General features: G+C 39.9%; 54 protein-coding genes and 6 riboswitches. Of the genes, 42 read left to right on the top strand and 12 right to left on the bottom strand.

Translation table 11 applies throughout. The annotated features are described in order from the left end of the window. Positions 1–2: 2 nt before the first annotated feature. Complete coding sequence (locus IE222_RS13900; RefSeq protein ID WP_191273812.1) at positions 3–674, bottom strand: Dph6-related ATP pyrophosphatase; 672 nt, start codon at positions 672–674, stop codon at positions 3–5. 208 nt (positions 675–882) lie between these two features. Between IE222_RS13900 and IE222_RS13895 the strand changes: the two genes are divergently transcribed. Further along, positions 883–2,658: an L-lactate permease gene (locus IE222_RS13895; protein ID WP_191273810.1), complete on the top strand. Its 1,776-nt coding sequence runs from the start codon at positions 883–885 to the stop codon at positions 2,656–2,658. Between the two features lie 51 nt (positions 2,659–2,709). On the opposite strand, the gene IE222_RS13890 is transcribed toward IE222_RS13895, so the two are convergent. Further along, entirely contained in the window at positions 2,710–3,546 is an 837-nt protein-coding gene (locus IE222_RS13890; protein WP_191273808.1) for an RMD1 family protein, read from the bottom strand. A 31-nt stretch (positions 3,547–3,577) separates the two neighbouring features. Beyond that, entirely contained in the window at positions 3,578–4,186 is a 609-nt protein-coding gene (locus IE222_RS13885) for a cell wall hydrolase (RefSeq protein ID WP_191273807.1), read from the bottom strand. 338 nt (positions 4,187–4,524) lie between these two features. Between IE222_RS13885 and IE222_RS13880 the strand changes: the two genes are divergently transcribed. Genes IE222_RS13880 through IE222_RS13865 form a run of 4 tightly spaced genes read left to right on the top strand, consistent with a single transcriptional unit; the run spans position 4,525 to position 11,073 of the window. Next, positions 4,525–7,251, top strand: a complete 2,727-nt coding sequence (locus tag IE222_RS13880; protein ID WP_191273805.1) for an ATP-binding protein — start codon at positions 4,525–4,527, stop codon at positions 7,249–7,251. A 3-nt stretch (positions 7,252–7,254) separates the two neighbouring features. Beyond that, the gene (locus IE222_RS13875) at positions 7,255–8,115 is read left to right on the top strand and encodes a CheR family methyltransferase (protein ID WP_191273803.1); all 861 of its coding nucleotides are present in this window, start codon (positions 7,255–7,257) and stop codon (positions 8,113–8,115) included. Beyond that, positions 8,057–10,108, top strand: coding sequence for a PAS domain S-box protein (locus IE222_RS13870; protein ID WP_191273801.1), 2,052 nt, complete (start codon positions 8,057–8,059; stop codon positions 10,106–10,108). Before IE222_RS13875 ends, IE222_RS13870 begins: the two co-directional genes overlap by 59 nt. 14 nt (positions 10,109–10,122) lie before the next feature. Then, positions 10,123–11,073, top strand: coding sequence for a sugar ABC transporter substrate-binding protein (locus IE222_RS13865; protein WP_191273799.1), 951 nt, complete (start codon positions 10,123–10,125; stop codon positions 11,071–11,073). A 334-nt stretch (positions 11,074–11,407) separates the two neighbouring features. Here IE222_RS13865 and guaC read toward each other — a convergent pair whose 3' ends face one another. Then, positions 11,408–12,391 carry a GMP reductase gene (gene guaC / locus IE222_RS13860; protein WP_191273797.1) on the bottom strand — a complete coding sequence of 328 codons (984 nt, stop codon included), beginning with the start codon at positions 12,389–12,391 and terminating at the stop codon, positions 11,408–11,410. 301 nt (positions 12,392–12,692) lie between these two features. On the opposite strand from guaC, the gene IE222_RS13855 reads away from it, so the two are divergent. The 8 genes from IE222_RS13855 to fdhD (IE222_RS13820) all read left to right on the top strand — a co-directional run bounded on the left by IE222_RS13855 (position 12,693) and on the right by fdhD (IE222_RS13820) (position 23,718). Beyond that, on the top strand, positions 12,693–13,967 hold the full coding sequence (locus IE222_RS13855; protein WP_191273795.1) for an L-cysteine desulfidase family protein: 1,275 nt from the start codon (positions 12,693–12,695) through the stop codon (positions 13,965–13,967). 138 nt (positions 13,968–14,105) lie between these two features. Then, positions 14,106–14,202, top strand: a riboswitch (glycine riboswitch). Between the two features lie 2 nt (positions 14,203–14,204). Further along, a riboswitch (glycine riboswitch) is annotated at positions 14,205–14,263 on the top strand. Positions 14,264–14,505: 242 nt separating this feature from the next. Further along, positions 14,506–15,912, top strand: a complete 1,407-nt coding sequence (locus IE222_RS13850; protein WP_191273793.1) for an amino acid permease — start codon at positions 14,506–14,508, stop codon at positions 15,910–15,912. 83 nt (positions 15,913–15,995) lie between these two features. Further along, positions 15,996–16,096: riboswitch (glycine riboswitch) on the top strand. 3 nt (positions 16,097–16,099) lie between these two features. Further along, positions 16,100–16,184, top strand: a riboswitch (glycine riboswitch). Positions 16,185–16,351: 167 nt separating this feature from the next. Continuing rightward, a complete protein-coding gene (gene glyA, locus IE222_RS13845; protein ID WP_191273791.1) occupies positions 16,352–17,602 on the top strand; it encodes a serine hydroxymethyltransferase in 1,251 nt (416 codons plus the stop codon). A gap of 79 nt (positions 17,603–17,681) precedes the next feature. Then, the gene (gene lpdA / locus IE222_RS13840; protein ID WP_191273789.1) at positions 17,682–19,082 is read left to right on the top strand and encodes a dihydrolipoyl dehydrogenase; all 1,401 of its coding nucleotides are present in this window, start codon (positions 17,682–17,684) and stop codon (positions 19,080–19,082) included. A 284-nt stretch (positions 19,083–19,366) separates the two neighbouring features. Continuing rightward, a complete protein-coding gene (locus IE222_RS13835) occupies positions 19,367–19,927 on the top strand; it encodes a DUF2062 domain-containing protein (RefSeq protein WP_191273787.1) in 561 nt (186 codons plus the stop codon). 115 nt (positions 19,928–20,042) lie between these two features. Then, on the top strand, positions 20,043–20,405 hold the full coding sequence (locus IE222_RS13830; RefSeq protein WP_191273785.1) for a Na-translocating system protein MpsC family protein: 363 nt from the start codon (positions 20,043–20,045) through the stop codon (positions 20,403–20,405). A gap of 141 nt (positions 20,406–20,546) precedes the next feature. Continuing rightward, a complete protein-coding gene (locus tag IE222_RS13825; RefSeq protein WP_191273783.1) occupies positions 20,547–22,904 on the top strand; it encodes an FdhF/YdeP family oxidoreductase in 2,358 nt (785 codons plus the stop codon). A 13-nt stretch (positions 22,905–22,917) separates the two neighbouring features. Continuing rightward, a complete protein-coding gene (fdhD, locus tag IE222_RS13820) occupies positions 22,918–23,718 on the top strand; it encodes a formate dehydrogenase accessory sulfurtransferase FdhD (RefSeq protein ID WP_191273781.1) in 801 nt (266 codons plus the stop codon). A gap of 808 nt (positions 23,719–24,526) precedes the next feature. Here fdhD (IE222_RS13820) and IE222_RS13815 read toward each other — a convergent pair. Further along, a complete protein-coding gene (locus IE222_RS13815) occupies positions 24,527–25,042 on the bottom strand; it encodes a hemerythrin domain-containing protein (RefSeq protein ID WP_191273779.1) in 516 nt (171 codons plus the stop codon). Between the two features lie 183 nt (positions 25,043–25,225). On the opposite strand from IE222_RS13815, the gene IE222_RS13810 reads away from it, so the two are divergent. Continuing rightward, positions 25,226–25,549, top strand: coding sequence for a BC1872 family protein (locus IE222_RS13810; protein ID WP_191273777.1), 324 nt, complete (start codon positions 25,226–25,228; stop codon positions 25,547–25,549). A 58-nt stretch (positions 25,550–25,607) separates the two neighbouring features. Continuing rightward, a riboswitch (SAM riboswitch) is annotated at positions 25,608–25,713 on the top strand. A gap of 65 nt (positions 25,714–25,778) precedes the next feature. After that, positions 25,779–26,105: a hypothetical protein gene (locus tag IE222_RS13805; RefSeq protein ID WP_191273776.1), complete on the top strand. Its 327-nt coding sequence runs from the start codon at positions 25,779–25,781 to the stop codon at positions 26,103–26,105. A gap of 57 nt (positions 26,106–26,162) precedes the next feature. Here IE222_RS13805 and queF read toward each other — a convergent pair whose 3' ends face one another. Then, positions 26,163–26,663: a preQ(1) synthase gene (queF, locus tag IE222_RS13800; protein WP_191273775.1), complete on the bottom strand. Its 501-nt coding sequence runs from the start codon at positions 26,661–26,663 to the stop codon at positions 26,163–26,165. Between the two features lie 97 nt (positions 26,664–26,760). Then, positions 26,761–26,808, bottom strand: a riboswitch (PreQ1 riboswitch). Positions 26,809–27,038: 230 nt separating this feature from the next. Here queF and queC point away from each other — a divergent pair. The 17 genes from queC (at position 27,039) to IE222_RS13715 (ending at position 45,868) form a co-directional block, all read left to right on the top strand. Continuing rightward, on the top strand, positions 27,039–27,695 hold the full coding sequence (gene queC, locus IE222_RS13795) for a 7-cyano-7-deazaguanine synthase QueC (protein ID WP_191273991.1): 657 nt from the start codon (positions 27,039–27,041) through the stop codon (positions 27,693–27,695). Beyond that, positions 27,695–28,171 carry a 6-carboxytetrahydropterin synthase QueD gene (queD, locus tag IE222_RS13790; RefSeq protein ID WP_191273773.1) on the top strand — a complete coding sequence of 159 codons (477 nt, stop codon included), beginning with the start codon at positions 27,695–27,697 and terminating at the stop codon, positions 28,169–28,171. Before queC ends, queD begins: the two co-directional genes overlap by 1 nt. Further along, positions 28,164–28,892 carry a 7-carboxy-7-deazaguanine synthase QueE gene (gene queE / locus IE222_RS13785; RefSeq protein WP_191273771.1) on the top strand — a complete coding sequence of 243 codons (729 nt, stop codon included), beginning with the start codon at positions 28,164–28,166 and terminating at the stop codon, positions 28,890–28,892. The genes queD and queE overlap by 8 nt, the downstream gene beginning before the upstream one ends. Positions 28,893–29,134: 242 nt before the next feature. Beyond that, complete coding sequence (locus tag IE222_RS13780; RefSeq protein WP_191273769.1) at positions 29,135–30,358, top strand: MFS transporter; 1,224 nt, start codon at positions 29,135–29,137, stop codon at positions 30,356–30,358. 239 nt (positions 30,359–30,597) lie between these two features. Beyond that, positions 30,598–32,055, top strand: coding sequence for a 4-hydroxyphenylacetate 3-hydroxylase family protein (locus IE222_RS13775; protein ID WP_191273990.1), 1,458 nt, complete (start codon positions 30,598–30,600; stop codon positions 32,053–32,055). 37 nt (positions 32,056–32,092) lie between these two features. Then, entirely contained in the window at positions 32,093–33,265 is a 1,173-nt protein-coding gene (locus IE222_RS13770) for an ABC transporter substrate-binding protein (protein ID WP_223282701.1), read from the top strand. A 10-nt stretch (positions 33,266–33,275) separates the two neighbouring features. Beyond that, positions 33,276–34,142 carry a branched-chain amino acid ABC transporter permease gene (locus tag IE222_RS13765; RefSeq protein WP_191273765.1) on the top strand — a complete coding sequence of 289 codons (867 nt, stop codon included), beginning with the start codon at positions 33,276–33,278 and terminating at the stop codon, positions 34,140–34,142. A 13-nt stretch (positions 34,143–34,155) separates the two neighbouring features. Then, a complete protein-coding gene (locus tag IE222_RS13760) occupies positions 34,156–35,178 on the top strand; it encodes a branched-chain amino acid ABC transporter permease (protein WP_191273763.1) in 1,023 nt (340 codons plus the stop codon). Continuing rightward, a complete protein-coding gene (locus tag IE222_RS13755) occupies positions 35,171–35,953 on the top strand; it encodes an ABC transporter ATP-binding protein (RefSeq protein WP_191273761.1) in 783 nt (260 codons plus the stop codon). The genes IE222_RS13760 and IE222_RS13755 overlap by 8 nt, the downstream gene beginning before the upstream one ends. Then, a complete protein-coding gene (locus tag IE222_RS13750) occupies positions 35,946–36,644 on the top strand; it encodes an ABC transporter ATP-binding protein (RefSeq protein WP_191273759.1) in 699 nt (232 codons plus the stop codon). Before IE222_RS13755 ends, IE222_RS13750 begins: the two co-directional genes overlap by 8 nt. A gap of 232 nt (positions 36,645–36,876) precedes the next feature. Continuing rightward, complete coding sequence (locus tag IE222_RS13745) at positions 36,877–37,995, top strand: class II histone deacetylase (protein WP_191273757.1); 1,119 nt, start codon at positions 36,877–36,879, stop codon at positions 37,993–37,995. A 40-nt stretch (positions 37,996–38,035) separates the two neighbouring features. Beyond that, a complete protein-coding gene (locus IE222_RS13740; RefSeq protein ID WP_191273755.1) occupies positions 38,036–39,517 on the top strand; it encodes an aldehyde dehydrogenase family protein in 1,482 nt (493 codons plus the stop codon). A gap of 102 nt (positions 39,518–39,619) precedes the next feature. Continuing rightward, positions 39,620–40,996 (top strand): purine-cytosine permease family protein, encoded by a 1,377-nt coding sequence (locus IE222_RS13735; protein WP_191273753.1) that lies wholly within the window; start codon positions 39,620–39,622, stop codon positions 40,994–40,996. 102 nt (positions 40,997–41,098) lie between these two features. Next, on the top strand, positions 41,099–42,508 hold the full coding sequence (locus IE222_RS13730; protein WP_191273751.1) for an APC family permease: 1,410 nt from the start codon (positions 41,099–41,101) through the stop codon (positions 42,506–42,508). A 262-nt stretch (positions 42,509–42,770) separates the two neighbouring features. Continuing rightward, positions 42,771–44,147, top strand: coding sequence for an aminotransferase family protein (locus IE222_RS13725; protein ID WP_191273749.1), 1,377 nt, complete (start codon positions 42,771–42,773; stop codon positions 44,145–44,147). A gap of 275 nt (positions 44,148–44,422) precedes the next feature. After that, positions 44,423–45,571, top strand: a complete 1,149-nt coding sequence (locus IE222_RS13720; RefSeq protein ID WP_191273747.1) for a DUF3800 domain-containing protein — start codon at positions 44,423–44,425, stop codon at positions 45,569–45,571. Between the two features lie 123 nt (positions 45,572–45,694). Continuing rightward, positions 45,695–45,868: a hypothetical protein gene (locus IE222_RS13715; RefSeq protein ID WP_191273745.1), complete on the top strand. Its 174-nt coding sequence runs from the start codon at positions 45,695–45,697 to the stop codon at positions 45,866–45,868. Between the two features lie 191 nt (positions 45,869–46,059). Here the strand turns inward: IE222_RS13715 and IE222_RS13710 are convergent, their stop codons facing one another. Continuing rightward, the gene (locus tag IE222_RS13710) at positions 46,060–46,770 is read right to left on the bottom strand and encodes a DUF421 domain-containing protein (protein ID WP_191273743.1); all 711 of its coding nucleotides are present in this window, start codon (positions 46,768–46,770) and stop codon (positions 46,060–46,062) included. A 314-nt stretch (positions 46,771–47,084) separates the two neighbouring features. Here IE222_RS13710 and purU point away from each other — a divergent pair, with 314 nt between their 5' ends. Both purU and IE222_RS13700 read left to right on the top strand, forming a co-directional pair. Next, a complete protein-coding gene (gene purU / locus IE222_RS13705) occupies positions 47,085–47,984 on the top strand; it encodes a formyltetrahydrofolate deformylase (protein WP_191273741.1) in 900 nt (299 codons plus the stop codon). Between the two features lie 118 nt (positions 47,985–48,102). Continuing rightward, positions 48,103–48,879: an arylamine N-acetyltransferase family protein gene (locus IE222_RS13700; RefSeq protein WP_191273739.1), complete on the top strand. Its 777-nt coding sequence runs from the start codon at positions 48,103–48,105 to the stop codon at positions 48,877–48,879. 48 nt (positions 48,880–48,927) lie between these two features. Here IE222_RS13700 and IE222_RS13695 read toward each other — a convergent pair whose 3' ends face one another. Continuing rightward, entirely contained in the window at positions 48,928–49,179 is a 252-nt protein-coding gene (locus tag IE222_RS13695; RefSeq protein WP_191273737.1) for an HPr family phosphocarrier protein, read from the bottom strand. A gap of 236 nt (positions 49,180–49,415) precedes the next feature. Between IE222_RS13695 and IE222_RS13690 the strand changes: the two genes are divergently transcribed. From IE222_RS13690 to IE222_RS13680, 3 genes are all read left to right on the top strand, one after another. Then, complete coding sequence (locus tag IE222_RS13690; protein ID WP_191273736.1) at positions 49,416–49,553, top strand: hypothetical protein; 138 nt, start codon at positions 49,416–49,418, stop codon at positions 49,551–49,553. 107 nt (positions 49,554–49,660) lie between these two features. Continuing rightward, complete coding sequence (locus IE222_RS13685; RefSeq protein ID WP_191273734.1) at positions 49,661–50,515, top strand: HAD family hydrolase; 855 nt, start codon at positions 49,661–49,663, stop codon at positions 50,513–50,515. Positions 50,516–50,527: 12 nt separating this feature from the next. Beyond that, entirely contained in the window at positions 50,528–50,815 is a 288-nt protein-coding gene (locus tag IE222_RS13680; RefSeq protein WP_191273732.1) for a putative quinol monooxygenase, read from the top strand. 45 nt (positions 50,816–50,860) lie between these two features. Here the strand turns inward: IE222_RS13680 and IE222_RS13675 are convergent, their stop codons facing one another. Continuing rightward, the gene (locus tag IE222_RS13675; protein WP_191273730.1) at positions 50,861–51,325 is read right to left on the bottom strand and encodes a low molecular weight protein-tyrosine-phosphatase; all 465 of its coding nucleotides are present in this window, start codon (positions 51,323–51,325) and stop codon (positions 50,861–50,863) included. A gap of 190 nt (positions 51,326–51,515) precedes the next feature. Between IE222_RS13675 and IE222_RS13670 the strand changes: the two genes are divergently transcribed. The 3 genes from IE222_RS13670 to IE222_RS13660 all read left to right on the top strand — a co-directional run bounded on the left by IE222_RS13670 (position 51,516) and on the right by IE222_RS13660 (position 53,903). After that, positions 51,516–52,226, top strand: coding sequence for a potassium channel family protein (locus IE222_RS13670; RefSeq protein ID WP_191273729.1), 711 nt, complete (start codon positions 51,516–51,518; stop codon positions 52,224–52,226). Between the two features lie 201 nt (positions 52,227–52,427). After that, positions 52,428–52,610: a Fur-regulated basic protein FbpA gene (locus tag IE222_RS13665; RefSeq protein WP_191273727.1), complete on the top strand. Its 183-nt coding sequence runs from the start codon at positions 52,428–52,430 to the stop codon at positions 52,608–52,610. Positions 52,611–52,946: 336 nt separating this feature from the next. After that, positions 52,947–53,903: a DUF4145 domain-containing protein gene (locus tag IE222_RS13660; RefSeq protein ID WP_191273724.1), complete on the top strand. Its 957-nt coding sequence runs from the start codon at positions 52,947–52,949 to the stop codon at positions 53,901–53,903. Between the two features lie 193 nt (positions 53,904–54,096). Here the strand turns inward: IE222_RS13660 and IE222_RS13655 are convergent, their stop codons facing one another. Genes IE222_RS13655 through IE222_RS13645 form a run of 3 tightly spaced genes read right to left on the bottom strand, consistent with a single transcriptional unit; the run spans position 54,097 to position 55,296 of the window. Then, positions 54,097–54,312, bottom strand: coding sequence for a helix-turn-helix domain-containing protein (locus IE222_RS13655; RefSeq protein WP_191273722.1), 216 nt, complete (start codon positions 54,310–54,312; stop codon positions 54,097–54,099). Positions 54,313–54,327: 15 nt separating this feature from the next. Then, entirely contained in the window at positions 54,328–54,807 is a 480-nt protein-coding gene (locus IE222_RS13650) for a DUF2975 domain-containing protein (RefSeq protein WP_191273720.1), read from the bottom strand. A gap of 15 nt (positions 54,808–54,822) precedes the next feature. Next, on the bottom strand, positions 54,823–55,296 hold the full coding sequence (locus tag IE222_RS13645) for a DUF2975 domain-containing protein (RefSeq protein ID WP_191273718.1): 474 nt from the start codon (positions 55,294–55,296) through the stop codon (positions 54,823–54,825). Between the two features lie 408 nt (positions 55,297–55,704). On the opposite strand from IE222_RS13645, the gene IE222_RS26715 reads away from it, so the two are divergent. Both IE222_RS26715 and fdhD (IE222_RS13635) read left to right on the top strand, forming a co-directional pair. Continuing rightward, positions 55,705–55,857 carry a Na-translocating system protein MpsC family protein gene (locus IE222_RS26715; protein ID WP_191273716.1) on the top strand — a complete coding sequence of 51 codons (153 nt, stop codon included), beginning with the start codon at positions 55,705–55,707 and terminating at the stop codon, positions 55,855–55,857. 33 nt (positions 55,858–55,890) lie between these two features. Beyond that, complete coding sequence (gene fdhD, locus IE222_RS13635) at positions 55,891–56,694, top strand: formate dehydrogenase accessory sulfurtransferase FdhD (RefSeq protein WP_191273714.1); 804 nt, start codon at positions 55,891–55,893, stop codon at positions 56,692–56,694. Positions 56,695–57,671: the final 977 nt, after the last annotated feature.

The raw sequence follows: 57,671 nt of genomic DNA, 5'->3' as shown, positions 1-57,671 counted from the left end.
ATTTATACTAACCGATAACTTTTGAATTCTAGTTTCTTTGTTGTCTCCAGCTGGATTAGTTCTCCCTGTTCCAGTTGAATTTTTTTTGAAAATAAAGGGCCATTAAAAACATAGGTATGATATTCGCCTGATTCTCCCATGGGGCAGCTTTTGGTCTGTTGAATATCTTGTACAAATGATTTATCGATGATTCTGCCAAGCCATGATTCATCTAACACATCTTCACGCACCCGAATAACGATGGCTTTGTAGTCGGAATTGACAAAGTTTTCAAGGGAATCAAGCGCTTCTTCCTGATCCATCCAAAGGGGGTATAAGGCTTCAATACCAGCAGCATCTGCCACTTTCTCGCCCCATTCACGATGGCCTTCTAAATATAAATCCCCATAGGCGATTCCAGTAATTTGATATTGATCCTTCAATAATTGCAGGTCTTGTATAAATTGATCTGTATAACGTTCAAATGTGCATTCGATAAAATGGACAGGAATGGAAAGTGCCTCACTTTGTAAGCGGATCATTTCAGTACGTTCCCCGTGTCCAAAGGTCCGACCCAATTCTTTAGGTACAGTCGTCACTAAAGAAACAACCTCGTATCCTTGTTCAATGAGAGTATGTAGGGCGAGACAGCCATCTTTTCCGCCGCTCCAGGATAACACGATACGTTTTTTCAAGAGTAATCATCCTTACTATTTTTTATATTGCTAGTTTACCATAAAAACAGAGGACTTTTTCTGTGTAAATTTTTGTCGACTAATTATTTAGAATTTTTAAAATAATAACCGATTTACAAGATATTCCATGTTATAATAAATACAGTCATGCCATCATCGCCATTTTTCACCAAAGTACTATTGTAAAAAGGGGAGGAGACATGGTTTTATGGGTACTGGAATGTTAGCTTTTTTATCACTGCTGCCAATCATAGTGGTGGGGGTCTTTCTGGTAGGGCTGAGGTGGCCGGCAAGTAAGGCGATGCCGATTTCCTATTTAGCAGCAGTCGGCTTAGCGTTATTTGTTTGGAAGGTTTCCGGGGCAACGGTGGCTGCAGCGACGATTAATGGACTTGTCGTAGCTGGTACATTATTATTTATCATTTTTGGTGCGATTTTACTGTTGAACACGCTTCAGGAAAGCGGCGGGATTAAGGTCATTCGGCAAGGTTTTATCGATATTTCTCCAGACCGCAGGATTCAAGTAATCATTATTGCCTGGTTATTTGGGTCATTTATTGAAGGCGCATCGGGATTCGGGACACCGGCTGCGGTAGCAGTACCGTTGTTAGTTGGATTAGGGTTTCCAGCAATGGCAGCCGTGATCGCCGGTATGGTGATTCAAAGTACGCCAGTTACCTTCGGTGCGGTAGGAACGCCTATTCTGGTAGGGGTGCAAACAGGCCTGTCAGCTGATGCCAGCATCACCAATGATTTCTTGGCCCTCATCACGGATATTGGTGGAAAAGCGGCCATTCTTCACATGATTTCCGGTACACTTGTACCCCTGTTCGTAGTGGCATTAATGACAAGATTCTTTGGAAGAAATAAATCATTTACTGAAGGAATCAAGGTATGGAAATTTGCATTATTTTCCGCATTTGCTATGACGATTCCTTATGTCATTGTGGCGAATGTATTAGGACCAGAATTCCCATCGATGACCGGCGGGTTAATTGGATTGGCAATTGTCGTTTCGGCAGCGAAAAAAGGTTTCTTACTGCCGGCTAAAGAGGAAGCATGGGATTTTGAAGAAAAATCTAAATGGGATCCAGAATGGTCCGGAAATATTAAAATTAAGGATATTGCACATAAGAATGGAAGCATGAGCCTAGTGCGCGCATGGACTCCGTACATATTAGTAGGCTTATTTCTTGTATTGACAAGATTGACAGCGCTTCCATTAAACGGATGGATGAAAGCGTGGAATTTACAGCTTCAAAATATCTTTGGCTCGGAAGTTAGTGCCAGCTTTCAACCCCTTTATTCTCCAGGAACAATTTTTATTTTAGTTTCGATTATGACGTACTTTATTCACGGTATGAATGGTGCTGCCTACAAAAGGGCGTGGGCTCAATCTGGGAAAACGACTCTAGCCGCTTCAACAGCCCTTATCTTTACAGTTCCGATGGTCCAAGTGTTCATCAACACAGGAGGCGGCGCAGCAGGATTTGATAAAATGCCGATTGAACTGGCAAACGGTGCGGCGGCGCTCGCAGGAGAGTACTGGCCATTTTTCGCCACCTTTATTGGCGGGCTGGGGGCCTTTATTGCCGGCAGTAATACGGTTAGTAATATGATGTTCTCCTTGTTCCAATTTAATGTTGGTTCGCAAATCGGAGTGGATTCAACTTGGATTGTTGCACTGCAGGCGGTAGGCGGTGCTGCCGGAAACATGATTTGTGTTCATAACGTCGTAGCAGCATCAGCAGTAGTAGGCCTTGTCGGGAAGGAAGGAGCAGTTATTCGGAAAACACTGTTCCCGTTTACGTACTATGCTCTGCTTGCAGGGGCAATCGGGTATTCAATTGTGTGGTACTCACAAGAAGGACTCTTTAACATTGGTTCGATTATTGCAGCAGCCATTGCTGTTGCTGCCATTTATATCATCGCTACCAATCAAAAGCGGGCGAATATTCAAATTAGCAATAATAAGTCATTTTAATACGTAAGGGCGGCCTCGGCCGTCCTTTTCTTTGAGTAAAATGAGCTAATATCATGGCAGCCACCCTAAGATCTGAAAAATCGTTAAGCCAATCTCAAAGGCAATTAAAATAACGATGATCCATTCTACAAATAATCCCCTAATGGAATGGCTGATAGTCGAAAAGCCGTCCATAATATTATACAATATGTCCGTTTTGCTTTTGAGAATCTTATAGCGGTCATTTAACTCAAAAAATTCGGTCATTTGATCGTAGAAATCATTGGCCGTACTGCTTGACCAGGTAATATCAGGTTTATCCAGAATCATGATATAAGCAAGTGTGTTATATTCGTGGCGGACAATCTTGGCTGTTGTTCTTGCTAGTTCTTTATTGCCTATTCGCAGCTTGCCGCGTTCTAACCGGTCAATCATCGTTTCGAGTTTATCGTGAATTTTTCCAAGCTGTTCTTCTGTTTTTTCAAGCGCCACTGATTTGGCAATGACAGTGGAGATTAATTCAGGATAGAAATCATCAAATTTTGGTACTACCACGTATTCGTCGGTGAGCTCAATATGTCCAGTTTCTTGTATGTGAAGGCTGTAATCATCAGTGTAGCGGTCTTTATTTTTAAGATCGATGTCTGGTTCAAAGGTTTGAAGGTATTTCAAAAAAGTCAACACCATATCAGGGTGCGTAAGATTTATGAAGACGACGCTGCCAAAAGAAAAAACTAAAACCATTTTCGATTCATCCAAATTTTCACCAAGGATGGAGTAGAGACTGCTTCCTCTTAATATTAAAGGCTGCTCCCATGTGAATTTTTTAGGGATACCGCAATGAATGGCAATTTTGTTTAAATCAATTTCATTCGTTACCGCAAATGCTTTAAATGTCATGTCCCTCATTCATAATCACCTTTTTCGTCTAATATCTAGGTTATTTTTTAAAAACATGCCTTCCAATAACAAGCGTGGTTGCTCTCGTATCGAGCCAGCGGCTTGTGGCAATGACAGGATTATAGAAGAAGAGTGAATCTCCTGCGATATGCCGTTTCTCTTTTAATGCTTCCTGTACAGCTTTAATAGAATCCTTATTGGCCGGTTTATTGATTTGTCCATTTTGGACAGGCTGAAACTGCCTCTTTTGATAGATGACTTCCTTGATTGTATCCGGAAACATAGAACTCTCCACTCTGTTGAGGACAACGCAGGCAACGGCAATCTTCCCTCGGTAAGGCTCCATTTCAGCCTCCGCTCTTACTAGTCTAGCAAGCAGGTCCAGTTCAGACGCTGAATAGCCAGCAGCCATTTTTACCTTTGGTTTTGCTTTTTCACCCTCTCTCTCCATTGTATGTATCGTTTGTCCAGCATATATCAGATCAAGATCTTTAATTTGCGGATTCATCTTTGCTAAGTCTTCTAATGTAAGATTATTTTCTTTTGCTATTTTTGTCATCGTATCTCCGGTTTTGACGGTATAAGCGAATGCCGGGGAAGCAAATAGTATAGATATTACTAATGTAAGCGCTAGAATTATTTTTTTCAATATCTTTTCCTCCTAGTTGATTTGATAGAAAATCTTATATAGTCACTATTTCTATGAATTCAAACGCTAGATTAGTATTACGGTGTGTTACAGTTTCATTACATGAAAATGAAGAGAACATTTAGGGGAGAAATGGTAGGAATAACGAAAAAGTAGTAAATATTATGTAGACGATAATAAGATTTTTAAAGTAAAATATATGAAATATAACCATTTACAGATAAATTTGAAGATTGAAATTTCCTGTAAAATAGAACCAAGTTATTTTTTAGATTTTTACATAACCTTTATTCGTTATTAAAAGTAACCGGAGTTTACGGAATAAATAGGGAGGTCCTATGAAATTTAAAACAAAGCTTTATATGAGTGTAGGGTCATTATTGTTATTTATTTTCATTATTGCGGTTGTTTTGTTAAATATGCTCGAACAAACGACGGTGAAAATGAACGAGGTGGTTAATGACTTAAATGAAAGAATAGAAATGGCCACAGTCATGAAATATGAGACTACTAGAATTGGTTTCGAGCTTGTTTTTATGGTTACAAACAGTGAGGAAATGGTTCATTTAAAGGCAAAACAAGATTGGGAGGAATCCCAAATTAAGCTCTATGAAGCCATGGAATCACTTGAGAAAAAAGACACGGAGGAGAGAGCGCAGGAGCTTTTGGCAAGGTTTAAAACCTTGTATCAAAACTATCAGGATATAGGACAGCAAGCTTTGACCGCAAAAAGACTCAATCATAAAACGGAATTTTCAGCATCTTTTTGGGCAGATGCCGAAATTACGAGACAAAGAATGCTGCAAATCGCCGACCTCTTATCCGTATTAGAAGAACAAAAGCTGAAAAGCGAACTATTTAGAACGAAAGAAACGTACAACTTGGCGGTTACCATGATTTACATCTATTTGGCTATTGCTCTGTTTATCGGGGTTGGATTCACTTTCTGGATTATTAGAAGTATGACCAATAATCTTAACAAGGTGACAACAGTTATGAAGCAAGCAACTGCCAGCAATTTTGAGGAAATGCCGCGAATAGAACTTTCAGCAAAAGGAGAATTGGGCGAAATTACGGTTGCCTTTAATAAAATGGCAGAGGCGCTCGAGAAGCATAGCTTACGAGAAAAAGAACTTAAAGAAGACGCGAAAGCTCAGAGCTGGCTAAATGAAAAGATCGCCGAGATTGCGACTATTTATCCTGAGGTTGAAAGTGTACCTGAGCTGGCAGATTTATTCATTACAAAGCTGGTACCAATGGCAGGAGCAAGCTGTGGAATTTTTTATCTGAAAGAATTTGTAAACGGGGAATACTATTTTAAGAAATTATCCTCCTATGCCGTATTAAATGATTCTGATACTGATATTGGGTATCGGTTTGGGGAAAGTCTTATTGGTCAATGTGCACTTGAAAAGCGTCTAATCATATTGAACGATGTACCTGATCATTATCTTAAAATTGGGTCGGGAATGGGGGAAAGCCCAGCAAAAAACATCATCATCATACCTGTAATATTTGAAGATGAAGTACTAGCTGTGATTGAAATCGCCTCATTTGAAACGTATCATCCTTTACAAATAAAATTGTTCGAAGCAGCTGTTAATAATATAGGAATCAAGATTAATAGTATATTAAGTCATGTGAAGTTAGAAAAATTGTTGCTGGAATCACAAACAATGACGGAAGAGCTCCAGGCCCAATCAGAAGAACTGCAGCTGCAGCAAGAGGAACTAAGAACGACGAATGAGAAACTTGAGGAACAGTATGAAGCGTTAAAGCATAAAAACGAAGAAATAGAAAAGGTAAGGGGAGCGCTAGAGGAAAAAGCACAGCAGCTAGAAGTAAGCTCCCAATATAAATCGGAATTTTTAGCCAATATGTCGCATGAGTTAAGAACACCGCTTAATAGTTTACTCATTTTAGCTAAGATCTTGTCTGACAACGGAGATGGAAATCTTACGCCAAAACAAGAGGAATATATTCGAACTATTTACTCCTCTGGCAATGATTTGCTCTATTTAATAAACGATGTATTAGATTTAGCAAAGGTCGAGTCGGGGACATTAGATATTAACACAAAAGAGGTAGAACTTTATGAGGTGCTGGAGTTTATCGACAGGCAATTTTCTCCTCTAGCGGAACAGAAACAGATTGAGTTTGCGATTGAAATGGATCCAGGTTTACCTGCAAACTTTGAGACGGATGACCAACGTTTGCAGCAAATTTTAAAAAATCTTCTTTCCAATGCGTTTAAGTTTACGGAGACTGGCAGTGTGACATTAAAGGTTCAGCTCATGATGCAAGAAATGCAAGTTAAAGAAAATACGAGGCTGCAGCAAATGCTAGCCTTTTCTGTCATCGATACGGGAATTGGCATTGACGAAGATCAACATGAGGTCATCTTTAATGCTTTTCAACAAGCCGATGGAACAACCAGCCGGGAATACGGAGGTACTGGATTAGGTCTTTCCATCAGCCGTGAAATTGCCCATTTATTAGATGGCTTTATTGAGGTATCAAGCATGAAAGGAAAGGGTAGCACGTTTACGTTATATCTGCCGTATGTTCAGCCTGGTTATAAAATGAGAGATCAGGCTGCCTACGAAGAAGCAGCGATCAGTCTTTATGAGAATCATGGTGACACCAATGAAGATCCAATCAAACAACGCACCAAATCTAATTTGAAAAACAAAAAGATCCTTATCGTGGATGATGATATTCGCAACGTATATGCTTTAACAGTCGCTCTTGAAATGTATGAAATGGAGATTATCGTAGCAGAAAACGGCCGGGAAGGGCTGATGGTATTAGAAGACAACCCGGATACTGATCTCATTTTAATGGATATCATGATGCCAGAAATGGATGGGTTTGAGGCGATGCGCCAAATTCGCAGCCTGACTAAATTTAAAACAATACCCATTATCGCTTTAACTGCAAAAGCAATGAGACGAAGCAGAGAAGAATGTTTAGAGGCTGGCGCAACGGATTATATTAGCAAGCCCATTAACGTGGAACAGTTATTATCGTTAATGCAAGTATGGCTTTATCGTAAGGAGTCTTAGAAAATGATCATAGAAAAGGGCGCAAACAACTATACACTTGCCCAGTTAGAAGAAATAGAAAGAATTGAAATAGATTTACTGCTGGAAGCGATTTATCGTTTGTATGGATATGATTTTCGAAAATACGCTTTTCCTTTTGTTAAACGGAGAATCAGCCATCGAGTATATAAGGAGCAGCTCACAAGTATATCAGCACTCCAAGAAAAGGTTTTAAGGGATTCAGAAGCATTGATGAGGCTCCTTTCTGACTTTTCCATCAATGTGACCGAGATGTTTCGAGATCCTTCGTTTTTTAAGTCCATACGTACCAAGGTCATACCGATTATAAACGATTATCCTGAAATTAGAATTTGGCATGTTGGCTGTGCTTCCGGTGAAGAGGTTTATTCAATGGCCATTCTTCTTCAAGAAGAAGGTTTATACAATAAATGCCGGATATTTGCCACTGATATGAATAAAGAAATACTTGAAAAGGCAAAGCAAGCTACGTTTCCCTTAGACGTCATGCAGCTTTATACGAAAAATTATCTTGAGGCAGGGGGAAAAAGGTCCTTTTCTGAGTATTACAAGGCAGTGGACGATAAAGTAGTATTTCATTCATTTCTACAAAAAAATGTTGTTTTTGCCCAGCATGATGTAGTAACGGATCAATCATTTAATGAGTTTGATATTATCATATGCCGAAACGTCTTTATTTATTTTAATAAAGATCTTCAAAATCAGGTCCATAAGTTACTATATGACAGCCTTAGTCTATCAGGCTTTATAGGGCTGGGACAGCGAGAGGGGGTAAGGTTTACGAGTTATGGAAATTGTTACAAGGAATTTGAGCCGTCCGAAAAACTCTATCAAAAAATTAAATAGCGTTCCCTCTAATAAAGTCAATATTTTAATGGTGGATGACCGCCCGGAAAATCTTTTAGCGTTGGAGGCAGCATTGATGTCTCCAAGCTATCATCTCGTTAGGGCCAGCTCGGGTAAAGAAGCATTGAAATACATGCTGCAGCAGGATTTTGCAGTTATTTTACTGGATGTACAGATGCCGGGGCTAAATGGTTTTGAAACTGCCAAACTGATAAAGGCTAGAGAAAAAACAAAACATATTCCAATCATTTTTATTACGGCGATTAGTCAAGATATGGAGCATGTTCTACAAGGGTATGAGGCAGGAGCGGTAGATTATATATTTAAACCATTTCAACCTGAAACATTAAAAAGGAAAATTGAGCAATTTGTAAAAATTCACCTGAATCACAAAGAAAGTATGATTCAAACCGTACAAGAACAAACTGAGGAACTGAATGAAATGCTGGATAGGGCAACCTTCCATTTACGTCAATCGGAGGCACTATCAAAGGCGATCGGTGAAACCATTCTCGATACGATTATTACGTTTGACGATCAAGGTTTAATTTTATCGGCTAACCCTGCTGTTAATAGCATGTTTGGCTACAATCAAAGGGAATTAATCGGGAGGCATGTCTGCTTGCTTTTTCTAAAAGAAAAAGAAGGCAATTCGGAAGAGTCAGTGCTTTATTCTCTAACAGCCATCAAACAATCTATCGGTAAAGTGATTGAATCTGTTGCCTATAGAAAGGATAATAGCAGCTTTCATGCTGATCTTTTGATTGGAGGAACAAAGATTGAGAACCACGAGGTATTTGTTTGTTCCATTCGGGATGTGACAGAAAGAAAGGAAATGGAAGAGGTTAAAAAGGCCCAGTTCAATCAGATGGAAAAGATGGTGGATACGCGAACATTAGAACTAACAAAGGCAAATGTGGAGCTGCAAAAGGAAATTGTGGAACGTAAACGAATAGCTGCCCACCTGTACCGTTCCCAAGAACGATTTCGTAAAATTTTTGAAGCGAGTCCTTGCTTAATGGCGATCTGCTCCCGGGAGGATTCGACCATTATTGATATTAACTCAAGCTGGTTAAGCTTTACAGGATATCAAAGTTATGAATTAATGAACAAAAAAATAAATGCTGAGAAATTTATTGATGAGTTAACAGGGAAGCCGGTCCATCTGGGTCAAAAAATTCTAAATAAAAAAATACATTATAAGACAAAAGAAGGAGAAATCCGAGAGGGTCTACTCTCGACTGAAATCATTGATATTGCTTCGGAACCATGCACCCTAATTGTATTAACCGATGTGACGGAAAGAGTTCATTTAGAAAAACAAATCGCCCGATTAGATCGTTTAAACTTAATCGGTGAAATGGCAGCAGGCATTGCCCATGAAATAAGAAATCCTATGACGACGGTTCAAGGTTTTTTACAAATTGCAAGAACTGATAATGAGCTTCTTTCATCTGAGATAATTGACGTTATGCTGGAAGAATTATCAAGAGCAAACTCCATTATCTCAGAATTTCTTAATTTAGCAAAAAATAAAATTAGTATGAAGAAAAGGCAAAATTTAAATTCAATCCTTGGAGCCTTGTCACCATTGATTCAAGCAGAAGCATTACGGTCCCGTAAGTATGTGAAGCTGGAATTGCACGAGTGTCCTGATATATTGCTAGATGAGAAAGAAATTCGCCAGCTTATTTTAAATGTTGCCTTAAATGGACTAGATGCCATGATGCCAAACGGAAAGCTGACAATCAAAAGCTATACTGAAAAAGAGAAAGTTATTTTAGAAATAAGGGATGAGGGTAAAGGGATTCATCCTGATATTTTAGAAAAAATCGGAACGCCTTTCTTTACGACAAAGGAAAAAGGGACAGGTTTAGGGTTAGCTATTTGTTACAGCGTGGCTAAACGCCATCAGGCTGAGATTGATATCAAAACAGGGAATAAAGGGACAATATTTTCAATACGATTTCAGACAAATCCTAACAATGGATGAGAGGATAAGGAGAAGTGTCAAAAAAAAGAAGTCTTATGATAGTTGCGGCAGCGGTTATTACGATTATCATGATAAGTTTTATTTCTATATCTATTGGACATGGAAAACCGAAAATGGTGGTTGTGTTAAAAAGTTTAGACAGACAATATTGGAACATTGTTAAAGCAGGAGCTGAAAAAGCATTTAAAGAACATGGCATCGATGGGGAGGTAATCGCCACACCCAGTGGAACGGCGAAAGAGCAGCGTAAGATACTGAAAAAAGTTTACAAAGAACACCCAGATGTTTTGATAATTGCACCGTATGATACATCCGTTATACCTATTTTGGATCAATTCACGCAGGAAAAGAATATTCCTGTCATATTAATTGATCAATATGAAAAATGGCCTAATAAAACCTCTTATGTTGGCGCTGATAGCCGTGAGATAGGAAAAAAAGTTGGCGAACTATTGGGCTCCGAACTTCAGCCAGGAAATAAAGCTGCTCTAATCGGTGGAGATTTATCTGTCTTAGCTAATCAAGAAATTATGGATGGCGCGAAACAAACATTAAAAGAGGCTGGTATTATTGTAGTGCCTGAAATTGCTGGGATAACGGATGATGAGAAAACGGTAAGAAAAGCAACTTTACAGTTATTGAAGGAACATCCTGATATTAACGGAGTCATTGCCACTAATGACCTTTTTGCTATATCTGTTATTAAGGTATTACGAGAACACAATCTTACCATCCCTGTTATCGGAACGGATGGAATTCCTGACCTGTTAAATCTAATCAAGAATGAAATGATCTCTGCCAGCGTAGCACAAAATCCTTATGATATGGGGCATTTAAGTGTTGATACTGCAGTAAAGGTACTAAAGGGCGAACAAGTTGACCCATTTGTTGATTCAGGTGTTGATATTGTCATTAAAGAAAATTTGCAACAAAGATTAGACTATCATAGTCTTTTGGTAAGGTAAGGGAGACAGCTGATTACAAAAACGGGTGACCAATATAAGAGAGTGCTGGGGATTGATTTTTACTCTTTGAAAAGAAGGAGCGAGTTTTAAAGAACTCGCTCAGATTGTCGAGAAAGGGTATTTTTCTCGGCAATTTTTCATTTTGTCAGACCTAAAATAAGGATTTTATAATAAGATTTCCCATGCTAACGGGAGCTGTTGAACAGCCTATGCATTAATATATTATATCGAATTAACGCAGTGGATTAATAAAGAATACGTATAAAATAAAGGCTATCGAAAGTTTTTCGACAGCCTGAGGAGCGAGTTTTTAACGAACTCGTTCCCATTGTTTTTAATAAACTTTATCCCCGTTAAAGATAGAATTCTTCACAATCACATAATCTACTTTACGAATATCCTGCAGCTTTCTTCCGCCGGCATAGGAAATAGAAGATTGAAGGTCTTGTTCCATTTCGATTAACGTATCGATTAGAGGACCTTTATGCTCTACATACATTTTCTTGCCTTCGACATTTTTTCGTTCGCCTTTTTGGAATTCTGAAGCGGAACCAAAGTATTCTTTAAAGCATTTTCCATCCTTTTCAAACGTTTCACCTGGTGACTCCTCATGGCCTGCAAATAGTGATCCAATCATCACCATGGATGCACCAAATCGTACGGATTTTGCGATATCTCCGTGTGTACGGATTCCACCGTCGGCAATAATCGGTTTGCTTGCTGCTTTCGCACACCATCTTAGTGCAGCGAGCTGCCAGCCGCCTGTTCCAAATCCTGTTTTGATTTTGGTGATACAAACTTTACCCGGTCCAATACCGACCTTTGTGGCATCGGCTCCGGCATTTTCTAACTCCCTAACAGCGTCTGGAGTGCCGACATTTCCGGCAATGACAAAGCTGTTTGGAAGGTGTTTCTTAATATGCTGTATCATTTCGATGACGGCATTTGAATGCCCGTGGGCAATATCAATCGTGATGTATTCCGGAACAAGGTTTTCTTCCGCCAGCTCCTTGACGAAATCATATTCAGCTTCTTTTACACCAACACTGATGGAAGCGATTAATCCGCGGGCTTTCATGTCTTTAATAAAATCAATCCGTTTTTCTGGCTGGAAACGGTGCATGATATAAAAGTAACCGTTTTCTGCTAAGAAAATTGCAATCTTTTCGTCTATAATTGTCTGCATATTTGCAGGAACGACTGGTAATTTAAAAGTATGACCGCCAAAGTTTACGCTTGTATCACACTCGGATCGGCTTTTAACCACTGATTTTGCAGGAATCAATTGAATATCTTCGTAATCAAATACATTATCCATAACTTACACTCCTAAACACGAATAATTATTTTATTTTTTTATAAATCGTTCGTACATCTGTTAATTTACCTTATTTTTATCAGTATGTCAAAATATTTTCATATTTATGTACAAAATTCTTGGATTCTATTGCCGGTTCTGGGTATAAAAAGGGTTATAACGCTAGTGAAAGCGTATTTTTATTTTCTGATGAAGTGATAAAATTGTGGTGAATGGAAATAGAAATCTATTTGGTCCTGCAGCATATTACGATATGATTATGATAGAATTGGAGAAGCGTTTTTTTATTTGGGGGTATAAAATGGGGAAACATAAAATTTTAACGATTTTAGAAAAAGAATTAGTCATTGCGCTCGGCTGTACCGAACCGGTGGCGATTGCTTTGGCGGCAGCAACTGCAAGAAGTTATACGACAGGAACTATCAAGGCAATCAGCTTAAAAGCGTCCGGAAATATTATTAAAAATGCAAAATCTGTGGGGATTCCTGGAATGAAAGCTAAGGGGCTTGAATTTGCAGCCGCACTCGGTGCTGCTTCTGGAGATCCTACTAAAAAATTAGAAGTGTTGGACGGTCTCACTAGTGAAGATGAGCAGCTGGCATTAGACCTTATTGCTGCTGGGAAAGTGACAGCTGGTCAGGCGGATACACCGAAACGGCTTTATATTGAAGTGACGGTAGAGACAGCTGAGCAAACAGCGAAAGTAGTTATTTCTGATAACCATAGCAATATTACTTTGATTGAAGTCGACGGGAAAGCGGTCTATCTGGGCGGCTGTGAGAACATCGGAATCCAAACAGATGAAGAAGAGTTAGAAGCACTGACGATTGATGAAATTTATGAATGGGTAGTAGAGGCAGATCTTAATGACCTTACACTTGTAAAAAGAAGTATTGAGCTAAACAAAGTGATTGGATTGGAAGGACTATCGGGAAATTATGGTCTGAATGTTGGTAAAACCATCATAGAAAATGTGAAGAGGGGAATTCTTTCCGATGATCTGGCCACGGCAGCCATGTCTCTCGCTGCTGCGGGCTCGGATGCAAGGATGGCTGGTTCAACGCTGCCGGTAATGGCGAATACCGGAAGCGGAAACCAGGGAATTGCGGTAACTCTTCCTGTCGTCGCCGCGGCAGAAAAGCTTCAGGTCTCTGAGGAAAAAATGGTTCGCGCCGTTGCCCTCAGCCATTTAATCACAATCCATATTAAATCTAAATTTGGACGTCTCTCTGCTTTGTGCGGTGTAACAGCTGCCGGGATGGGAGCGAGCGGCGCGATTGTGTATTTGCTAGACGGCGGCCTTACGCAAATAAAAGCGGCGATTCAAAATACAATCGGTAACGTATCGGGAATGATTTGCGACGGAGCAAAAGCGGGCTGTGCCATGAAAGTGTCCACCTGTTCAAATGTCGCTGTACAATCCGCACTCTTGGCATTAAATCATCAAGAAATACAATCGACCGACGGCTTCATCCATGACGATGTAGAGAAAAGCATTGAATCCTTCTGCAAACTCGGAAACGAAGGAACACGCCAAACAGACGAACTCATCTTAAAATTGATGCTGGAGAAATAGAAGGGTGTCAGGCACCATGTGAAATTTTCACATGGTGCCTGACACCTCTTTAATTTTTAAATATTTACGACAATTTAGATTATTGTGTTGACACGAGGATTTTGATTAAATAATATTAAAATATATTTATATGAGCGGATGATTATTGTGGGAGAGTCTAAACAATTGTTTAGCACCGAAGGAGCAAGCCATATATGGGCAGGAATCTCTCAGGTAAAAGGACTACAATAGGACGCATCTCTGGAGAGAGCCATGTGCCACCAAAGGAGTTATACTCTCAGGTAAAAGGACAGAGAAAAGTAGGAACAGCCTATTTTTCTCTGTCCTTTTTTTGTTTGAGAAAGATAGGAAACAATAGTAAAGGAGGGACTGCCTCGATCACAATGTTTAAACCTTAAAAATGTAAGCGCTTTTCTTAGGTGGATCGACAAATCCATAAGCAAGCTTTTGTAGAATAATAAAATGCCAAGATGCTAGTTTTGAACATGTAAGAACTTCTGAAATGCAAACATCCTGAATAGTGAAAGAGGGAATAAGTATGCAGGAACAAACATTATCAAGAGGCCTGAAAAACAGGCACGTTCAATTAATCGCAATCGGAGGCGCAATCGGAACGGGATTATTTCTTGGAGCCGGTAAGTCCATTCATTTAGCGGGACCGTCTATTCTATTTGCTTACATGATTACAGGGGTCATTTGCTTTTTAATCATGCGTTCACTTGGAGAACTGCTTTTAAGTAATTTGAACTATCATTCCTTTGTCGATTTTGTAAAAGATTATTTAGGGAATATGGCTGCCTTTATCACAGGCTGGACCTACTGGTTTTGCTGGATTTCCATTGCCATGGCCGACTTGACAGCGGTGGGAATTTATACTCAATATTGGTTCCCTCAAGTACCACAATGGATGCCGGGATTAATTGCCCTAGTCATTTTGCTCGCGATGAACTTAGCCACTGTGAAACTATTTGGCGAAATGGAATTCTGGTTTGCGTTAATTAAAGTCATCGCGATATTAGCCCTTATCATTGTTGGTGTGTTTATGATTATCAAAGGTTTTTCAACCAATTCTGGTGCTTCAAGTTTTACAAACCTCTGGAGTCATGGGGGAATGTTCCCTAATGGACTCAATGGCTTTATCCTATCCTTCCAAATGGTAGTATTTGCCTTTGTAGGTATTGAACTTGTCGGGCTTACAGCCGGTGAAACAGAGGATCCAGAACGAGTGATCCCTAAGGCAATCAATAACATACCGATTCGAATTATTATTTTCTACATTGGAGCACTTCTAGTGATTATGAGCATTTATCCATGGAATGCCGTCAATCCCGCGAAAAGCCCATTTGTCCAAGTCTTTGCCGCCATAGGAATTGCTGCAGCAGCGGGTATTGTAAACTTTGTAGTTTTAACATCCGCAGCATCTGCATGTAACAGTGCGATGTTCAGTACGAGCCGAATGGTGTACTCCTTAGCAAAGGATCAAAATGCACCAGCACCATTAGCGAAACTTACTACTCGCAAAGTACCTTCCAATGCCTTGTTCTTTTCAACAGTTGTCGTACTGATCGCCGTATTTTTAAATTATGTAATGCCAGAGGGAGTATTTACCCTTATTACAAGTATTTCGACAGTCTGCTTTATTTTTATTTGGGGGATTACAGTTATCTCTCATTTGAAATATCGGAAGACAAGACCAGATCTTGTGAAAGCAAATAAATTTAAAATGCCGCTGTATCCTTTATCTAATTATTTAATTCTCATCTTTTTAGCCTTCGTTCTTGTGGTGCTGGCACTTGCTAAGGATACGCGTGTTGCCTTGTTCGTAACACCTGCTTGGTTTATTTTACTAACAGTCGTGTATAAGCTGAGGAAGGCAAAAGTTACAAAATTAGAGATGGAGCAGGCAGCTAAGAACAAGCTGCAAAAGACGGTCAAGAATATTTAGAAAAATTAATTTTGTTTGCGTTTACAAAATTACTTGACTTCGAAACTCTTAGCTATTATTCTGAAAATAATAAAATATCGCGGATGACGGTTGTGGGAGAGTGCAAGCTATAAGCCACCGAAGGAGCAAGTTCCAAAAAGACCCTTGGAACTAATCTCTCAGGTAGAGGAACCACAGCAGGACGCACCTCTGGAGAGCGCGGTGATGTAAGGCCGCCACCAAAGGGGTAGGCTCTATTGTATAGAGTTAAACTCTCAGGTAAAAGGACAGAGAAGGGTAAACAGGCTGTATTACCCTTTTTCTGTCCTTTTTTGCGTGCAAAAAAGTTGTGAAACATACTTGTTTCCTAAAGAAAAGCGGGAGTGAGCAGCTGCAACCTGAGTTCAGGCTCAGGTATAACAAAGGGAAAATATAACCAATTTTTCAAGGGGGAATAGGAATGAGTTTACAACAAAATGATCAAACGATTTATGAAGCAATTAGAAAAGAACAGCAGCGCCAGCATCAAACATTAGAATTGATTGCCTCTGAAAACTTCGTCAGTGATGATGTCCTAGAGGCAATGGGCAGCGTGATGACGAATAAATATGCCGAGGGGTATCCAGGAAAGCGCTACTACGGCGGCTGTGAGTATGTTGATGTGGCCGAACAGACCGCTATCGACCGTTTAAAGGAGCTGTTTGGTGCGAATTTTGCCAACGTTCAGCCGCACTCCGGAGCGCAGGCAAATTTTGCTGTTTTTTTCGCATTGCTTCAGCCTGGGGATAAAGTGATGGGAATGAACCTTTCACATGGCGGACATCTAACCCATGGAAGTCCTGTTAGTGTGTCAGGTAAATGGTTCGAGGTAGTGTCTTACGGAGTAAGAGAAGATACACAGTTGATTGATTATGATGAACTAGAAGCCATCGCGAAGAAGGAACAACCAAAATTAATTATTGCTGGTACCAGCGCTTATCCAAGAAAAATTGATTTTGCCCGCTTTAGACAAATTGCTGATCAGGTTGGTGCGAAATTCATGGTAGACATGGCACATATTGCAGGGCTGGTGGCTGCAGGACTTCATCCATCACCAGTTCCGTATGCCGATGTGGTGACAAGCACGACGCATAAAACGCTGAGAGGACCGCGCGGCGGCATTATTTTAACGAATGATGAGGAAATTTATAAAGCGGTCAATAAAGCGGTTTTCCCCGGAATTCAAGGCGGTCCGCTAATGCATATCATTGCAGCCAAGGCGGTTGCGTTCAACGAAGCATTGCAGCCAAGCTTTAAGGTGTATGCGGAGCAGGTCATTAAAAACGCGGCAGCACTTGGAGATGCGTTAAAAAGCGAAGGCGCTACACTTGTTTCAGGCGGCACCGACAATCACATTGTGCTTCTAGATTTGCGACCTTGGGATTTAACAGGAAAGGAAGCAGAGAAATTGCTGGAGGAAGCAGGGATTACTGTTAATAAAAACACCATTCCATTTGATCCTAAAAGTCCGTTCGTAACGAGCGGTATTCGGATGGGCACGGCAGCATTGACAACACGCGGGATGAAGCAGGATGAAATGGCGAAGATTGGGAAAGTGATTGCTGAGGTTCTGAAAAGCAAAGGCGATGTGAGCGTTCTTGAACAAGCAAAAGAAACGACAAAAGCCATTTGCAGCGCTTACCCATTATTTCAACAAGAAATTACCGTCTAACTAAAAGGGAAAATGCGGGTGCCTTAAAGGTCAGGAAGGCTCCGGCTTAAAAATTTTGACTAAAAGGAGTCCCCTGGAGATGACAAAAGAATACGATGTTGTGATTATCGGCGGCGGAACAGGCGGATATGTTGCGGCTATTCGCGCTTCACAATTAGGGTTAAAAGCGGCGGTCGTTGAAAAAGGAAAATTAGGGGGTACATGTCTTCATGCAGGCTGTATTCCGAGTAAGGCGCTGCTAAGAAGTGCAGAAGTATATACACAGACAAAAAATGCAGCACAGTATGGAATTTTGGCCCCGGAAGTCAGCTTCGATTTTTCTAAAATACAGGTGCGGAAAAATGAAATAACAGATCGCCTTTTTAAAGGTGTTCAACATTTATTGAAAAAGGGAAAAATCGATGTTTATGATGGCAAAGGCAGCATACTGCAGTCAAAGGATGTTTTAGTGGAACTAAATAATGGCGAAGGGGAAGTTATTTTAAGCCCCAAGAATATTTTACTTGCAACAGGATCAAGGCCGCGGACACTTCCAGGCCTTGAAGCCGATGAGAAGTATGTGATGACATCGGATGAAGCATTACAAATGGAGGAGCTTCCGAATTCTATTATCATTGTCGGGGGCGGAGTCATTGGCATCGAATGGGCATCCATGCTTATGGACTTCGGCGTACAAGTAACGGTAATTGAATATGCTGATCGGATTTTACCAACAGAGGATAAAGATATTTCGAAGGAAATCCAGCGCTTAATGAAGAAAAAGGGAGTCAAAATCGTTACAGGTGCTAAGGTACTTCCAGAAACGCTTGAAAAAGGTGAAGGTGTTTCAATTAAGGCGGAGCATAAAGGGAAAGAGACGCCATTCACTGCAGATAAACTGTTAGTCTCGGTCGGACGGCAGGCCAATACAGAAGGAATCGGACTTGAAAAAACGGCTGTTGAACTGGGGCCTGTTTTTATCAAAACAAATGAATATTACCAAACTGATGAACCGAATATCTATGCGATCGGTGATGTGATCGGTGGTTTGCAGCTGGCCCATGTTGCCTCACATGAAGGGATTATTGCCATTGAACATATGGCAGGAGCACCCACTAAAGCTTTAGACCCTGTGCTTGTACCAAAATGTGTGTACTGCAGCCCTGAAGTCGCAAGTGTAGGATTTACAGAGGAACAAGCGAAGGAAAAAGGCTACGAGGTAAAAGCAGGTAAATTCTCATTTCGGGCAATTGGGAAGGCTTTGGTTTTTGGCGAATGTGACGGTTTTGTTAAGCTTGTAGTGGAAGAAGGCACGAATAAGCTGCTAGGAGCTCATATGGTGGGACCGCATGTAACGGATATGATAACTGAGGTCGGCCTTGCCCGTGTATTGGATGCAACCGCTATAGATATCGCTCATACTATTCATCCACACCCTACCTTAGCCGAAGCCATAGGAGAAGCGGCGCTTGCTGTTGATGGCAAGGAAATCCATGCATAAGGGATAAAACATATAGGCAATAGAATTATCGATATAGTAAAGAGCTATCGGGCGGATCCGATGGCTCTTTTGTTGTGAAAAAGCCTGCGGCTCTCTCTTTTCAGCATCCATTTCTTACTATCATAAACTAGTATATTCTAACTAGTTTTCAGAATAAAATTATAATATAATATAGATATAGGACAAATTGTAAGCGTGTAAAATAACTCTTGACTGTTTAACGAGCTATGAAACCCTTATTGAAATGTTCCCAACATACTCTGTTTTCACCTGGGGGTTACTTTATGAGCGTAAAACAACATAAATATAATGTTTTCCAACGCCTTGGACGAGCATTCAAGTTAAACTTCATGAAACTTCTTCGATCTCCAGGCGGAGCTAGAAAGGTTGCATTGGGATTCGCCCTTGGATTCGGCTTGGAAATGCTAGTTATATCAACCGCTTCTCTCATATATATATTATTTGTACCCATTGTTCGTTTAGCGAAAGGCTCATTACCTGCTTCTATCATTGGAAACGTGATCGGAAAATTAACCTTCCTTCCTGTTTTGCTGCTTCCATTTGCCAGAACATTAGGGAAAATTATATTTCCAATTAAAGTCAAACACGGACACCATACCGCTTTTTCATTACAAAAGCTGCTGCACGGGGATTTTCATAGTTTAATAGGACTTCTCCATGGCGGCCTGCACGCACTCATCGGCATGACCATATTTGGAACGTTCCTCGGTGTTATTTCATACTTCGTCGTCCATTACCTCTACGAAAAAGAAATAACAAACCGATTAAAAAGAAGACGCCAGAAACAACATGAAGTGAAAATGACGGTGTCAGGCACCATGTGAAAATTTCACAAGGTGACTGACACCTTTTCGATTGCAAATATTCTGATAAAATTGTAGAATATTAACATGGTGACTATAGTGATAACCTGAAGATTAGCAAGTGAGTTGAGTTTTTGTGAATAAATATGAAGCGGAATTCAGTAATATTGTTCGCGCATTTCGAAAAAGACATATGGGGAAAGGTCCCAGTCAGGTCAGAACCACCTTTTGTAAGAATTGGGCAATCTGTGAGATGGAAGGGAATTTATCTCCCATCGAAAAATTTATTGCCACAGCTGAAGATGGAAGACAAATGCTGCGGGCAGCCCGGACTGAAATGGTAAAGGATATTTACAAGAAAAATTATCCGATAGAAATGGAAGAACTCCTTGGAGTAAAATTTGTTAAAGTATTTGTCGATATTAATATTGAAGAAGACAAAGGAATGTCCATCTTCGTATTTGACCAAGATATCGAGGGAAAATTTAAAAATTTATAACTGCTTTTATCGAATGACAGTAGTTGGTACTTGACAGCGAACCTGTTGAAGGCTAACCACCACGGCGCATTCATCTTTTTTGATGATGAATGTTTTCCTTGGTGGTTTTTTATTTGCATTTTTAAAGGAGGATTATTGGAAATGGGAAAAACAGTACATCCTGGGCCACAGAAGAAATCAATGAAGCCTGCCCCGGAACATTGGGTAAGTCCGGTACCTTTTGGTTTAGGGAAAATAAAACCAAAACATATCCGCGATACAATGAAAATCGTCTGGGAGAATAAAGATAATCTCGGATATGCAGCCAATATTATCACTAAAGGGGTTTGCGATGGCTGTGCACTTGGAGTATCGGGGTTATATGACCAAACATTAACCGGCCCGCATGTTTGCACAACCCGCCTAAATGTGCTGAGACTAAACACCATGCCGGCAATCAAACCAGAAATTCTTCATGCCGACATTGATGAATTAAGAAAATATGATAGTACAGAGCTTCGCAGGCTCGGTCGAATCCCTTACCCGTTAATCCGCCGCAAAGGGGAGCGGAAATTCTCACGCATCTCATGGGACGAAGCGATGGATATGATTGCAGGAAAAATGAGAACGCTCGAGCCAAAACAATATGCTTTTTATCTTACTGCCCGCGGGATTACAAATGAAAGCTATTATGTTGCTGGAAAAGTGGCACGTTTTCTAGGCACCAATCACATTGATAACGCATCACGAATTTGTCATGCTCCAAGTAAAACCGCTTTGAAACGCTCAATTGGCGTCGGAGCCTCTACGTGTAATTATTTAGATTGGATTGGTACAGACGTTTTATTATTTTGGGGAAGTGTCGCATCGAACTCTTCACCTGTATCATCCAAATATATGCTCGAAGCAAAGAAAAAAGGGACGAAGATCATCGTCGTTAACCCGTACCGGGAACCGGCAATGGATCAATATTGGATTCCGTCCAATCCTGAATCAGCCCTATTTGGTACAAAAATCGCTGATGACTTTTACCAAGTAAACATTGGTGGCGACATTGCTTTAATGCATGGGATTATGAAGCACTGGTTCAATATGGAAGAGAAGACTCATGGATCAGCGATTAACCACGAATTTGTCGAGTCCCATGTAAATGGATATGACGAGCTAAAGAAACAAGTCCAGGGTCAATCTTGGGAAGCAATCATAGAATCATCTGGTGTTCCAAAAGAACGAATCATAGAACTTGCGGAATTGTTAGCCAGAAGCAAAAATGCTGTTTATGCCTGGGCACTGGGGCTGACGATGCATTCCTTTGCCACTGACAATATCTCACAAGTTGCTAATCTGGCCCTTCTTCGCGGCCACTTGGGACGAAAAAATACAGGACTGATGCCGTTTCGCGGTCACTCAAGTGTACAGGGAAGCGGTGAAATGGGAGCTGACCCATTTGTGTTGCCCGGCGGGGGTTGGGACCCTGCAACGATTGAAAGAATCGAAACGCTTTGGGGCTTCGACTTGCCGAAGTGGCAGGGGGATATTGTAGGTGTGACGCTGGAAAATATCGTGCTTCCGGAGGACCATGAACGGAAAATCAAGCTGTATTATTTATCTGGCGGTAACTTCTTAGAAACAATGCCAGATCCTGATTTTATTAAAAAAGCCTTATCAGAGCTCGAGATACGAGTACATCAAGACATTATTTTTAATACATCCACCCTAGTCGATGCGAAAGAAGCCGTCATTGTACTGCCGGCAAAAACACGCTATGAACAGGAAGATGGCGGTACAAGTACATCAACCGAACGGATGGTTTATTTTTCACCAGAGATTCCTGGTAATAAAAATAGGATTGAAGAGGCTAGGGCAGAATGGAAGATTTATTTGGATATAGCTAAACGCGTGAAACCAGAAGAGGCGCATTTAATTGATTTTACGGATGGTTTTGCCATTCGAGAAGAAATTGCCAAAGCAAACCCAGATTATGAAGGAATCCAGTACTTGAAAAATCAGGGGGACGTATTCCAGTGGGGCGGCGCATGGTTGTGCGAAGACGGTATTTGTCCAACACCTGATGGGAAAGGGAGCTTAATACCGGTTGAGATTCCCGATTTAAATAAAAAACCTGAACAATTTATTGTTACCTCACGCCGTGGAAAACAGTTTAATTCGATGGTATACAATGAAGTTGATCCATTAAACGGTGCGGGACGCTATGATGTGCTGATGAATGCAGCTGATGGGCAAAAGTTAAGCATCGCCGAGGGAGAGGGTATTGTAGTATATAACGGTTTTGGCGTATTCCAAGGTAAAGCGAAATTCGTTGAAATTGTTCAGGGAAATGTCGAAGTCCATTTTCCAGAGGGGAACTTCCTGCTGCCGCGCGGCCGTTATGAGAAGTTTGCCGGAATTCCGGATTATAATATTACGGTTCATGTTGAAAAAGCGGAACGCTATCATGCGCGCAAAGATACGGATTATCTAGAAAAACCGATTCCTGAGCTTGAAACAGAAGTTGGGTAAGGGGGGGCTGAAGTTGTTAAAGGAAATAACGACATCACAGAATATTGTCAGGTTTAATGGGGAGCACTTTGTCGAGGAAGAGGACGACATTGCGGTTGAATCAGCTTTAACGATTATATTGGATGGAAACGAGTTTGCCACCATGGTATGCAGTCCTTCTGATATGAAAGAGTTAGTGGTCGGATTTCTAGCATCAGAAGGGATGATACGAGTTTACGATGATATCAAGGAGCTTCATATTGACGAGGACAGAGGCTTCGCTTATGTCGACCTGGTTCGGAAGTGCACTGTGCAAAAAGATTTTCACTCCAAACGCTTTATCGGTTCCTGCTGCGGGAAGGGCAGGCAGTTTTATTTTCATAATGATGTGAAAACGGCTAAAACAGTGATGACGAAATTAACGGTTACACCAGAACAATGCCGCAGCCTGATGGCAGAGATGCAGGAAAGTTCCTCTTATTTTCAGCAAACAGGCGGTGTTCATAATGCGGCCCTATGCACAACAGAGGGGATTGTTGTCGCAAGAACAGATATCGGCAGGCACAACGCCCTGGATAAGCTTTTTGGGTACTGTATCATTCATCGCATTCCACTGAAAGATAAGCTGATAGCCTTCAGCGGGAGAATTTCCTCCGAGGTATTATTGAAGGCGGCAAAAATCGGGGTCGGCATCATCCTCTCCAAATCCGCCCCAACCAACCTAGCACTCGGCCTAGCAGAAGAACTCGGCATCACCGCAATCGGCTTCATCAGGGGCAACGGATTCAACGTCTATACACATCAGGAGAGGGTATTGGTGTCAGGCACCGTGTGAAATTCACATGGTGCTTCTTTGTGATTTCATTTTTTTCAGCAATTTTTTTGGATTGGTATCTAAGACGAGCATAGCACAGAGGAGGATTCCGGATTTAAGTTCCGCAAGGACTGACATTGAAAATGGATTAGATTAGGATAAAGTAGAAGCAGTCTACGTGTCCGAAAAGGAAAAAAGGAAGGTCATAGGGTAAAGTAGAAGCAGTCTACGTGCCCGAAAAGGAAAAAAGGAAGGTCATAGGGTAACGTAGAAGCAGTCTACGTGCCCGAAAAGGGAAAAAAGAAGGCCGTAGGGTAACGTAGAAGCAGTCTACGTGTCCGAAAAAGGAAAAAAGAAGGCCGTAGGGTAACGTAGAAGCAGTCTCGTGTCCGAAATCGAAAAATGAAAGACCATTGAGTAACATAGAAGGCTGCAAGCTTTCAGATTGGATAAAAAAACAGGTAATTTTAAATCTTAAATATTATTAAAAGCAAATATTAATCAAATCATATATTTAGCGGAACATACGGCCCAAAGTAAGGAAAGGCGGATGGGTATCCGTGTAGAAAGGGAATAATGTGGTAGACGTCATGTCCCAAGTGAATGGTATGATGCTGTAATGGCAAACCCCATGGTCCAAAATGTGGAGAAGAGTAACCTAAATAAATCGGTCCGTTTGTTCCGGTTATGATTGTGTGCATCTAATCACCCGCTGCGTTTTTTCCAGTTTACGAATATATGTTAAAAAAGAGCCTGTTTTTATCCACTAAATCCTCTATGTAAAGTAACAAAAGAGTCCAAATCGATTGAACTCTTTTTAAAATGAAACCTATTCGGATACCCGTTGATTCACAAGTTCTTTCTCTTCATCCGTGAACAGCCGCTCTGCCATTGGATAAAGCACATTTTCTTCCTTCGCAAAGTGATTTATTAATGTATGATAAGCATTTTCGATCAGACTTGCATTTTGAATTTTTTCATCATCAGTTAAATCGGAGTTGTTATCGACATTTTTGAAAAATTTATTAATAAATCCGTGGGCCTGTTCGTGTTCATACTCCATTACGGCAATTGGACCGCCGTTTTTACCAATGTAAACTTCCATCATCCGAAAAAGAATGGTTTCTTCGCGTTCGGAATGATAATCGAGTTCTTTTGAAAAGTTTTTAACTGCCTGAACTAATTCTTCGAAGGATGGCCCTTGTTCTTCCGTCACTGTTTTACATAAAGAAAATAGTTTTTCTAAGCCCTCTCGTAATGGAATATGTTCACTCACCAATTTATTTAAACCATCAGAAAGTGAGACCGGACCATTACTGAACATTCCGCTATGACATCCTTGCATTATGAATACCCCTTTCCAACATTACTACCATTAGTATATAAGAACAAACCACTATTTATTGTGATGCAAATCACGTGAAAAATTTTTAAAAGAAATGCTGGAAATTGGAATTTTCGTGTTATATAATTGTGTTAATTAATATACTGTGTTATATAACAAAAAACATAAAAGGAGCTATGAACCATGATTAAAACAGACTCAATCGCACGGAGAATTTTAGGATGGAAATTAAATCGCTGGGATCGCTGGTATGACTATGAAAGGGGCATGTTTATTCATGATGCTGACTTTCAGCCGGAGCAAAACTTGAACCACGCTATGCTAATCGTTGATCGATTAGAAGAGATGGGGTATACCTATACGGTTAATGGAGTTTCGAGAGTTTGCTTTAATGAGATTTGTGCAACAGGGGAAACGCTCGCAAAGGCGATTACGAATGCTGCTTATTCCATTATTGAGCATCATTCGGCATCGGACACCACAAAAATGTGGCAGAGAATGTGTTAAAAATTTTTTGAAAAAATAGAAAATCTTTGGGATTTGTGGTAAAATTATGATAATTTAATAGTTATCAAGAGTGGCTGAGAGAACTGGCTCAATGATGCCACAGCAACCTGCAGACATGCAAGGTGCTCCCACCAGCAAGGCATAGCTGCTTTGGATGATAAAACGGAACCGCCTCTTCTGTATCCATTGCAGAAGAGGTTTTTATTTTTCTAAAAGGAGAATTTGGTTCATGAATATCAATGGTTTTGCAAGAGGTTTAATGGCACGAAATTGTACGGAAGAAAGATTCCTAATCCATGTTGCCACTTGCGTGGAGCAGCAGCTACAGGAATGGGATGCTCAATTCGAGGTGATGGTGATGAAACTGAAGGAGTATGAAATCTTTGTCAAATATGGCGACGATGATTACCATTTGCGGATTTCGGAAGAAGACGTTTCCACACTGCAGAAAACAGGTCCCTATCATCTTGACCAGAAAATATGGAGGGAATTAGAGAACCAAGGACTGAAAATCCTAGAGGGATTCGGGAATTATCTTGATACGGTTTTAAATTAAAGGTGTCAGGCACCATGTGAAAAATTCACATGGTGCCTGACACCAACATTTCCTTTTTTATCGGTTATCCACTTTCTCAGGATAGAGGTCATGATTCATGAGCCGATGGGTGGCGATTTCTTCGTACTTGGTTCCTGGTTTGCCGTAGTTGCACCATGGGTCGATGGAGATGCCGCCGCGCGGGGTGAATTTGCCCCAAACTTCGATATACCGCGGGTCAAGCAGCTTGATTAAATCGTTCATGATGATATTGACACAATCCTCGTGGAAATCCCCGTGATTGCGGAAGCTGAATAAATATAACTTCAATGATTTGCTTTCCACAATTTTTTTGTCCGGTATGTATGAGATATACATGGTGGCGAAATCTGGCTGCTTTGTGAGCGGGCAGAGACTTGTGAACTCTGGACAATTAAATTTTACAAAATAATCACGGCCAGAATGGAGATTATCTACCGCCTCCAGCACCTCTGGCGAGTATTCAAATAAATAGTTATTATTTTGATTCCCTAGTAATGTTAAATCCTTTAAACCTTCTTCATGGCTTCTGCCTGACATAAAAAAACCCCCTTAACTATTGACAAAAAGAGGACAATTCAACCATTCTATAAAAATACAAAAAGCCACGTTCGTTATGGACATGGCTTAATGACAATAATCCATAGTTTTTTATAGAGGGTTTAACGCTATGAACCTCTCTTATTTACTTTTACTATATAATATATAAAAGCATCCTATCCGTCAAATAAAAATTGAAATGAACGGTCGACAGAAAGGTAGAAAAATAGTAATATAAATTTGCTGTGAGAAATATAATAAAAATCCGCGGACACGCGGTTGAGGTTCTAGCACCCCTCACTAAAAAAACTAAGATGAAACAGTACTTCTCTTAGTGCTGTTTTTTCTTTTTGAAAGGAGCATTCCTCAAGAATGTTGAAAAATGAAAAAGCAGTTGTCGTCTTTAGCGGCGGCCAGGATAGCACCACATGCCTTTTTTGGGCATTAAAAAACTTTAAAGAAGTAGAAGCCGTTACATTCGACTACAATCAAAGACATCGATTAGAAATAGACTGTGCAAAATCGATTGCAAATGAACTTGGTGTCAGGCACCACATTTTAGATATGTCGTTATTAAATCAACTGGCGCCCAATGCGTTAACACGTACCGATATTGAGGTAAAGGAAGGGGCGGAAGGGGAGCTACCATCCACGTTTGTTCCGGGACGAAACCTGTTATTTTTATCGTTTGCCGGCGTCCTGGCGAGTCAGGTTGGCGCAAAGCATATCATCACAGGTGTTTGTGAAACTGACTTTAGCGGCTACCCGGATTGCCGTGATATGTTTGTGAAATCGCTGAATGTTACCCTGAATCTCTCAATGGATGACAACTTCGTCATTCATACACCGCTAATGTGGTTAAATAAAGCTCAAACATGGGCGTTAGCCGATGAATTAGGAAAGCTTAATTTTGTTCGTGAAAAAACGTTGACCTGCTATAACGGCATTATTGCAGACGGCTGCGGTGAGTGCCCGGCCTGTGTCCTTAGAAAAAGAGGACTTGATGAATACGTAAGCGAGGTTGGCAGATGATGTACGGATTTAGAATTGTCAACGAACTGCAAAAAATAGATAAGGATATCAGCCGTCAGCAACTTAAATACCATTCAAAACGTGTGTTAGTGAGCAAAGAATTTACTTTCGATGCTGCCCATCACCTTCATTGCTATGATGGGAAATGTAAGAATCTCCATGGACATACGTATAAAGTCATCTTTGGCATCAGCGGCTTTGTCGATGACCGCGGACTCATGATGGACTTTGGTGATATAAAGGATATTTGGAAAAACAAAATAGAAATTTATCTAGATCATCGGTATTTAAATGAAACACTGCCTCCGATGAACACAACAGCAGAAAACATGGTCGTTTGGATATACGAAAAAATGGCCGAAGCCCTAAAGGCAGCCGATGAGCAATATGCTGGTGCAAGAGTGGAATTTGTCCGCCTCTTTGAAACCCCAACTAGTTATGCTGAGGCAAGAAGGGAGTGGATGGAAGTTGAGTAAGATTCCAGTAATAGAGATTTTTGGACCGACCATTCAAGGAGAAGGCATGGTGATTGGACAAAAAACAATGTTTGTCCGCACGGCAGGCTGTGATTATTCCTGCAGTTGGTGTGACTCTGCTTTTACCTGGGACGGAAGTGCGAAGGATGAAATTAGGCAATTGGATGCGGAAGAGATTTGGCATGAATTAAAGGAAATCGGCGGAGATCGTTTCTCGTTTGTCACGATTTCAGGCGGAAATCCGGCTCTTATAAAAAATATGAATGGCCTGATCGACTTATTAAATGCGAGAGGCATCAAATGCGGGCTTGAAACACAGGGAAGTAAATGGCAGGACTGGTTTTTAAATGTCGATGAACTGACGATTTCTCCGAAGCCGCCAAGCTCCAACATGAAAACAAATTTTGAGGTTTTAGATTCGATTTTTCAACAGCTGAAAGAAAATCACTTTAAACATCATGTAAGCCTAAAAGTAGTGATTTTCGACGAAGCCGACCTGGAGTATGCAAAAATGGTTCATAAACGGTATGAACATATCCATTTTTATATGCAGGTTGGAAATGACGATATAACCAATTTTGATGATCAAGAATTGATTCAAAAGCTGCTTCAGAAATATGAGTGGCTGGTAAATTGTGTAGCAGCGGATGACCAATTAAACAATGTCAGAGTATTGCCGCAGCTGCATACGCTTCTTTGGGGAAATAAACGGGGAGTGTAGAACGTTATTTTGTAAAAATATGACTTAAAAATTTTTGTTGTCAGCGTTCGATAGACGTGATAGTATAAGTAAGAAATTTACCTTTAATTATGGTCCAGAGAGGCCGAAAAGGGCGGAAATTAATATTCGTATATAGTATTTGGATATATGAATGCCCTTTTGTCCTTTGGATAGAAGGGCATTTTAGTTTACTTAAAATCTTTTAATCGGAGTCCAGTGAGGCTCGAAAGGAGAATGACGGAATGAATTATCAGAAAAAAACAGTCATCGCATCAGTAGCAGGTTTAACGTTAGAAGGAATGGACATCATGTTTATCTCCTTTGCTATGTCAATGATTATTGCAGAATTTCATCTTGATATGGCAACAGGCGGACTGATTTCTTCAATTACTAACTTAGGAATGCTATTTGGAGGAATTATCTTCGGAATTTTAGCTGATAAGTTTGGAAGAGTAAAGGTGTTTACTTATACCATTCTGTTATTTGCCATCGGAACAGCATTAACCGGCTTAGCGACAAATGTTGAACAAGTGTACATCTTTAGATTTATCGCCGGCTTAGGAGCAGGCGGAGAATACGGAATTGGAATGGCGCTTGTCGCAGAAGCTTGGCCAAAGAAAAAGCAAGGCCGTGCATCATCTTATGTAAGTGTTGGAGCTCAATTCGGGGTCATCCTGGCAGCACTTCTTAGCGCAATGATTTTACCTGCCTGGGGCTGGAGAGGGTTGTTCTTCGTCGGAATTGCACCAGTTATCTTTGCCTTCTTCGTACGTAAGAACTTAAAGGAATCACCAGAATGGGTTGCAACGCAAAAAGAAAAACGCAAAGCGGCTAACCAAGGAAAATTAAAACTGTTGTTTGCATCTCCAAAAACAGCCTTTACAACAATTGCTTTAGCAATCATGGCAACCGTACAAATCGCAGGTTATAACGGTTTAATGATTTGGCTGCCATCGATTTTGCAAAAATCACAAGGACTTTCAGTTTCAGGTTCTGCACTTTGGACAATCAGCACCGCGGTTGGGATGATTGCAGGGATGTTAACATTCGGGCAGATTATGGACCGTCTTGGAATGAAGAAAGCATACGGAATTTTCCTGTTTGCTTCTGCAGTAGCGGTATTTTTCTACTCATTTGCGACAGGAGCAGCTGGTGTGTTAATCGGCGGTGCCATTGTTGGATTTTTCTCAAACGGAATGTTTGCAGGATACGGTGCCTTAATCAGCTATTACTACCCAGTGGAAATACGCAGTACCGCAACAAACACTATCTTCAACTTCGGTAGAGCATTAGGAGGATTATCTCCAATCCTAGTAGGATTTATTCTACAGCATGCTAACGTAACAGTTGCCATGAGCTACCTAGCTGTCCTATACTGCGTCTCCTTCGTAGCCATGATCAGCTTAGGAAAAAGCAAAGCAAACCAGCAACACAACACAGCGAATACCCTTACTGAAGCAGTTTAGTCAGTAGGAATCATATTGGGTGTCAGGCACCGTGTGAATTTTCACATGGTGCCTGACACCCTTTTTTTAGTTGAATGACGTGTAAATTTATAAAATAATGAATTTTTAGAAAACTCAATTGACATTAGTACTGTGCTAATGTTATTTTATTTAAAGAATAGTTAAAGAAAATATCCGTAAATAAAAAGTAACATTGGATTGGAAAGCCGATATTAAGAGGGGGTAGTTGTGTGGCATTAATGACAGGTAAACAGTATCGCGAGTCACTCAATGATGGGAGAGAGGTATTTATTGACGGGGAAAAAGTGAAAAATATATCCGAGCATCCATCATTTAAGCCAATCATTGACGTAAAGGCCCGAATGTATGATATGGCATTTGAGGCCAAGTACCGTGACACATTAACTACAACACTTTCGGATGGTGAAATTGTTTCGAGGGCGTATAAAGCACCTGAAACGAAAGAAGACCTCACCGCTATTCGCAAGCATGTGGAAGCAGTGCTGGATGACCTTGGCGGCGTCGTTTACCGGGTTGGGGATGAAACAATTGGGGAAATGTGGTCACTTTTCGATGCTCAGGACAAATTAAATGAAATTGATCCGTCCTATGCTAAAAATATTAAATATCATATCGACCGAGTTGCAAGAGAGGATGTATTCCACGTTTCTGCGAACACGGATCCAAAAGGGGACAGAAGCAAATTATTCAGTGGAAAAGACGGGGGTACGCTGCTACATGTGGTCAAAGAAAATGATCGAGGGATTGTGGTGAAGGGTGCAAAGTTTGAAACAGCTGCCGCCTATGCCCACCAGGCCTTTGTTAAACCGACCATTCTCGATTGGAATGCCGGTTCTGAAAAAATGGCGCCTTTCGCCTGTGGTTTCATTTGTGATATGGGTTCACCTGGTCTGAAGCATATTTGCCGAACATCGCTAGGAGCCAATCGAAAACCAGAAGACTATCCGCTTGCCACAAAATTTGAAGAAATTGATACTTTACTTATTTTTGATAACGTTCTCATCCCATGGGAAAATGTTTTATTCCATCGCTCCTTAGAATCTGCTGCCTATATTCGTTCCACACTACATCGTTATTCTGCTTTTAACTACACCCTTAGAATGTTACGGAGAGCCGATTATTTAATCGGAGCCGCACTATTGAATGTTGAACAAACGGGTTTAACACATCTTCAAGCAGTAAAAGAAAAAATTTCTCAGCTGATTAACTATCGTGAAGGCATTAATGCCCATTTAACAGCCGCTGTCGCTGAAGCTGAAAGAAGTCCAGGCGGTTTGATGATGCCGAACCAATCCCTGCTTTACACAGGACGGGTATTTGCCCTAGCGCATTTTCCCTCCATGGCCCACCTGACAAGAGAGCTTGTTGGCGGACAATTAGCGGTAACACCTGATACAGCCACGATGGCGGATCCGGAAATTAAGCCATATGTTGATCAATATTACTCCGTGGGAGATTGGTCACCTGAGGATCGCGGAAAGCTGCTTTATTTTGCCAGAGATTTGTTGAATTCTTCTTATGCAGGTCATCGCACCACATTTGAACTATTTGCTCAAAGCCCGCCATTTGCCCAACAGATGGCCGTTTATAGCAATTTTGATATGGAGCCGCAGCGTGAATTGGTGCGTCGTGCCGCTGGAATTAAAAGTCCAAATTCTTCTATTAATTTTTCATAGATGAAGTTAATCAAGATCTAAAAATAAAGGAGGACTTATGATGGGACAATCAGTAAATGTATTCGTAAAGAAAACCGTTTTATTTATGATTCTAGCAGTACTTTTAGCAGGATGCTCGGCTACCAAATCTTCATCTGGGAATGGCAGCAGCAAATCTGAAAGCGGTGACAGCATTAAAGTAGGCTTACAGGCACCGATGACGGGTGACAATGCTCAGTATGGACAGGATATGAAAAATGGAGTTGAGCTCGCGTTTAAAAAGATTAATAGTGAAGGCGGAATCAATGGCAAAAAGCTTAAGTTAATTGTTGGTGATGATAAGGCAACTCCTACAGAAGCGGTTGCCGTTGTCAATAAAATGATCATGAATGATGGCGTTAAAGCGATTATTGGCGGATACAATTCATCACCAACTCTGGCGGCCCAAGATGTTTCCGGACCGGCACAGGTCTTACATTTGAACATGGGGGCAAGCCCCGATTTGTCCAAAACAGGCAACAAATATTTGTTCCGAGTTATCTTAACAGGCTCCGTTTACGTTCCAGCTGTGATGAAGTATATGTCCGAGGAGAAAAAGGTGAAGAAAATTGCCGCCTTGTTTGAGAATACCGATTACGGAATCACGATGTACGAAGCGGCTAAGACCTCAGCGAAAGATCTCGGCTTAGAGTTTGCGGCGACTGAAAAATATAACCCAGGCGACAAGAACTTTTCAGCCCAATTATCAAAAATAAAGGCACTCAATCCAGATGCGGTCATGGTAGTAGGGTTATACAATGAGGTGGCCTTGATTGAACAGCAGGCAAAGCAGGCTGGATTGAAAGTCCAATTTTTCTCACCGGATGATTCCATGTACTCAAAGCAGCTGATTACTTTAGGCGGAGAAGCGGTGGAAAATCACATATTCGCCTCCATGATTGATTTAAATGCTGATACAGAAGAAATGAAAGAATTTAAAAAACTAGCTGAAGAAAATAACATCCCGGCACAGGCAAATTCGGCTATTGCTTACGATGCAGCGATGGCATTAGCGAAGGCATTGGAAGAAGGAAAAGCGGATGCGGAGAAATCTCGTGATGCACTGGCAAATATTGATTACAAAGGCATTACAGGACCGATTAGATTTGATAAAAATGGAGACCGCGCCAATACTCCGATGATCATGCAGGTACAAAAAGGCGACTTTGTGGTAATTAAACAATCGGAATAGGGTGATAGCAATGTTTGTCGATCAATTAGTAAACGGAATTGTCCTTGGCAGTATTTATGCGTTAATGGCAATTGGTTATACGATGGTATGGAACGTTCTGCGCTTTATCAATTTTGCACATGGAGAAGTATATATGGGAGGGGCATTCGTGTCCCTTTATCTTCTCTTGTTAGATACACCCATATGGATCGCCTATCTTGGCGGGGTACTCGCAGGGGCATTGCTTGGGTATTTAATGGAGAAAGTGGTTTACCTAAGGATGAGAAGTGCCCCTAAATTAAATTTATTGATTGCAGCGATTGGAATCTCGATCCTGCTTCAAAACTTAGCTCAATATATTTGGGGGGCAACACCGGAACGATTGACGTCACCATTTCTGTCGAAAAATATTCAAGTTGGCGATATGATGATCAATCAACACTATATTTTTATCATTATTTTAACGATTCTTGTCATGATTACACTAGAGTTATTTATTAATAGAACGTTGATGGGGAAAGCCGTGCAGGCAGCTGCCCAAAACATCAATGCAACGCAATTAATGGGAATTAACGCGAATAAAATTATCTCCATTACATTTGCGATTGGATCAGCGGTAGGGGCGCTTGCAGGTATTTTAGTAGGACCGGTATTTTTAGTGTATCCGACAATGGGGATTTTTGCAGGGCTAAAAGGATTCACTGCCTCCGTTATGGGTGGTATGGGGAATATACCAGGTGCAATGATTGCCGGATTAATGCTGGGGGTAATCGAAAGCTTTGCTGCAGGCTTTATCTCCTCCGGTTATCGTGATGCGGTAGCAATGGTCATTTTACTATTTATTTTGTTAGTACGCCCTCAAGGGATTTTTGGCAAGATTGTTCAGCAAAAAGTATAAAGGAGGGAGAAATATGGACCTAACGAAAAAATCAGGCGTTCGAAAAGCCATTCTTATTTTTGCAGGTATTGCTTTATTTTTCCTGCCATTAGGAATCGTAAATCCTTATTTTATGTACATTATTAATTTAATTTTAATCTATGCCCTCCTTGCCCTGGGGTTAGACTTAATCGTTGGGTACACAGGTCAGGTGTCAGTTGGTCATGGAGCATTCTTTGGGGTGGGTGCGTATGTAGCGGCCATTCTCGCGAAAAATTTTGGGCTTTCATTTTGGCTTACATTGCCACTTTCCATCGTAGTTACTTCTGTCATTGGATTCATGATTGGATTCATTGGCTTGAAGTTAATTGAAGAATATCTGGTAATGGCGACACTTGCCTTTGGTACGATCATTTGGCTTGTTTTTCTAAATTGGACCGATCTAACAGGCGGGCCGATGGGGATTGCTGGCATTCCTGCCCCGCCAACAGTGAAAATTGGATCAGTAGAATTTCCATTTCTTCAATATCATGACTATTATCCATTGTTATTGATTTTTGTGTATCTAGGAATTTTGATTACCAGACTGATTATTAAGTCAGGCTTTGGACGTGCGTGCACCGCCATTCGTGATGATGAACTTGCCGCCCAAGCAATGGGAATACCAGTTTTCAAGACGAAGGTCACGATGTTTACAATCTCGTCAGCCTTCTGCGGGGCGGCGGGTGGATTATATGCCCATTTCCTGCACGTCGTCAGTCCAGAAACGTTCGCTTTTGGAATGTCAGTTACAATCTTGACAATGGTGATGATTGGCGGGCAGGGGTCCATTGCCGGGGCTGTCATTGGAGCATCTATTTTGACCATCTCGTCTGAAGCCTTACGGGAAACACCTGAATTAAGGATGTTAATTTACGGATTTATGATTGTGGTGATGATTATGTTTTTCCCTAAGGGCATGATGGGCGTGTTCCAAATGATGAAGAAACGCTTCCTTCAAAGAAAAGAACAGCTTGAGAAACCAACCGTCGAGAAGGAGGGGCTGAGTTATGAATAGTAAGGCTGCTATTTTAACGGTTGATCAACTTTCAAAGTCTTTTGGTGGAGTAAAAGCCGTAAACAATCTGTCATTTTCTGTCACTCAAAATAATATTCATGCCATCATTGGTCCAAATGGGGCGGGGAAAAGTACATTATTCAATTTGATTACAGGTGTTATATCTCCTGATCAAGGGAAAATTCGGCTATTAAACAATGACATCACTTCTTTACGACCAGATAAAATCGCTCAGCATGGTGTTTCTCGCACATTTCAAAACATCCGACTGTTTCCAGATATGACCGTGTTTGAAACCGCTTTTATAGGAACCTATTTATTTACGGGCGGCAAGCTCCTTCCAGCCATTTTACGAACAAAGGAATTCCGGAAAAAGGAGCGTCAAGCGAAGGAACGGATCGAAGAAATTCTGCAATTTGTCGGGTTGTGGGAGATGCGAAATGAATATGCAGCAAAACTTTCATATGGGAACCAGCGGCGGGTAGAAATCGCCAGGGCGTTGGCTACAAATCCCAGCCTATTATTACTAGATGAACCTACTGCTGGTATGAACCAGAAAGAAACGAAGGAATTAATGCAGCTATTTACACAGGTGAATAAACAAGGGATCACCATTTTAATCATTGCCCATGATATGCACCTCGTAAATACGTTGTCAGACCAAATCACGGTAATTAATTTCGGAGAAAAGCTGGTAGAAGGTCCTCCTGAAGTGATTCATAATCATCCAGCTGTCATGGAGGCTTATATGGGGAGGGCTGAGGTGAATGCTTAATGTCCAAAATATAAGTACATATTATGGGCAAATATGTGCATTAGATCATGTTAGTATCAAAGTCGAAGAGCGGGAAGCCGTTTCTGTTATCGGGGCCAACGGTGCAGGGAAAAGCACGCTATTAAAAACAATCATCGGAGAGCTTCGTCCGAAAAGCGGTGATATTCAGCTTGCGGGGAAATCGATTATCAATGAAAAAACCTTTAAGCTTGTCAGCCGGGGTATGACCCTTGTACCTGAAGGAAGACATGTATTTCCGCTCCTTACTGTTTGGGATAATTTGCTGTTAGGCGGGTATACACTGCCTGCAAAAGAAAGGCAGCAAAGGGCGGAGGAGGTAACAGAGCCTTTTCCGATTCTGCGGGAAAGAAGAGACCAATTGGCAGGACTGATGTCAGGGGGAGAGCAGCAAATGCTCGCTATCGCTAGGGCGATGATGACTCGCCCGAAACTCCTATTATTGGATGAACCATCAATGGGTTTATCTCCAAAACTAGTGTTTGAAGTATATGATAAAATAACGGAATTGCATCAGCAGGGAACGACCATCCTATTAGTCGATCAAAATGCGGAAATGGCCATTGATTTCTGCAGCCGCGGCTACGTTCTAATGGCTGGGCGGCTAGCCGGCCAAGGGACCAAACAAGAACTAAAAGAAAGCGAGATTGTACATCGGTCTTACCTAGGATAGGGTGTAAGTGATAATATTTTAAATATTGACAATTATCAGAATAAAACTTATATTTTTAATAGGGAATAGTTATTGATAAATTCCTTAATTACCATTTTTAAAAGGGAAGAAGTAGTTAAATATCAATTCAGTAGTAAGATAGGTGGTGCTTTTCTTAAGTTTCATAATATTCCAAAAGGAAATATTTCATCAATATAGAATAAAAAATCAAGTATATGGTAGGAGGGATTATATGAAGACTGGTTATATTTATGATGAAAGTTATTTTTGGCATGATACTGGCAGTGGAACTCTTTTTCTACCTTCAGGTGGATATTTAGAAAAGGATGTTTTTTCTGAGGATCCTGCTACCAAAAGACGGGTTAATAATCTAATGGAACGATGCGGAATCATGAAAAAACTAAAAAGGATTGATCCTAGACCTGCAACATTAGAGGAAATTAAATTATTTCACACAACCAATTACATCAATAAGGTTAAATTATTAAGTGACACCACCGGTGGGGATGCAGGAGATCATGCCATTGTCGGCAGAGGGTCATATGAGATTGCCTTATTATCAACCGGCGGGGCAATAACTGCAGTTGATGCAGTAATGCAATCAGAGGTGGAGAATGCATATGCACTTACACGGCCACCAGGGCACCATGCTGAAGCGGATATGGGGATAGGATTTTGTATATTTAACAATGTGGCCATTGCAGCTAAATATGCCAGGGAAACATACGGTTTAGACAGAATTATGATTGTGGATTGGGATGTTCACCATGGCAACGGGACAGAGAAAGCGTTTTATCATGATCCCAATGTATTATTTATTTCCATTCATGAAGACCTGAATTTTCCTGATAATTCAGGGTATGCAGAAGACGTTGGGGAGGACAGTGGTCGAGGGTTTAATGTGAATATTCCATTACCACCAGGCACTGGGAACGCCGGTTATTTAGAAGCATTTAAGTCGATTATTGCACCATTGGCGGATGATTTCAAACCTCAATTAATCATTGTATCAGCGGGGCAAGACCCAAGTATATACGATCCATTAGGCAGAATGAGAGTAACGGCTGAAGGATTTGGAAAGATGACAGAATTAATGATGGAAATGGCAGACAAGCATTGTGATAAAAAAATAGTTTTCTGCCATGAAGGCGGATATAGCAACTCCTATGTTCCTTTTTGCACACTCCGCATTATTGAAACTCTTAGCGGAATCACCACTGATGTTGTGGATCCATTTGTAGCAGGAGCCAATGGGTACCCGGATAAATTATATGAACATCAAAAAGAGGTTATCAATAAAGTGATTGAGATTCAATCTGAATATTGGAGCTCATTGAAAGTACTAGTTTAATAGCTTTAGAGCATTCAGTTACGAATAGAGGGGGATTTTAATGAATACTAAGACATTATCATTGTTGCCTAGAGTTGCAGAATTCTTAAAAGGTACTAAAAAATTATTTATTAATGGGGAGTTCGTTGAGGCTGAATCTGGTAAAACTTTTAATACTTATAATCCTGCCACTGGCGAAGTGTTGGCTATTGTAAGTGAGGGCGATGAAAGGGATATCGATAAAGCAGTCCAGGCAGCTAAGAGAGCGTTTGAACAAGGTCCATGGTCAAAAATGAGTGCTGCCCAAAGAGGTCATTTGATTTATCGACTTGCGGATCGAATCGAGGAACATAAAGAAGAGCTTGCCCAATTAGAAACGCTTGATAATGGAAAGCCAATAAATGAAGCTAGGATCATAGATTTACCAGGTACAATTGATCAGTTTCGGTATTTTGCTGGGTGGACTACTAAAATTACGGGTCAAACGATACCAGTGTCGGGTTCTTTCTTCAACTACACGCGCCACGAACCGGTAGGAGTAACCGGGCAAATTATACCTTGGAATTTCCCATTGATGATTGCTTCGTGGAAAGTAGCTCCCGCACTTGCAACTGGTTGTACAGTGGTATTAAAACCAGCTGAACAAACTCCCTTAACGGCATTATATTTAGGGAAATTAATTCAAGAAGTAGGTTTTCCAGAAGGAGTTATTAATATTGTTCCGGGATTCGGTGAAACCGCTGGGGCAAGCCTTGTAAAACATCCCGATGTTAATAAAATTGCCTTTACCGGTTCTACTGAAGTAGGCAAATTAATTATGCGTGAAGCTGCTAATACAATGAAGCGTGTTTCCTTAGAATTAGGTGGAAAATCCCCTAACATTATCTTGCCAGATGCCGATATGTCAAAGGCAGTACCAGGTGTCTTTTCAGGAATAATGACAAACCAAGGTGAAATTTGCAGTGCAGGTTCACGTGTTTATATTCAAAAGAAATCATATGACAATGTTGTCGCAGATTTAGCCTCGTTTGCTGAAAAAGTGAAATTAGGTAATGGTTTAAACGAAGATACTCAAATGGGACCACTCGTATCCATTGAGCAGCAGGAACGAGTGTTAAATTATATTGAAATTGGCAGGAATGAAGGGGCAGCATGTCTTTCAGGCGGAGAAAAAGCCGGAGAAGGCTATTTTGTGAAACCAACCATTTTTGCCGACGTATCTGAAGGTATGAGAATTGCTAGAGAAGAAATATTTGGACCAGTTGTTGTGGCTATGCCATACGATGATATTGATGAAATTATAGACCGCGCCAATAATTCACCATATGGATTAGCTGCAGGTGTATGGACAGAAAATGTAAAAAATGCGCATTATATTGCGAATCGTCTTAAAGCCGGAAACGTATGGGTTAACTGTTACAGTATGGTGGATCCTGCTTCACCGTTTGGGGGATATAAACAATCTGGTTTTGGTCGTGATATGGGTTCTTATGCCTTGGAAAATTATACCGAGGTAAAAAGTGTATGGATTAATTTACAGTAATTTTAATGGAGAGGCTTCCAAGAATAGAAGGATAGTATAGGATTATCTTCTTATGGAAGCCTTTCTTATGTAAAAATATAAAAATGATAAGGAAGTGATAAATTGGCGGATCAACATTCAAATTCTATTGAACAAAAAAGTTACGAATATATCCCATTAGAAGAGCGGAGAGGGAAACCAAAGGAATTATTCTTTACTTGGTATGCTGCCAATACAGTTTCTACCACATTAGTTACGGGAGCATTGGCTATAGTGATTGGATTGAATTTTTGGTGGGCAGCATTATCCATTATTCTCGGCCATGCGTTAGGTGCCACTGTCATGGCCCTCCATTCTGCACAAGGTCCAAAGCTTGGTATTCCGCAAGTGATGCAAAGCAGAGCTCAGTTTGGATATTTTGGCGTCATCCTGCCAATGTTGATCGTCTTTATTATGTATATGGGATACGGAGCAAGTAATACTGTGTTAGTTGGTCAGGGAATTAATGAAACCTTGGGGATTAATGTTAATGGAACTGTACTTGTCAGCCTCATACCGATGGTGTTATTAGCAATATATGGGCAAGGTCTGATTCAAAAATCAATGAAAATATACACCATCGTTTACACGATTATTTTTATTATTTTAACGTTCCTTGTGCTTACGAATATCTCAATGGAAATGCTCAATCGCGGCGGTTTTTCCTTTAGTCACTTTTTACTTGCTACCTCGATTTCAATTACGTGGCAAATCACTTATGGTCCCTACGTGTCAGACCATTCAAGATATATGCATCCAAAGGAGTCTAAAAAAACATTTGCTTATAGCTATTTAGGGAGTTTTCTTAGCTCGACTTGGCTGATGCTGTTAGGTGCAGCTATTGCAACGATGGTTGTTGACGGTAATGTGATGGGACAAATAAAGGAATTAGGCGGTGGTTTGGGAACTGTTATTGTCATTTTGTTATCTTTAGGATTGATTGTCATCAATTCATTAAATATTTACGGGGCAGGGATCATCCTCTTATCTATAGCCAGTAATTTCGTTAAATTCACTACGACTATCAAAATACGTGTTCTAGCTTCTCTCCTGGTTGGGGTGCTTTTAGCATTGGCTGCTACTGTTGGGGCTGGTAATTTTATGGGCTATTTTCAGCTTTATCTTGGATTTATCCTTTTCTTTATTGTTCCCTGGAGTGTTATTAATTTAACCGATTTTTACCTCCTTAAACGGCAAAATTTTAAGCCTGAAGATTTCGTGGAGAAAAATGGTATTTTTGGTAAGTTACGCCGCAGCTCAATCATCATTTATCTTATAACAGTCATTAGTCAAATTCCTTTTACCAATACGGGGATCTACCAAGGGCCTGTCTCAAAAATGATGGGCGGGTTAGACATTGCATGGGTAATAGGGATTATCCTCTCCCTTTGCTTGTATTTAGGCTACGAAAAAATGAAGAAAAGAACCTATATTACTTCGACTAGTGAGACATCTGTTTAAGACCATCATTCATACTAAACCAACCTTGAAAAAAGAATTTCGTTATAATGAGACCCTATTTTGTATTAGCAACCTATTTCAAATGAAGGGGGAATTCTACTATTGAGTAAGCACTTAGTAAGGTCATTAGGATTATGGGGGGCTGTGGCAACAGCTGTCGGGATTGTCGTAAGCTCTAGTGCGTTAGTATCATTAGGTCAGGGCTTTGGTATAGGTGGTAAAGGTTTCATTATTGCTATGCTATTTGCCTTATTCCTCAATCTATGTGTTGCATTTTCTTTTGCTGAATTGTCAGGAATTATTCCGCGTGCCGGGGGAATCAATCATTTTACACTGCCAGCTATGGGACCGTTTGTAGGAATGGTTGCCGTCATAAGCGGCTATGTGCTGGTTACTATTTTTGCAGGAAGTGCGGAAGCGGCTATTTCAGGATTTATTGTGACAGAAGTCTTTTCAGTAAACATTAATCCAGAATTAGTATCCATTGTAGTCGTTCTTTTACTAGGTATTAGTAACTTATTTGGTGTTAAGGTTTTTAGTTGGACGCAGACGATATTAACTACCCTATTAATAGGATCCACAGTTACACTCGGGATTATGGGGTTAACAGGAAATGCCACCGGGACCCCAGTGACAAATACACTAGATTTTAATCCAATGGGATGGGGTGTGTTAAGTTTAACAGCTTTAGCCTTTTGGCTCTTCGTAGGGGTAGAGTTTGTTACGCCGCTGGCTGAGGAAATTAAGAAACCAAAAATCTATATCCCCTTATCGATGATTTTAGGTTTGGTTATTATTTTCATTGCTGACACTATCTTTGGATTCGCTTCGATCAAGTACGCTCCATTAGAAGGTTTGGCGGAATCGGCTTCACCACATGTTGAGGCTGCTAAAGCCATGTTAGGTGACACAGGACTAATTTGGATGGGAATTGTCACAATTCTTGCGACATCTAGTACGTTAAACACTCTTATAAGTTCCATATCAAGGATGCTTTACGCAATGGCATTAGAAGGTCAAATGCCGAAAGTTTTTAGTAAGTTAAATCGCTGGGGGATTCCTTGGGTTGCAATTCTCTTCATGTCATTACTGTTTGTGTTCTTCTTACTGATTGGAATAACGAATAGTTCGTCGATTACCACATTTATTTTGGCTGGGTGTCTGTGCTGGATGGTTGCCTATATCATTGCCCATTTAAATGTAATCATTTTACGACTTAAATATCCTAATATAAAAAGAGGGTTCAAATCACCGTTCGGTTTTACGTTCCAAATAATTGGTATAGTCGGAATGTTGTATGTAATCTTTAATATATTCCCGGACCCAACTATTAAAATGAACATTTACACCTATACAATAATATTTTTAACGTTAACAGTAGTGTATTCTTTATGGTGGGTAAAGTTCGTAATGAAAAAAGGGGTCTTTGAAACAACACCGATTGACGTATTGATCAGCCATACCGAAGAAGCGGAGGGAGAAGTGGAACAAGTAAATAGTAAAATAATGTGAGGGTGGAGGCCATGTAATAAGATAACGATATTAATTTTCCGAATATATAAAATATTTACAATTGACAAACCTTTTTGTAGTAGGTATAGTTAAATTAAGGAATAGTTAGAGATTTTATCCTTTAATAAGATTAGAAAATTGCTGGATTAAGTCATACCTAAACCTATATTTCTTCTAATCTTTACACATAGTGATATCTACTTAAGAAATAAATTGGAGGGCTGAATCTCTGCTTCAATAAATTTTTAGGAGGCTTTATTCTATGACAATCTCTCAAACTTTATCCGAAATTCAAGAACTTATCGAATTGGATAAGAAGCACTACTTACACCCTACGACTGTTCCTAAGTTATTTCAGGAAAAAGGTCCGAAAATTATTTTTCAAGAGGGTAAAGGAATTCGGGTGACAGATGTTAAAGGGGACACTTATATAGACGGTGTTTCAATGCTTTGGAATGTGAATTTAGGACATGGAAATGAAGAGCTAGCCAAAGCGGCATATGATCAACTAAGCACCATCGCTTACAGTTCTTCATTCTACAGCTATTCGAACCCAAATGCAGTAAGGTTGGCTCAAAAGGTTGTCTCTGTTGCTCCTGGTGATTTATGTGCGATTTTCTATACTTCTGGCGGATCAGAATCTAATGACACAGCATTTAAACTAGCAAGATTCTATTGGAATTTAAAAGGCCGTCAAACGAAAAAGAAAATTATCTCTATTACCCGCAGCTATCACGGGGCAACTGTTTCTGCAGGTTCCGCTACTGGAATTGAAGCCTTCCATAATTTTGCTGGCTCTAGAGATATAGACATTATTAATGCAAGAGGGCATGTGACGAATTGTGAGTTAGGCGATAAAACGGATTCAAATTATGAAGGCTGTATTCGAGATACTATTGAAAAAGTGGGGGCAGAGAATATTGCTGCGGTAATTTTGGAGCCAATTCAAGGTGCGGGCGGTGTTCATGTTTCTCCAGATGGTTATCTAAAAGCAGTCAAAGACCTATGTAAAGCAAATGAAATTCTGCTTATTGCTGATGAAGTCATTTGCGGATTTGGTCGTACAGGTCAGTGGTTTGGTGTTGATAACTGGGACGTTGTACCAGATATCATGAGTGTAGCTAAAGGAATTACCAGCGGTTATGCCCAGCTGGGAGGGGTCTTGGTTAATAAAGAAATTAGGGATACTCTAAATGAACATGACCAGATTCTAGGTCACGGTTTTACGTATAGCGGTCATCCGACGGCATGTGCTGTAGCATTGAAAAATTTGGAAATTATTGAACGAGATAACCTGATTGGGAACGCGAAAAATATGGAATTGGTCCTTAAGAATGGTTTTGATTATTTAGCTAATAAACATAAGCATTTTGCAAAGCCAAGAGCAATTGGATTGCTGGCCGGTTTTGATTTACAGGCAGATCCTGATACCGATACACCATTTGAGCAATCAATTCGCGCAGCGGCGTTTGTTGTTGAACATTGCTTTAATAATAAGCTAATCTTGAGAGCTGCCGATTTTGAAGAGGGTAAGAATATCGTAGCAATTGCTCCACCTCTCATTATTAATAAAGAAGAAGTAGAAGAAATTATCAGCATTGTCGATGATGCATTAACAGCATTTGAGAAAACTCTTTAAGGATAGTAAAAAATTGAACATTTTTAGGGTGTCAGGCACCATGTGAAATTTTCACATGTCTAGCTCCAGCGCTTAGCCCCTCGAGTCATAAGCCAATCCGTCCAAAAGGTTAAAGAGCAGCCTTTAGGATCGGCTCGTCTTATGCATGTCGGGGCTGAACAAAGCGTTAGAGCTTTTTTTGGTGCCTGACACCCTTTTTAGATAAAAGAAGGTTTCTTTAGACATTGTGTTGAAATTGTATAGAAAGGATAATGTGTAAATTGGGGGCGGGGGTCATGGAAGAGATTCAGTATGCGTTTATCGATGAATTTGGGGATGATCGGTTTGACTTTAGTCATCAGGGTGTGTCAACGCATTTTATAATCGTTTCTATTCTCGTTAAGGATTCTAACTTAACAATATTGGAATCAGAAATGCGAAGGCTGCACTGGTTTCAGGACAGTACAACATTTACCGATGAGGACCTTGTTCAAATCTTAACCGAACTTAAGGATTTACCTTTTAGCATTTATGCGTATGTTGTTGATAAGCAAAAAATAAGAGAAGAAAGCGGTGTGATGCATTCAAAGCCGTTTATTAGGTATGTTAATCGTATGATTTATGAGGATCTTAATCGGAGTTTCGAGCAGCTCGACTTAGTTGCAGACACACAAGATTCGAAACCATTTTTACGAGAGTTTCAGCATTATGTAAAAACGAACAGTATTCCAGATTTATTTAATTATTCTGTTTTCGGCTTCAATCAGACCGAATCGGACTTGCTTTTACAACTAGCCAACCTTATGGCAGGGGTTCTTGCAAAAGGGTATGACCAAACCCATTATTCTGTTCAATATCGGACATTATTCAAATTAATAAAACATAAAATAGCCGCGATCAATTTATTACCTCAAGATTATAAACACTTTCTGTATGACTACAAATCAAACCATCAAGAATCCCAATATGAAGAAATCATTATCAAACAGGCAGTAACATTAACCTATAACTATATTGAAAAACATAAAAAGACTGAAGATGAAGATGAACGGCTGCGGATTGATTTTTTAAAGTTCCTTTTATTTCATTTGAAAGAAAATCCAGATGAATATGTTTATACACAGGAGATTCTCGATAACTTAAATGCCATAAGGGATATAAAAATTAATCAGCATTTTTTCCGTTCCAACATCGTATCCAAGCTCCGTGACAGCGGTGTCATTATTGCCAGCAGCTCTAAAGGATACAAGCTGCCGGCACGCTTGAACGATTTATATGATTTCGTGAACCGCTCCAGTTTAACGATATTTCCAATGATTCAACGGTTAGCAAAGTGCAGGGATCAAATTCTCCTGGCTACAAACAACGAAGTGGATATTTTGGAGGAAAAGGAGTATGGATACCTGAAAAAGGTGATTGATATGAGCAAGATGGGTATCAAATAAATGAAAAGAGTGCCAGCCACCTTCGAGAGGGTGGCTGTTTTTTTGTTTTTATCATCATATAAATAGGAAAAGTAGACAAGACTGGAGATATTGAATTTATTTTGACAATGAGGTGAGTCGTTCATGAAAGAACCTTTTCAATATCCCGACATTTTCTACAATGAAGTAATACTCTATCTAGAAACAAAATGGAACCGCCGTCTAAATGACCACGAAAGGCATGTATTAATAGAAGGCTACCGCTTCGGAAGAATGATTGAAGCGGAAAATGAAATGCAAATAATGTTCGCAAAATGAGAGTAGGTGTCAGGCACCAAGAAAAGCTCCAGCGCTTTGTTCAGCTCCGACAAGCATAAGGCGAGCCGGCCTAAAGGTTGCTTTTTAACCTTTTGGACGGATTGGCTTATTACTCGAGGAGCTAAGCGCTGGAGCTAGACAGGTGAATTTTTCACATGGTGCCTGACACCTACTTGACGTCCAAGATTCATTTATTCATTGTCAAGGGGTGACGCTATGCGGTCCTGATAATGGTCTATAAATAGATGTCCGGTGGAGGAAATGACGGCGTAGTGGACATCTGCTAATTTCATGTTTCTTTGGTTTAGTTGATTCATCAGCCATGCGTTTGAAAAATGTGCATCAATGTTCTTTTTAATTATTTTTCCATTCATGATGAGCTCTTTTGGAAAGTTGAATTCTTCATTTTGAATAGCTGGATTTACATCTTGTTTTGTGGCATTTTGATATTTTGTTTTTTTCATAACAGATAATTTTCCGCTTACCTCCAAGATGGCAAATTCAACTTCAATGATATTGAAGATCCCCAATTCACGTAGCTGCTGGTTAAAATCATCAAGTGTATACCTGATTTTTTTCATGTTATCATCTAGAATCTTGCCGTTTTCGACGATCACCACGGGTCTGCCGGATAACCATTTGCGAATAATCCGACTCTTGGATGAAATAAAAGAAAACAAAAAAAAGATTAAAACGAGAGTTAAAAAGGCGGCGAGCATTGGGAGGAATTTTAAATTGATATCAAATCCCATATTGGCAATAAATGAACCAATAATAATCGACAACGCAAAATTATAAAGGTTAATATGAGCGTTAAGTTGTTTTCCAAACCATGTGGAAAAAACCATTACAATGGAGATGGAGACAACTGTACGAACGATGGCGTGGACAATCTCTTCCATAACTTTCTCATCCTCAAAATAATTTTCAAAAATCACCCTAAAATTCCCTATATAATATGTGCATATTTCTAAGGATTTATTTGGAAAGTCGTAAAATAAGTAAAGTCCCTGGGTTGATTATTACAGCTAAGTTTGTAGGATGTGTGATATAACGATAGCCATTGTGATTAAAAATTTATAAGTACAGCTTTCATTAAATGAGTTAATACTTCAACGCGTCGTGGTGATAAAATTATTTTTATAAAAATTCTTAACAAACTAATCAATTCTAATGTATAATGGTTTTCATTAAAAAGGGGAAGGAAATCGAACAGATGAACTCATTGATCAAAGAGCAAGTTGAACAATTTAGGCTTCAAAATCAGAATCGCGGCCGTTTATTGGTCAGTTGTCCGGACCAGCCTGGAATAGTATCAGCCATTTCACAATTTTTATTTTCGCATAATGCCAATATTATTGAATCCAGTCAGTACTCAACCAATCCAGAAGGCGGCGAATTTTTCATTCGGATTGAGTTTGAATGTCCATTTTTAAAGGATAAAGAAAATCAGATGGCCGAGGAGTTTAGCGAAATAGCAGCGAAGTTTTCCATGGATTGGCGTTTAACACCTGTTTATAAGGTGAAAAGGACCGCAATATTCGTTTCAAAAGAGCTTCATTGTCTCCTCGAGCTTTTATGGGAATGGCAAAGCGGCGATTTAATGACCGATATCGCCTTAGTCATCAGTAATCATGAAGCAGCCCGGGATGTGGTTGAGGGTTTAAATATTCCTTTCTATTATATTCCAGCCAATAAGGATATTCGTGAGCAGGTGGAGGAGCAGCAATTGCAGCTTCTTAAAGAGTTCGATATTGATGTGATTGTTTTAGCTCGTTATATGCAAATTTTAACGCCTAAATTTGTGTCAGCTAATCCGAAAAAGATTATCAACATTCACCATTCCTTCCTGCCGGCTTTTATTGGCGCCCGACCATATGAACGTGCCCACGGCCGCGGTGTAAAATTAATTGGTGCAACCGCCCATTATGTGACAGATGATTTGGATGAAGGACCAATTATTGAACAGGATATTGCCCGCGTCGACCACCGTTCCGATGTTGATACATTGAAGAAAAAGGGAAGAGCGATTGAACGAAGCGTATTGGCGCGCGCGGTAAAATGGCATCTCGAAGACCGGATTATTGTCCACCAAAATAAAACGATTGTTTTTTAAGCAAAATGGTTGGGTCAGTTCCACTGTGCGTTCATACGCCAAGGAATTGGCCCTTTTTGTTTGAATGATGGTACTATTAGTATAGTAAATAGGTCATTTAAAGTTTGGAGGATTCAAAATGAGTAAGCTAGCCTCTTTATTTCATCAAAGGATCGGAATTTGGGAAAATGAAAAGATCACTTTTGAAAAGTTAAATAAAGTTCTTGAAAAAACAGCTACAAGTATTCCATTTGAAAATAGAGCGATTATGGGTGGTAACCAGCGTGAGGTTACGAAGGAGAACTTAACGAACAAAATACTAGAAAAAAATCAGGGCGGTTTGTGTTATGAATTAAATCCGCTTCTCTACTATTATTTATTGGAACATGGTTTTAATGCGGCTTTAGTAACTGGTGTTGTTTTCAATCAAGGTAGAGAGGAGTATACAACACTGGGCCGGACGCATGTAGCGATACTATTAGATTACGAGGGAGAGAGGTATTTAATTGATACTGGGTTTGGTGGAAATTTACCTTTAAAACCGGTGCCTTTGTCGGGTGAAACAGTTTCTTCAAGTAACGGGGAATTTAGGATTAAAAAGGCGGACATCGAGCAGGGAGACTATGTTTTGGAAATGAAATTAAAACATAAGGACTCTGATTGGAGAACTGGCTATGCATTTGATTCAAGAAATCCTTTAAAGGACTCAGCGAATTTAAATGAAATCCAGACCATCATCACCGAACATCCGGAATCTTCCTTTAACAAGCACCCATTACTAACCCGTCTAACAGAAAGCGGAAACATCACCCTAACAGACTCCACCTTCACACAATGGATGGACGGAAATGTAACGAAAGAAAACATTGATCAAGCTAGATTCAAAGAATTAGCTAAGGAACATTTCGGGATGTAAGTTTAGGTGTCAGGCACCATGTGAAAAATTCACATGGTGCCACCTATTTCAACTTTCTAGAAAATGGATGATGTTCTTAAGAGCCTCTTTTTCATCCTCACCAGAAGCTTCTATTGTAACTTCTGATTGATTTGGAATCGCTAATGATAGGATACCGAGTACTGATTTTACATTAACCCTGCGGTCATTGTAAATAAGGTAAATATCCGCGTTAAACTCTGAAGCTGTTTGTACCAGTTGATTGACCGGTTTCGCATACAATCCGGCCTTTTTATTGATTCTTACTGATTGTTTAATCATTATGCTGTCCTCCTAGGTGAGCTTTTCTCAATACACCCTTCTTATGTATGAAACTGAAACGTAAAAAATGCTTCATTTTCTGGAAATAAAATCACTTTATGAAAAAATAGGTATTATGGAAAAATTTCTCTAAGGGTTGATAAATAATCATTTAAGATTTTTAAAAAAATGCACACATTTCCACCTTCCGCATATAGTAACTTCTGTGTGAGAAATATCAGGAAGGAAGTAGTAGGATGAAAGACATTAAAATCATTACCACTAAGCGAAATGAATGTAAAGATGGAGAAAACGGCTATAAGATTATTGAGTGGAATGTAACGGATCTAACCGAAAGTCTGTATGCTGTCGTAACACCAATTAAAAAACAATAAGAGAACATGAAAGATTTTCTTGAAAATTGCTGGTGCTTGACCCCATTGTTGTAATCCATTAAAGTGATGGGGAACAGGCACTTTATACATAGTTGGAGGAAATAAATTTGAAATTTCAGCCAAAAGCAATATTTTTAGATATGGACGGGACGATCCTAAATCATCAAAATAAGGTTACATTACGGACAAAAGAAATGATTGATGAACTGCGTGAGCGAGGATTTCGTATTTTTATTGCTACCGGCCGGGCATTTGAAGAAATTGCCGAACTCGTGCCGCCTGGCTTTCAAGTAGATGGGGTTGTGGCTTCAAACGGTATGGTGGGATACGCAGGGAAAGATGTTGTTTTTAAGCAAACACTTCCCCTTAATCTGGTAGAAACTATTATTGAAAAAGCCAGGGCCCAAAAGGTGTACTATGAACTTTTTCCATATGGCGCCCCTCGGATTACGCTTAAACAAGACCAAGCGTATGTGGAAGCAGAAATCCGTGACCCTAAGCCGGAAACTGTCGGAATTAATGAGTGGTCTTCAAGAAAAGAAGCTATCTCGGAAAGAATTGAATGGAAAAATCATATTGAAGGAACTGCGTTCTCAAAATTTTATTTTTTTGCCAGAACAAAAGAGCATATCAATAACTGGAAAAAAGAGCTCGAGGAATTACAAAAAGAAATCGACTTTACGATGTCAATCTCTTCAGAGCACAATGCCGAGGTGATGGTGGCAAACGTGAACAAAGCAACAGGTGTTCAGCAAATGTTAAAGCGCTTTGGATTGTCTGAGGATGAGACGATGGCAATCGGGGACAGTGATAATGATTTGCCTATGCTAAAGCTGGTGCGTTATGCCGTAGCAATGAAAAATGCATCCGACCGCGTAAAAGAAATCACCGATGACGTCACGGAATTCACTTGTGACGATGACGGGGTTTACTATTATTTGAAAGAAAAATTTAGAGCTTAGGAGAGGGTTACAATGATTAAAGTAGTTGCAAAAGCAAAGTTAAAATCAGATGTAAATCCAGAAGATTATATCATGCTGGCAAAAGAACTCGTTGCTGAAACAAGAAAAGAAAACGGCTGCCTATATTATGCCCTTCATCAGGATATTAAGGATCCTGCTATCTTTACGATGCTCGAGGAATGGGAAGATGAAAAGGCGTTAGAGCAGCATAATCAAAGTGCTCATATGGTAAGAATTTTACCTGAACTCAAGAAACTTCGGGAGAGCGGAGAGCTCAATATTTATAGGGAAATCAAATAGATTGAAAAAAATGCTGCAGCCATTAAGCCGCAGCATTTTTCTTATTTATAAGCCATGTTCTTTCCGTATTTTTCTAAGAAGTGCCTGGCACCCTTCGGATACAAGGTCGTATGTTTCCTGGAAGTCACCGGTGTAATAAGGGTCGGGAACGTCTTTGTAGTGATCCGTTAGATCAAGTAAGCGGATGATCTTTGGGTGTTTTGGCTGGCCGGTAATGGAGGCGATATTTTTTGTGTTGCTTTCGTCCATCCCGATGATATAATCGAACTTTTCAAAGTCATCTTTCGTTAATTGCCGGCCGGTCAGACCCTCGGATGAAATGTTGTATTTTTTTAAAATTGCAAGTGTTCCATTATGGGGAGGCGAGCCAATATGCCATGAGCTGGTAGCGGCGGAATCGACCGAAATTTGATCCTCCAGCTTTTCCTTTTTTACTAAGTCCCGAAATAAAGCTTCAGCCATCGGGGAACGGCAGATATTGCCGAGACAAACGAACAATACATTAATCATGTGATAAACTCCTTTACATTCTTTACTACCTATAATAGTAGAAGATGGAAAAGGAATAAAGTGAAACGATTATATGCGGAGGCGTGTTGCAATTTTTGCGGTCGTATTTTCGTTAGAAAATCTCCCCTTGTTATCACAGAAGTTTTTCCTTTAAAATAGAAAGGGAAATTTGTAGTGTTGAGGTGGTAGTTTGTCAAAAAAGAAGATTGGTTTTATTTATGAATGTTTACTTGCGGGACTTATTATTTTTTCCATAGCTGCTGAATTGCCTGAACGTGAAGATCTAGTGTTGGGCTGGTTTGTTTGGGGCCTTTTTGCCGCTGATTATCTAATTCGACTATTTTTGAGTAAGAATAAATGGGAATTTGTTAAAAGTCATCCGATTGAGCTCCTTGCCCTAATCCCCGTTGATCAGTTATTTAGAGCAATCCGTTTAATCCGTTTAGTACGCTTAATAAGGCTCATCCTCGTTATAAAAAGAAACAATTCCATTTTTGATCTGCTAATTGAAAAATATCGCCTGGATAAATTATTTGTTTCAGTTGTTGCCCTCCTTTTTTTAACTGCGATACCGATGACCTGGATTGAACCAAGCTTTGAAAGCTATGGAGATGCTCTATGGTGGACAGTCGTAACAACAACAACTGTGGGGTATGGGGATTTGTACCCCGAAACAGATGTTGGCCGAATTATCGCGAGTGTGCTGATGTTCGTCGGAATCGGGTTAATCGGGGTTGTAACCGGAACGGTAGCCTCATTCTTTTCAAACAAAACCGGTGACCTCCCCGAACAACTCAAGTATGTAAGGGACAAAATCGATGACTATCCGTCTATAACCGAACCGGAACTTCTCGTCATGATTGAACAGCTGAAGGCATACCAGAAGGAGCATAATAAGTAAGGGACATTGAAAAGGTGTCAGGCACCATGTGAAAAATTCACATGGTGTTTTTTTCAATGGAAGAGATAATATTCTTAATTCATACTTTACAGATAGGAATTATGAGTTTATAATAAAATTAATAAATAAACCGACCAGTCTTTAAAGTTAATCATTAACGATACAAGAAAGAAACATATACAAATTAGGGGAGTGTTTCTAATGAGAAATAATGCTGAAAAAAAGAAGCAAAAGCTTATAAATAAATTAGTCTTTTTTAATGTATATGATAAAGAGGACAAACAGCTTTACGAAATGTCGCTTTCAAAATTAGAATACGAATATCGTAGATTTAAACTTCAACACCATCCGCACGGCGAGTTTAGCTCTATTCAATGGATATAGGAATAAAAAGAGGGGTGTCAGGCACAATGTGAAAAATTCACATTGTGCCTGACACCCTTTACTCTTCTATTCCTTACTCTTCAATGTCAATGGCATTTCTTTTTTCACAGTAGCTGTGAAAATTGGGGTTTCCGTCGGGTTTAAAAAGGTTATCCAGGAATATGTAATATTTAGTTCTTCGTTAATCAATGAGATCACTTCTTGCATATAACGGATTTTTTCATTGTAGATAGCCAGTTGGAACGCAATTCTTATTCATTTTCAAAAATCAGGTCTTATTTAATAAAAATATGATACTATCATACTAATAAAAATGCTTTTTTAATGGAGGAAACCATGAGCTACCGTTTATTTGATTTTGTTAGACAATTTTCAACCGACCTGGCTGATTTGGCAGGGAAGATAGAGGATCAATTGTTTGAGCAGGCGCATGCGACGTTAATTCAGGCCCGATTATATACTGAGGAGCTAGTTAAAATAATCAGTCAAAAAGAGGAGTTAGAGAAGGTATACCCATTAAAGCCGGCTGAAAGAATACATAAATTATATCGTCAGGATATCATTAATGAGGAAATTTATTCAAAGCTTGAGTGGATTCGAAAAATGGGGAACAAAGCGGCGCACAATGTACAAGAAATCGAGACAAAAGATGTGCTGGAGGCTCATAAGCAATTATTTGAAATTAGTGTTTGGTACATGCAGGTATATGTCAGCTATGATTTTGAAGCTCCGGCCTATAAACTTCCTATTCAAACCAATCCAAGTCCAATTTCAAAGGAAGATTTGGATGACCGGATTAGAGAAGAGGTGCAGCGGCAAATGGGAGCCATTAAGCTGGAGAACGAAAGGACAAATCATTCTGTAGAGGATTCAGCTGCTAAAGCACAAGTAGAAAATCAACAAAAAGCCCCGCGCCAAACTAGAGAAGGGGTTATACACCCATTAAGCAAAGAAAAAGAGAGCTTTTGCAGGGTTTTTGATGAGAATAATTATTTTATATCCTATGAAACCCGAAAAGCAGTGGAGTTTAAACATAAACTAAGCTATGAAATGGTGTACATGCTAGACAATAAAGAAACAAGCATTGTGCTAAACCCAGTCTTTGTGGAAAAGCACGAGGAATTAAAGAGTACAGGTAAACTTCGCAGCAGTACAGCGTTAAGACAATTTCCTAAAGAAAAAAATAAAGGAGATAACCCAATTAGTTACGGTTACATGTATGTGTTTAAAACCGAATCAGAATTAGATTCCTTTTTAAAAAGTTTACAAGATATTTCAAAGGTGAGTATATAAAGGGTGTCAGGCACCATGTGGATTTTTCACTTGGTGCTTTTTAGCAAAAAATCATAAATCCCATTATTTACAAGTTGTCAATATGCATGTTAATTTGGTTATAAATTAATATTATAGCTTTTTACGAAAACAGGGGGGATTCTGATTCTAACTTTATCGGCAATCCAAGAAGCTGGAAAAAATATAAGCGCCTTCATAAAAACAATCTTATTATTAAGTAGTTCAGTTTTGGAGTACAAAATATAAAAGTCTTACATATCGCTTCTAATGTTGAAAAACGAACCGCTTTGGCATTCCCATTTTTCAGAATGGAAAGATTCTCTATAGTATTACCAACCTTCTCCAAGAGCTCCGTTACGCTCATTTTTCGTTTTGCTAACATCACATCAATATTAATAATAATTGCCATATCCTATCCTCCACCTCAAATCGTTAAATCATTTTCTGATTTTATGTTAATTGCTTCTTGTAGAAGCCGTTGGAGGATAGTAGCAAGAACGGCGATAACCAACGAAGCAAAAATAATGATGAGTCCCATTAATCCGATAGGAGGGTCAACTTTCTTCGCTATAAAATGAAAGAGTGGCAAACCTAATACATACAAACCACTGATCGTAATTGCACAGCACTTTATGTTCTTTATCGCCTTTACAGATAATTCCGAGAACGCTGTCTTCTCGTCTATGTACCGTAAAAGGTTGAAAGCCTGATAGAGAGCAAAGTAAAAAGGCACAGCAGCTCCATACATCACGATAAAAACGAAATATTTTATATAAGCAAAATCTGGATACAATCCTCCAGCAAAATTCCCGAACTTAGGCACTAAAAATATGCACAATGCAAGAGTTGCAATTCCCAAAAGAATAACCGCTAATTTTAAAAACAATGTGGATGCATTTTTCATTTATATACCTCTTTTTTATTTTTTATCTAGGAAATTTTTTAATGGCTTTTGAAGTACGCTGATAATGGCTGCGATGATACTTGTTGCCAAAATACCCATTAGACATAGTGAAATTGGACCTGCTGCATCGTCACCTGTAACTTTAACAAGCACTTTTAAGCTTACTATTCCTAACAGAATGAGAAAAATGACTGTAAAAGCACATTTTTTTATAACCTTTAAAGATTTAAGTGATAACTCGGAGAAAGCATTGTTCATTTCGATATAAGTTAATAGTTTAAATGCTTGGTACAACGCAACAGAAAACGTAATACTGAATCCATATGCACAAACTATAAAGGGGATTAGGAAATATGCTGTATCTGGATGTACCTTTGCATCTTTAATGGCTATCTCAGGTAACCAAAAGATACACAAAGCAAACACCGCAATTCCAATCAGAAAAATAATTACTTTTAAGAAAGTGGTTGAACCTTGTTTAACATTCATTTAAAGCACCTCACTGATTTAATGATAAAATGACTATAATACAAGATTTATCGTTTTGCAATAAATTAATGTTGTTTTTAATTATATTATTATTGTTATTGACATATCCCTTTTATTAAAATAAATAATAATGAAGGGTTTGATTTTGTCGGAAAAAGTAAATGTACTTATTAACGGAACTGCACATAAGGTCGAACAAGGTACACTGATTTTGGATTATCTTCTTTCCTAGGACTTTCAGCATCCGCGTATTTCTTATTTAGAATTTCTTGGTCCTGTTCAAATTTGTGATACGTGTATGTGTGAAGTAAACGGCAGTATTATGCGCACTTGTCCACGGTAGTAGAGGATGGGATAAATAATCCTTACAGCTTCTGAGGTGGCAAGAAAAGCCATTAATGAATCCCCATGTGTTTCCTGCGGTCAGTGTATTACCGTTTGTCTATCAAAGAAAAATTTGAATCATTAATAGGGGCAAAGGTGCTGCGCCTTTTTTCAGATATTAATATAGAGGAAGATATCGCTATGACTGTTTTGTCTTTGAGTCCTCCGTTGAGCTAAAAGCAAAATAAGGGGAAAAGGGAGAGGAAAAAGATGGATCACCAAATGCAGGTAACAAACAAGGTGCTCCGTTATGAAAATGTGGTCGTTCAACTGGATGTTATTGTAACGGAATATCCGGTCACGATTATATTGAATGAACAAGAATTCGCTACCCTTGTCTGCAGCCCGGAACATATTGAGGAGCTCGTTGTCGGATTTTTGGCATCAGAGGGGATTATCAACAGATTCGAGGATATTAAGGAATTACAAGTCATTGAAACAATTGGCAAAGTCCTTGTTACAACACATCGAGTGAATAAATTTAATGAACAGTTTCACTCGAAGCGCTATGTGACCTCCTGCTGCGGAAAAAGCCGTCAGAGCTTCTATTTTTATAATGATGCCAGAACCGTAAAGCCTATTGAAACAAGACATAAAGTCCTTTCGATTGATGATTGCTTTCAGCTTATGGAAAGTATGCAGGAGTCATCCACGATTTTTCAAGAAACGGGCGGTGTTCATAATGCGGCGTTATGTGATAAAAATGGCATGGTTGTGGCAAGAACAGATATTGGCAGACATAATGCCCTAGATAAAATCTATGGCTACTGTCTAAAGCATTCGATTTCAATCGAGGATAAAGTGATTGTCTTTAGCGGCCGTATTTCCTCTGAAGTCTTATTAAAGGTCGCAAAAATCAAATGTGGTACGGTACTTTCTAGGTCTGCTCCGACCGAACTTGCCTTACGTTTAGCACAGGAACTAGGTATTACAACTGTCGGTTTTATTCGTAAAAAGGCATTAAACATTTATACACATCCAGAACGGATTATGATACCTGAATTAGCGAACTAACGGCTACTGCCAATGGTAGAACAAGGCGTAGGCACTAAAGAGGCATTTAGCATTATCATAAATCCAATTTTAAATAGAAAAACGAGCCTATCAATTTTTGATGGCTCGTTTTTCTTGAGATTTCATGTCCTACTTTTCTTTTGTAGCCAGGCCAATGATCATCACTATCAGTGCGAGCAGCTGGATCATTACTTCGGTTTCTATCCTAATTCTCCTCCAAACCTAAGTGAATTTTCATTCCCCCGGCTTCTCCAAGAATAAGTAAAGACTTACGTTTCCCTAGTACATACTTATTCGCTAAGATCTTTCATTATGACATTTCAGTTTTTAAAAAAATAAAATGCTAATTCGGTTGAGGTTAGGGGTAAATAAAGGTCAACAGCGAAAATGAGGCATTGATTCTGCCCGAGGTAAGACAGAAACCAAAGTCACCGGTAAAAATGAAGAGCTGATTCTGCCCGAGGTGAGCCTAAAACCAAGGTCAACGGTAAAAATGAAGAGCTGATTCTGTCCGAGGTGAGCCTGAATACAAGGTCACCGGTCAAAAAGAAGGCCTGATTCTGCCCGAGGGTGTCTGAAATCAAGGTAAACGGTCAAAAAGAAGAGCTGATTCTGCCCGAGGTGAGCCTGAATACAAGGTCACCGGTCAAAAAAAAGGCCTGATTCTGCATGAGGGTGTCTGAAATCAAGGTAAACGGTCAAAAAGAGTCACTGATTCTGCCCGAGGTGAGCCTGAAATCGAGTCAACGGTAAAAATAAGGAACAGTTTCTGCCCGGGATGAGTCTGAAATCGAGCCACCGGTCAAAAAGAGTCACTGATTCTGCCCAAGAAGATTTGAAACCAAGGTCAACGGTCAAAATGAAGAGTTGATTCTGCCCGAGGTGAGCCTGAAATCAAGGTCAACGGTCAAAATGAAGAGTTGATTCTGCCCGGGATGAGTCTGAAATCGAGTCAGCGGTCAAAAAGAGGCCCTGAT

It is taken from the genome of Neobacillus kokaensis (genome assembly GCF_014656545.1).
In the GTDB taxonomy this organism is placed as follows: Bacteria; Bacillota; Bacilli; order Bacillales; family Cytobacillaceae; genus Neobacillus; species Neobacillus kokaensis.
This window is presented reverse-complemented; position numbering and strand designations above follow the sequence as displayed.

Coding starts and splice junctions, on each gene's coding strand:
- IE222_RS13700 (WP_191273739.1), top strand. CDS start 48,103: ATGAGTAAGCTAGCCTCTTTATTTCATCAAAGGATCGGAATTTGGGAA.
- IE222_RS13770 (WP_223282701.1), top strand. CDS start 32,093: ATGATGGGACAATCAGTAAATGTATTCGTAAAGAAAACCGTTTTATTT.
- IE222_RS13650 (WP_191273720.1), bottom strand. CDS start 54,807: ATGAAAAATGCATCCACATTGTTTTTAAAATTAGCGGTTATTCTTTTG.
- glyA (WP_191273791.1), top strand. CDS start 16,352: ATGAGTTTACAACAAAATGATCAAACGATTTATGAAGCAATTAGAAAA.
- IE222_RS13850 (WP_191273793.1), top strand. CDS start 14,506: ATGCAGGAACAAACATTATCAAGAGGCCTGAAAAACAGGCACGTTCAA.
- IE222_RS13835 (WP_191273787.1), top strand. CDS start 19,367: ATGAGCGTAAAACAACATAAATATAATGTTTTCCAACGCCTTGGACGA.
- IE222_RS13780 (WP_191273769.1), top strand. CDS start 29,135: ATGAATTATCAGAAAAAAACAGTCATCGCATCAGTAGCAGGTTTAACG.
- IE222_RS13715 (WP_191273745.1), top strand. CDS start 45,695: ATGAAAGAACCTTTTCAATATCCCGACATTTTCTACAATGAAGTAATA.
- IE222_RS13895 (WP_191273810.1), top strand. CDS start 883: ATGGGTACTGGAATGTTAGCTTTTTTATCACTGCTGCCAATCATAGTG.
- IE222_RS13825 (WP_191273783.1), top strand. CDS start 20,547: ATGGGAAAAACAGTACATCCTGGGCCACAGAAGAAATCAATGAAGCCT.
- IE222_RS13695 (WP_191273737.1), bottom strand. CDS start 49,179: ATGATTAAACAATCAGTAAGAATCAATAAAAAGGCCGGATTGTATGCG.
- IE222_RS13755 (WP_191273761.1), top strand. CDS start 35,171: ATGAATAGTAAGGCTGCTATTTTAACGGTTGATCAACTTTCAAAGTCT.
- IE222_RS13675 (WP_191273730.1), bottom strand. CDS start 51,325: ATGATTAATGTATTGTTCGTTTGTCTCGGCAATATCTGCCGTTCCCCG.
- IE222_RS13765 (WP_191273765.1), top strand. CDS start 33,276: ATGTTTGTCGATCAATTAGTAAACGGAATTGTCCTTGGCAGTATTTAT.
- IE222_RS13720 (WP_191273747.1), top strand. CDS start 44,423: ATGGAAGAGATTCAGTATGCGTTTATCGATGAATTTGGGGATGATCGG.
- IE222_RS13810 (WP_191273777.1), top strand. CDS start 25,226: ATGATTAAAACAGACTCAATCGCACGGAGAATTTTAGGATGGAAATTA.
- IE222_RS13880 (WP_191273805.1), top strand. CDS start 4,525: ATGAAATTTAAAACAAAGCTTTATATGAGTGTAGGGTCATTATTGTTA.
- IE222_RS26715 (WP_191273716.1), top strand. CDS start 55,705: ATGTGTTTCCTGCGGTCAGTGTATTACCGTTTGTCTATCAAAGAAAAA.
- IE222_RS13745 (WP_191273757.1), top strand. CDS start 36,877: ATGAAGACTGGTTATATTTATGATGAAAGTTATTTTTGGCATGATACT.
- lpdA (WP_191273789.1), top strand. CDS start 17,682: ATGACAAAAGAATACGATGTTGTGATTATCGGCGGCGGAACAGGCGGA.
- queD (WP_191273773.1), top strand. CDS start 27,695: ATGTACGGATTTAGAATTGTCAACGAACTGCAAAAAATAGATAAGGAT.
- IE222_RS13775 (WP_191273990.1), top strand. CDS start 30,598: ATGACAGGTAAACAGTATCGCGAGTCACTCAATGATGGGAGAGAGGTA.
- IE222_RS13805 (WP_191273776.1), top strand. CDS start 25,779: ATGAATATCAATGGTTTTGCAAGAGGTTTAATGGCACGAAATTGTACG.
- IE222_RS13890 (WP_191273808.1), bottom strand. CDS start 3,546: ATGAGGGACATGACATTTAAAGCATTTGCGGTAACGAATGAAATTGAT.
- queF (WP_191273775.1), bottom strand. CDS start 26,663: ATGTCAGGCAGAAGCCATGAAGAAGGTTTAAAGGATTTAACATTACTA.
- IE222_RS13660 (WP_191273724.1), top strand. CDS start 52,947: ATGAGCTACCGTTTATTTGATTTTGTTAGACAATTTTCAACCGACCTG.
- fdhD (WP_191273714.1), top strand. CDS start 55,891: ATGGATCACCAAATGCAGGTAACAAACAAGGTGCTCCGTTATGAAAAT.
- purU (WP_191273741.1), top strand. CDS start 47,085: ATGAACTCATTGATCAAAGAGCAAGTTGAACAATTTAGGCTTCAAAAT.
- IE222_RS13870 (WP_191273801.1), top strand. CDS start 8,057: ATGGAAATTGTTACAAGGAATTTGAGCCGTCCGAAAAACTCTATCAAA.
- IE222_RS13665 (WP_191273727.1), top strand. CDS start 52,428: ATGAGAAATAATGCTGAAAAAAAGAAGCAAAAGCTTATAAATAAATTA.
- IE222_RS13655 (WP_191273722.1), bottom strand. CDS start 54,312: ATGGCAATTATTATTAATATTGATGTGATGTTAGCAAAACGAAAAATG.
- IE222_RS13855 (WP_191273795.1), top strand. CDS start 12,693: ATGGGGAAACATAAAATTTTAACGATTTTAGAAAAAGAATTAGTCATT.
- IE222_RS13875 (WP_191273803.1), top strand. CDS start 7,255: ATGATCATAGAAAAGGGCGCAAACAACTATACACTTGCCCAGTTAGAA.
- IE222_RS13750 (WP_191273759.1), top strand. CDS start 35,946: ATGCTTAATGTCCAAAATATAAGTACATATTATGGGCAAATATGTGCA.
- IE222_RS13760 (WP_191273763.1), top strand. CDS start 34,156: ATGGACCTAACGAAAAAATCAGGCGTTCGAAAAGCCATTCTTATTTTT.
- IE222_RS13815 (WP_191273779.1), bottom strand. CDS start 25,042: ATGCAAGGATGTCATAGCGGAATGTTCAGTAATGGTCCGGTCTCACTT.
- IE222_RS13740 (WP_191273755.1), top strand. CDS start 38,036: ATGAATACTAAGACATTATCATTGTTGCCTAGAGTTGCAGAATTCTTA.
- IE222_RS13680 (WP_191273732.1), top strand. CDS start 50,528: ATGATTAAAGTAGTTGCAAAAGCAAAGTTAAAATCAGATGTAAATCCA.
- IE222_RS13690 (WP_191273736.1), top strand. CDS start 49,416: ATGAAAGACATTAAAATCATTACCACTAAGCGAAATGAATGTAAAGAT.
- IE222_RS13710 (WP_191273743.1), bottom strand. CDS start 46,770: ATGGAAGAGATTGTCCACGCCATCGTTCGTACAGTTGTCTCCATCTCC.
- guaC (WP_191273797.1), bottom strand. CDS start 12,391: ATGGATAATGTATTTGATTACGAAGATATTCAATTGATTCCTGCAAAA.
- IE222_RS13725 (WP_191273749.1), top strand. CDS start 42,771: ATGACAATCTCTCAAACTTTATCCGAAATTCAAGAACTTATCGAATTG.
- IE222_RS13645 (WP_191273718.1), bottom strand. CDS start 55,296: ATGAATGTTAAACAAGGTTCAACCACTTTCTTAAAAGTAATTATTTTT.